The following is a 43645-nucleotide window of genomic DNA, read 5'->3' as shown; positions in this document are numbered from 1 at the left end:
GGGACGGACACCGGCGGCGCGGCCGGTGCGGACGCGGCGGCCGCCGCCCCGGTTGCCGCGCCGACCGGGACCGACCCGGCGAAGCAGAACGTGGCGCAGTCCGGCGGGGTGACTCCGGCGGAGGTGCTCGGGCTGATCCGCTGGGTACTGCTCGGCGTGCTGATCGCCGGCGGTGTCGCCGGCCTCGCCGGCCCCGTCATGATGCGGCTCTCCGCCCGCCGGGCGGTGCGCGGCTGACCCACCGGGAATTCCGGATTCCCCGGGGCCGAGCCGCTCCGGGGAATTCGCGCAAGGTCGGGTGAATTTCCTAGGAGGCGTCTAGGAAACGATCCCTTAACCTGATCACCGGTTGGAATTGGTGGCCGGTAATGCACGGCTCTGGAATTGTTTTGCACGGCCGGTCGACGGGTCGGCCGGTACGGAAATCCGGATTCTGCTTGACCGTCCTTGCTCGTAATCCGTTCGCACGATCCGTTTGCCCGATCCGCATGCACGGAGGAGACCAGAAGTGAACGTCAAGTCCCGCGCTTTCGCCGGTGCCGTCGTCGGTGCCGCCGCCCTCGGCCTGACCGTCATGGCCCCGATCGCCTCCGCCGACCCGGCCGACGGCTCCTACCGGGTCCTGGCCGGCGTCGGCTCCGACACCACGCAGGACGTCCTCAACGGCCTCGGCGAGAACATCGACGGGGGCACGCTGATCGCCTCGTACGACGCGATCACGGACCCGGTGGACACCAGCGTCAAGACCCGCCAGACCGGCTGTGACCTGACCCGTCCGAACGGCTCCTCGGCCGGTATCGCCGCGCTCAACAGCGACATCGACTCCGGCGCCGGGTGCCTGGACTTCGCCCGCTCCTCGCGCGGTGTGCAGACCGCCGGCACCGACCTGACCTGGATCCCGTTCGCGTCGGACAAGCTGAGGATGGCGGTCCGCGAGGACAGCGCGCTGAACGGCGTGAACTTCAGCCAGGCCGACCTCAAGGCCATCTACGAGTGCACGCTCACCCAGGTCAACGGCGTCTCCGTGACCCCGCTGCTGCCGCAGAGCGGCTCGGGCACCCGCAGCTTCTTCCTGACCTCCATCGGCAGCCCCACCCTGGGCTCCTGCGTCCAGACCATGCAGGAGCACGACGGTGAGGCCCTGGACAGCGCCGGCGACCTCGCCCCGTACTCGGTGGCGAAGTACGCCTCCCAGACCGGTGGCCTGATCCCGGACGTGCACGGCGACACCGTCCTGAACACCATCAACGGCGGCGAGTACAGCCGCGACGTCTACAACGTCGTCGAGACCGCCCGCCTGGGCGACGCCGACATCGCCGCCACCTTCGTCGGTGCGAACTCCAAGGTCTGCCAGGACGCGGACACGATCGAGCTGTACGGCTTCGGCACCGTCGCCAACTGCGGTGCCACCAGCCTCAAGGGCGAGAACTGACCCACCACCAGCAGTCACGCGCGCCGGCCGGGCACCCCAGTGGGTGCCCGGCCCGGTGGCGTATCCATCCACCATCCACCCCGCGGGGGAATCCCACCATGAATCAACATCCCGCAAGACTCGTCTCACCCGTGGCGCTGCTGACCGGCCTCGCCCTGCTGTGCGCGGCGCTGGCCGGCGCGCTCGCCTTCGCCCCCAAGGCCGAGGCGGCCACCGTGCTGGGCTCGTTCACGCTCAGCCCGGCCTCCGGGAAGCTCACCGACGCCCCGCCGGCCGCGTCCGTGACCACCAGCGCCGGGTGCCCGGACCCCGCGGACCCCGCCAAGCCGTACAACGCCAACCTCTGGGTGTTCCGGGCCAACGGCACCCCGAAGCAGCCCGTGGCCAAGACCGCGGAGACGGTACCGGTCGGCACCGTGCCCTTCACGGCGCAGCTGCTGGCCGGTACGGCGACCCTGGAGAAGGCCCTGGCGGGGATCAACCCCACCCTCGACGGCACCTACACGCTGGGCCTGCTGTGCGGGTCGGGCTCGGCCGTGGACCGCTTCCTCGCCAAGATCACCGTGGTGGGCGACACCTGGACCCTGGTCCAGCAGCAGCCCGTGACCCTCGGCCTGGACGCGCCGCAGGACGTCCCCGTGGGCGGTGACCTGAAGCTGACCGCCACGGTCACGCCCGCCGCGGCGGCCGGCTCGGTCGAGTTCAAGGAGGGCGAGACCTCGCTCGGCACGGCCGAGGTGACGGGCGGTACGGCCGAACGCACGGTCAAGGCGTCCGCGATCGGCGGCCCGCACACCTACACGGCCGTCTTCACCCCTTCCGACGCCGAGGCGTACACCGACGCGACGGCGAGTGCCACCAGAGGGCTGACCTACCTCGTCTCCGCCAAGGGCGCCGACGGCAGCGCCCTGCCGGACAAGCCCACGCTCGCCATCGGGCAGAGCGCGAAGATCACCGTCAAGGGCTTCACGCCGGGCGCCACCGTCGAGGTGTCCCAGAGCAACGCGACCGAGGCGGCCTTCGCCGACGCGACCGCGGACGCCGAGGGCACGGTCACCGACTACCTCTACACCGTCCCCGAGCGCACCATCAGCGGTGACACCACGCTGTACTTCAGCGAGGGCGGGTCCGCCAACCACCGGGCGGCCTTCACCTTCGACGCCACCGACGAGCCCACCGACGAGCCCACCGACCCGGCGGACCTCGAAGTGACCGACGAGGACGGCAACCCGCTCGGCGCCAACCCGGACCTCGAACCCGGCCAGACCGTGCGGATCACCGCCGCCGGCTACTCCGCCGACGCCGCGGTCAAGGTCACCCTCGCCGGCCGCGAGGAGACCTTCCAGGACGCGAAGGCGAACGCCGAGGGCACGGTCGAGGAGTACGCGTTCACCGTCCCGGAGGAGATCGAGGACGGCGACCACACGCTGACGCTCGCCGAGCAGAAGACGGACGGGCACTCGGTCGACTTCGCGTTCACCACCGGCGCGGAGACGGGCGAGAGCGCCGACCCGTCCGGTTCCGCGTCGGCCTCCGGTGACGACTCCGGCACGGCGGGCGACGGCAGTGATGGCGGTGGGTCCGGCTCGGACGGCGACACCGGCGGGTCCGGCGGGTCCGGCTCCGGCACCGGCGGAGTGATGGCCTCCACCGGCGCCCAGGTCGGCGCCGTCGCGCTGACCTCGCTCGCCCTGCTGCTGGCCGGCGCGGCCCTCGTGCTGCACATGCGCCGCAGGGGACTGCTGGCGTTCGGCACCGACACTCCGCAGCACCGCTGACCTGCGGAACAGCTGACCGGCCGGGCGGGTTCGGGGGCGCGCACGCCGACGCGCCCCCGGGTCCCGCCCCGGCCCCACGTATGTCACCGCCCCGTCCCGCCTCCAGGAGCGCACCCCGTGACCACGCTCGCCCCACCCGCGGCCGTCCCGCCCGCCGAGGCCGGTCCGCCCGCCGTCCCGCCGCCGCCCGTGCCCGCGCCGCCGCGCGAGCCGGGCGCGCGGCCCCCCGCCCGCCCCGGGCTGGCACTGGCCGGGGCGGCGCTGTGCGTCCTGGCGGCCGTCCTGTTCGGGTTCGCCGCGAACCTCACCGTCGTCGGCCACCTCCAGCACGCCCGCGACCAGCAGACCGCCTACGACGAACTGCGCCGCCAGCTCGCCCTCGGCACCGCCCCGGTCGGCCAGCGCGACTACGAGGGCAAGCTGCTGGAACCGGGCGCCCCGGTGGCCCTGCTGAAGATCCCCGCGCTCGGCCTCAGCGAGGTGGTCGCCGAGGGCACCACCTCCGAGGTCCTGATGTCCGGCCCCGGGCACCGCCGCGACACCCCGCTGCCCGGCCAGGCCGGCACCTCGGTGCTGATGGGCCGGCAGTGGGCGTACGGCAGCCCCTTCAACGACGTGCACCAGCTGCCCGCCGGCGCCCGGATCGAACTGACCACCGGTCAGGGCAAGGCGGTCTACCGGGTCACCGGCGTCCGCCGGGCCGGCGACGAGCTGCCCGAGCCGCTCGCCCAGGGCCGGGGACGGCTCACCCTCATCACCGCCGACGGCGGCCCGTACACCCCGAAGGGCGTGCTCCGCGTCGACGCCGAGCTGCTCACCGACGTCCAGCCGAACCCGCCCCGCGACCTCGCGGCCGGCTGGATCGCCGACTCCGAGCAGGCGCTCGGCACCGACGGCCGGGCCTGGCTGGCGGTCTTCCTGTGGTCGCAGGCGCTGCTGCTCGGCGCGCTGCTCACGGTCGCCTCGTACCGCTACTGGGGCTACTGGCAGACCTGGATCTGCGCGGCACCAGTGCTCGGCGCGCTCGGCCTCGCGGTCTCCGGCGCGCTGACCGCGCTGCTGCCCAACCTGCTCTGAACAACCGGAATCAGTACGGGAGTTGACGTACACCATGACCACCGACAGCACCGCCACGGTCCTCCTTCCCAAGGTCGTCGCCGGACCCGGCCCCGCCACCCTGCGCGCCGAGGACGTCTCCGCCTGGTTCGGCGACCACAAGGTCCTGGACCGGGTGTCGCTGACCATGCCGGCCCGCCGGGTCACCGCGCTGATCGGCCCGTCCGGCTGCGGCAAGTCGACCTTCCTGCGCATCCTCAACCGGATGCACGAGCTGATCGGCTCCGCGTCGCTGGCCGGCCGGGTGCTCCTCGACGAGCAGGACATCTACGACCGGGGCCGCCGCATCACCCACGCCCGTCGCGAGATCGGCATGGTCTTCCAGAAGCCCAACCCGTTCCCCGCCATGTCCCTCTACGACAACGTGCTGGCCGGCCTGAAACTCAACGCCATCAAGGCCACCCGGGACGGCAGGGACGCCCTGGTCGAGGAGTGCCTGACCAAGGCGGGCCTGTGGAAAGAGGTCAAGGACCGGCTGCGGCAGCCCGGCGGCGCGCTCTCCGGCGGCCAGCAGCAGCGCCTGTGCATCGCCCGCTCGCTGGCGGTACGGCCCCGGGTGCTGCTGATGGACGAGCCCTGCTCGGCACTGGACCCGACCTCCACCCGCCGCATCGAGGAGACCATCGCCGAACTGCGCACCGAGGTCACCATCGTCATCGTCACCCACAACATGCAGCAGGCCGCCCGGGTCTCCGACAGCTGCGCCTTCTTCCTCGCCTCGCACGGCACCCCCGGCGTGATCGTGGAGCACGGCGACACCGACGCGATGTTCAACTCCCCGCAGGACGAGCGGACGTCGGACTACGTGAACGGACGGTTCGGGTGACCAGGTGGCCGACGGCCCTGCTCATCGTCCTCGGGGTTCTGGGGGGTCTCGGGGGCGCCGGGTGCGGCGCGTCACCCGGTGCCGCGGCGGCCCGGGACGCCGGTTCCGCGCCGCAGTCCTCGGGGGCCGTGGCGTACGGCGGTACGAGCGCGATCCCGCCGCCCGCCACCACGCCGGACGCCTCCGCCACCGCCGTACCACCCCTGCCCTCGAACCCCGCCCGCGCCCGGCCCCGCACCCCGGCCGCCACCGCCGCCACGGCGACCCCCGCACGCCGTGGCCCCGACCTCTCCCGCACACCGACGCCGTCGCCGTCGCCCGCGCGTTCGGGGGATCCGACCCCCGCCGCCGGGCCCGCGCCCCGCGCCGGGCGCGCCGTGCTCCGGATCGGCGACTGGACGTCGTACGTCCGGCGCGGCGGGCAGGCCGAGGTGGACGCCTGCCGGGACGCCGTGCGGTGGACCGGCCCGGAGATCGGCCGGGAGGACGGCTACGAGATGCAGACGGTGGTCATCGTCGGCCACGACTACTGCAACGGCTTCGACCGCTTCGCCCGGCTGCCCGTCGGCACCCGCGTCACGCTGACCACCGTGCACGGCCGCTGGACCTACCAGGTGTACGCCAACTACCTCACCCCCGGGCGGGGCGTGCCCGCCGCCGGCCTGTACTGGGGCGACCTCACCCTCCAGTCGTGCGTCGGCCCGGACACCGGGTTCAGCTACCTCGTCCGGCTGTGACCCCGCCTTCCCGATTCCCGACCGCCAGGAGCATCGCCATGCCCGTGCGCGCGTTCCCCGCCGCCGTCGTCACCGTCTTCTCCGTCCTGCTCACCGCCGGCTCCCAGGCCCCGGGGGCCGGTGCGGCCGCTCCGGCCGGGCGGGACGAGGACGTGACGGTCCCCGGCGGATTCGTCCCGCCCGACGCACCACTGCCGGACGTCCCCTCCCAGGGCGACGACTCGTACCACGTCGAACTGCCGCCCCTGAAGGCCGCCGGGAAAGCCTTCGGCGAAGCGGCCGCCGACGAGGCGGTGACCGCGGAACGGGCCGCCGCCGAGGCCGGCCTGCCCGCCACCGTCCTCACCGCCTACCGCCGGGCCGAGACCTCCCTCGCCCGCACCGACCCCGGCTGCGCCCTGCCCTGGCAACTCCTCGCCGGCATCGGCAAGGTCGAGTCCGGCCACGCCCGCGGCGGCGCCGTCGACGCGCACGGCGACACCCTCACCCCGATCACCGGCCCCGCCCTGGACGGCGACGGCTTCGCGCTGATCCGCGACAGCGAGGGCGGCGTCTGGGACGGGGACGCCGTCTACGACCGCGCGGTGGGCCCCATGCAGTTCCTGCCGACCACCTGGAAGACCTGGGGCGCCGACGGCAACGGCGACGGTGCCGCCAACCCCAACAACATCTACGACGCCGCCCTCGCCGCCGGGCACTACCTGTGCGCCGGCGACCGGGACCTGCGCACCGGCGCGGACCTGGACCGCGCGATCCTCAGCTACAACCACTCGCGCGACTACCTCAACACGGTGCTCAGCTGGATGGAGTTCTACCGGCGCGGCGTGCGCACCGTCCCGGACGGCACGGCGGTGGTCCCGAAGAGCCCCGGCGCGGGCGGTGACACGCCCGCCACCCGCCCGGTGACGCGGGGCGGCACGGACCGCCGGGCCACCGGGGACGACGCCGGCGGCACCGGCACCGGGGCCGGTGGTACGCCCGGCAGCGCGAAGCCCACCCCGACCCCGAGCCGGACCACCCCCACCACCGTCGCCCCGAAGCCGACCCCGACCGCATCGGCCGATCCCACACCGACCGCCCCCACCACCCCGGAACCGGAACCGGACCCCGATCCGACGACCGATCCGACCACCGAGCCCTCGGCGAGCCCCGACCCCACCGACGCGCCCTCGCCGGAGCCCACGCCCACGCCTACGCCCACGGTCACGCCCACCGACAGCGGGTCCCCGTCCCCGGCCGCCGAGGCGACGGCCACCACCGGCTGACCGGCCTCAGAGCCCGGCCGCGGCGGCCAGGTCCCGCTTGACGGCGGCCAGCCGGTCCGCCGCCTCGGCCCGCGCCGCGCGCAGCCCGGCACGTCCGGCGACCGGCACGACGACCTCCAGGTAGCACTTCAGCTTGGGCTCGGTACCGCTGGGCCGGACGACGACCCGGGCGCCGTCGAGCGTGTAGCGCAGCCCGTCGGTGGGCGGCAGCCCGTCCGTGCCCTCGGTGAGATCCTCCGCCCTGGTGACCGGCAGCCCGCCCAGCGCGCCCGGCGGCCGCTCCCGCAGCCGGCGCATGGCGTCCGCGATGACGGCGAGGTCGTCGACCCGGACCGAGAGCTGGTCGGTGGCGTGCAGCCCGTGCGCGACGGCGAGGTCGTCGAGGAGATCAAGAAGGGTGCGCCCCTCGGCCTTGAGCACGGAGGCCAGCTCGGTGACGAGGAGGGCGGCGGTGATGCCGTCCTTGTCCCGCACGCCCTCGGGGTCGACGCAGTAGCCGAGCGCCTCCTCGTAGCCGTAGCGCAGGCCCTCGGCGCGGGCGATCCACTTGAAGCCGGTGAGGGTCTCGGTGTGCGGCAGTCCGGCCGCGCCGGCGATCCGGGCGAGCAGCGAGGAGGAGACGATCGACTCCGCGAAGGTGCCGGTCGCACCCCGGTTCACCAGGTGCGCGGCGAGCAGCGCGCCGACCTCGTCGCCGCGCAGCATCCGCCACTCGTCCCCGTCGGGCACGGCCACCGCGCAGCGGTCGGCGTCCGGATCGTTGGCGATCACCAGGTCGGGTTCGCTCCCGCGGGCGGTGGCGAAGGCGAGATCCATCGCGCCGGGCTCCTCCGGGTTGGGGAAGGCGACGGTCGGGAAGTCCGGGTCGGGATCGGCCTGTTCGGCGACGACGACCGGTGCCGGGAACCCGGCCCGCGCGAAGGCGGCCAGCAGCGTCTCCCGCCCGACGCCGTGCATCGGCGTGTAGACGGTCCGGGCGGTACGCGGCGAACCGGGAGCGAGCACGGCGTCGGTACGGGCCAGATAGGCGTCGAGGACGGCGTCGTCGAGGGTGGTCCAGCCGCCGTCCGGACGCGGTACGTCGTGCGGGCTGCCCACGGCGTCGATCTCGGCGGCGATGTCCGCGTCGGCGGGCGGCACGATCTGGGAGCCGTCGCCGAGGTACACCTTGTAGCCGTTGTCGCGGGGCGGGTTGTGGCTGGCGGTGACCTCCACACCGGCGACGGCCCCGAGATGCCGGATGGCGAAGGCGAGGACGGGGGTGGGCAGCGGGCGGGGCAGCACGGCCGCCCGCAGACCGGCTCCGACCAGCACGGCGGCGGTGTCCCGAGCGAAGTCGAACGACTTGTGCCGGGCGTCGTACCCGACGACGACGAGCCCCTCGCTCCCGTGCCCCTGCTTCTTCAGATAGGCGGCGAGCCCGGCGGCGGCCCGGATGACCACCGCCCGGTTCATCCGCATCGGCCCGGCACCGAGTTCGCCCCGCAGACCGGCGGTGCCGAACTGGAGGGTGCCGGAGAACCGGGCGGCGATCTCCGCGACGTCGGAGGCGTCGATGAGCCCGGCCAGCTCGGCCCGGGTCTCCGGGTCGGGATCCTCGGCCAGCCAGGTCTTGGCGGCGGCGATGACATCGGCGTGCACGTGGGGCAACCTCTCGTTCTGCGGCGGTGCCGGCTGAATCGCGGAGAGACGAGGACTCGGCGACCCCCAACCGTAACGCCGCCCCACCCCGTGCCGCCCCGGCGGCGTCAGTCCATCGAATCCAGGATGCGGTCGAGTGTCCGCCGTCCCATCGCGCTCATCGTCGGATTGCTCTCGGCGTAGTACCAGGCAGCACCCATCGCCTGTTCGAACGCCCACGCCTTGCCGCGCTCCCACTCCAGGTCGTCGCAGGCCAGCGCCTGCCGGAGCACGTCCCGTGGGCCCCGCCGCAACAGGTGCCAGGCACTGACCAGATCCAGCGCCGGGTCGGCCGGGCCGAAGCCGCCGGTGTCCAGCACGCCGCTGAGCCGGCCTCCCGTGACCAGGACGTTGCCGGGAATCAGGTCACCATGGCTCATCACGTCGGCACCCGTGCGCGGCAACTCCCGGAAGTGGCGCCACACCTCGCGCAGCCGGGGTACGTCGAGCAGTCCCTCGCTCTCCTCGAAACACGTCGCCATCCAGTCGTCGTGGTGGGCGAGGACGCCGCCACGATTTCCGCCGCTGAAGAGTCGCCCGCGGGTATCGGCGTCCCGCAGGGTGGCGATGAAGGCCGCGAGACCCTCGGCGAAAGCGTCCGACCCGCTCGGGTCGGCATCGGCGGCGACCGTTCCCGGCAGCCAGGTCTGGACCGACCACGGCATGGGGTAGCCCGCCCCGGGTTTACCCAGGGCGACGGGTTCCGGGACGGGGAACCGGGACACCCGGGCCAGCTCCGCGCTCGCCCGGACCTCCTGTTCCAGAACCGCCAGTGCCTCGGAGGCATCGGTCAGACGCAGGGGGAAACGCGCGGCGAGATTTTCGCCGATACGGAAGATGGCGTTGACCGTCCCGGCCGACGACAGGGGCCGGATCGCCTTGCCACTCCACTCGGGGAACTGTTCCTGCACCTGAATGTCAACCTATGATCGGCAGCTGTACATAGCCGAGGCGGGACGGTCCTGTGTGCACTGTGTTGACAGCCCCGTCGTGGTAGGCGGAATCGTAGGCGTGGTGCATGCCGTGCGCGACGCCGTCGTAGGGCTGCACGTCGACGCGGATGCGTTGGCCCTTCTTGAGTAGCCCGGTGCTGGGAATCAACTCGATCTCGACCTTCACCTCCTCGTCCGGGACGAGCGCCGCGTGGTCGCCCTTGCGATGGGTGTGTTTGACGGTGTACTTCGTGCTGCGTTCTTCGTCGATCTTCCGGTGCGAGGCCTTCAGCCAGCCCTTCATGAGCGGAATGGGGCGATCGCCGAAGCCGCTCGTGGCGAACCCGGTGAAGTCGACTTCGTGACCGGCCTCGTCGATGACCCGTACCGACACGTAGATGTCCATGTCGTAACTGGTGGACGAGACCGTCAGACCGACCTTTCCGTATCCGGCGAGAATCGCGTCGGCGGTCAGCGGCGCGCTGAGGAACGAGCTGCCGGTGGCGTGCGGATCGGACTGGGCCGATGCCGCATCGACACGCAGGGCTGCTCCGCGGGCCGGAGGAACCAGCGCGACCTCGGCAGAATACGCCGTCTGCCCCGAGACGGCCGGCTCGGTGGTCTCCAGCCGGAGGAACTGTCGCTCCCCTGCCGGCTGGGCTGTCTGTGCCCGGGAGGCGTCGAGGTACCAGCGGCGGTACTCGGTGCGCGCGACGGGCCACTCGTTCTCCTGGAGGATCTGCGCGGCACCGTTGCCGGACCGGATCTCCAGGCGCACGGGCGGGACATCCATGATCCCGTTGTCGACTCCTTTGAGCCAGTGGTCGAAGAACGCCTTGTGCGCGGCGACGGTCTCCTCGGCGTAGGCCTTCTGGAACCAGTCGTCCCAGAGGTCGAGCTTCTTGTTCTCGGTCGGCGTGGCCAGATAGGCGTTGCTGCCGCCGAGCTGGTGGAAGTGAGAGGAGTGCGTCGTTGCGGCGACCGCCCAAAGGGGCACGGTGACGTCGGTCAGGTCGGGACTCATGAAGATGTCGGCCCGTGGTCCGAAGACGGCCTCCGGGTCGGTGTCGCGGAAGGGACTGTTCTCCAGAGTCCGGACGAAGTCCGCCATATCGGGTGTTCCCACGACCGCGGGGTCGATCCCGTTCGCTTTCCAGACAGGCCAGAACTGCTCATTGAAGATGCCGCCGTTGTAGGCGACCTCCTCGTAGAGGTCCACATCGGTGCCGATGGCGATCATCGCTTTGAGGTGCTTGGGGTGGAGGCTGGCGGCCTGGTGCTGGCTCATCGCGAGGTATGACATGCCCCAGGTGCCGACGTTGCCGTTCGACCATGGCTGGACGCCGGCCCAGTCGATGCAGTCGCGGAGTGCCTCGGCTCCGGCGATCCCCCAGGGGGCGAGCCGTCCGGGGTTGTTGCCGGCGCCGGGCATGTCCGTACGTACGACCGCGTATCCGTCGGGAACCCAGCACGCGGTATTGACCGTTTCATGGTTCTCGAACGGCTGCCCACCGGGGTTGCCGCAGAAGTAGTCGTCCTCCATGAGCTCGTGCTCTTCGAGGTCGGTGGCGGTCGCGATCGAGTGGTGGTTGAACGCCTTGCCGTAGGGTCCCGAGCTGATGACGACCGGGTAGGTGCCTGGCCAGGCGGGCCGGAACACGTCCGCGAGGACGTACTCGCCGTTCCCCAGCGGGATCCTGACGTCGCGGAACCGCAGGATGCCCATGATGTTGCGGCGTACTTCGTTCCGGGCGTTCGCCGGCGTGCACAGAGTGCGCGGGCCGGTGCCCTCGAAAACTCCGGCTTCGTTCAGATCCCGCAGGATCTCGGCGATGACCGGGTCGTCGGTGAAAGCCCGCACCTTGTCCGCGGGCGCGGAGCCCGTGAAGTCGGCGTCGTGCCGGAAATCGATGGGCCGACGGCCGATGATGTCGTGGACCTCCGGGGCGATCTGTGTTCCGTGGTCCCGGATCTCCTTGCGGCCGAGGGTGAACACGAACCGGGCGATGTTCGTCAGTCCGGGGTCGCGCAGCTTGCCGGCATCACCGTCCACACGGGCGACGATTTGGGCAAGGTTCACCCGTGGGCGGGCGGAGACATTGCCGATCGGTGTCGCCCCGACGAGAAACGCGACCCGTTCCCGCTCCTCGTACTGGAATTCCCCCTCTGGTCCCGTAATTCCCTGGTAGGTGGGGGTTTCGTATTTCAGGCCGGTGATCGGGCCGGCCAGGAAACCTGTCTGCGTCATGGGTTTCTCCTCAAGACGTGCTGAACGGGTGGTGGGAGGACGCATGGGCGCCGCCGGTCTCCGGCGAGGCGCACTCGGGCCGACCGGCGGCGAACCGGGCAGGCCGTGGCCGCCGAACCACGAAGCGGCGTTGGGCGAACTCGGCGCCGCGCCCATGGCACCAACGGCTGGGACGGTGTGCGGACCCTTTGGCTGTTTTCCGTGACGTACTCCCTCGACCGCTCACCCAATAATATCAACGACTGTTGACATCACGTGCTCACCGTACACTGCAGGCATGGCTGAGCAACTCGAAACGCGGGAGTCGCCTGCGCGGCGCGGCCGAAGGCCTGGGCGGAACACGACCCGCCAGGCGGTGCTCGACGCCGCGCGTCGGCAATTCGCCGCGGCCGGATTCAAGGGCACGACGATCCGCGCGATCGCCGCGGACGCCGGCGTCGACGCCGCACTCGTCATGCAGTTCTTCCGGACCAAGGACGAGCTCTTCGGAGCGGTGATGTCGATCTCACCCGAGGCGCTCGCCTGCATCGCGGGCGCGTTCAGCGGTCCGCTGGAATCGGTCGGTGAGCGGGCCGTCCGGGCGTACCTCGCCGTCTGGGAGGGCGATCAGCCCGATGCCGACGCGCTGCGGGCGATGCTGCGTGGAGCGGTCTCCAATGAACAGGCGGGCGCACAACTGCGCGAGTTCATCGCAGCGCGGCTGTCCGAGGGCCTTCAGCACTTCGGGTCGGACCGCCACGACGCCGCGCTCCGCGCTGCTCTCGCCTCCTCCATGCTGATCGGCATCACCGTCGGCCGGCAGATCGTGCGAGTCCCCGTGCTCGCCGATGAAGATCGCGAGGAGATCGTCCGACGCGTCGCTCCCGCTCTTCAGGCGGTGCTGGCACCTCCGCAGTCGCCGACGCGCTGAGATCTACGCGTCCACCCGCTGCGGCAGCCGTGGCTACGTCTGCCTCGACACCGTCACCGTCGTAGCCATCGGCGTCCCGCTCCGCACAGGCGACGTTCTGGAATGAGCCGGGCCGGCACACCGCTGGCGTGACGAGCGTCTGCCCGTCCTGGTCGCCCGTCGACGGCTGCACCTGCCGGGGGTCTTCGATGTCTCCGCCAGACCTGGGGTGATTCAGGGGCGGCGCGCAGTTCGGTCCAGCGCCAGCCAACCATGGCCTTGAGCCAGCCGAGCGGGAAGGGCGGCTGGTGCAGCCGTCGCGAATGAGGGATTCGTGCGCGGCACGCACGTCATCCGGGACTTCCTACGCGATGGCAAATCCAAGCCTCGGATACTCGATGACCCGCTGGAGGTCGCCGACGAGCATGTCCAGGACGAGCTTGTCACCGATGGACTTCAGATAGTCGTCGAATTCCAGCGGCTCCGACGTGATTTCGACGTCGGGCCACAGCTTGCGGGCGGTCGCGAACGACCGCCTTTCCATAGGGGGCTTGGAGACCAGCAGCGCCATCTTGGGGTGGAGGCCGGCGGCGGCGAGGACCTCGCGGGAGAGGGTGCTCAGCGCTGTTCCGATCCGTAGCCTCGCGCGGTCCCGGTCGGCTGGTGCATGATCGGCATTGAGGGTGGGCAGAGGCATGGACAGGCCCGGATCCGTCGAACCGACGGTGATCTGAGACGGCGTGAGGCGCTGGCCGACGCGGCGGCCGGTATCTCACCGGGTGAGGCCGACGTACTGGCCGAGGCCGCGCCGATCGAGCGGTTCCGCTGCGTGATCTACCTGTGCGGTGCTCCCCGAACGAACATCGCGGGACCTCGCCAGGAGTGCACGCAGTACGCGGCGGCGGTCGGGTGGGAGATCACGGACGTGATCGAGGAACGCGCCGGGCTGCTGCCACCGCAAGGGCGTGACAGGCGGCGGCAGGCCGTCGAGTGCGTCAAGCGCGGCGAGGCCGGAGCGGTGCTCACGGCGTGCCGCTCGATGATCTCGTCCGTTCCGCAGGAGTACGACAAAGTGGCGCGGGAGATCGAGAAGGCGGGGGGGGTTCCTGCACGTCAGGAACTCTGCGCGCAACGAGCGGGGGGCGGCGCGGTGACTCGGCCGGTGATGCAGCTTCCGGCGGAACTTGCCGCACTCGCGCGGGTAACCGGGGGCACGGCGTGACGTTCGCCCCGGCCATCATCCGCCCGTGGCGCGACGTATGGCCCCTCATCGCGCAGACGGACGACGGGAACCAGTGGGTGACCGGTATCCGTTGGCTGTACTGCCGACGAGAGGGCGTGCGCGTGCTGTGGGTCGGCTCCGTTATCACGCCCGGCGCAACGGGTGACGTGTACGGGTGCGGTCTGTGCATCGCGGAACTTGACCACATGGTGCGCGTTCAGTCGCACGCCCGGGACCGAATCGCCGACCGCGCCGTACAGTCCGCCGCGCTCACCGTGCCAGCGCGCACCCCCCCCCGTCGCGTGCTCTGCCCGCGGGCGGATCCCGCACGACATCACCGTAGGAAGCGACCAAGGAGGAAATGCCCGGGGTCGTGGACTGGAGAGCCGAATACCAGAACCTCACTTATGAACCGGTCGCCTGTCCGGACGGAATGCGCGAGGCGCTGGTGCGGTTCCTCGCCGCCTTCGGGCTGCACTTCGGCGCCTTCGACTTCGCCGTGCCCGCGGACGGCGCATGGTGGTTCCTGGAGTGCAACCCCAACGGCCAATGGGCGTGGCTCGAAGACGTGGCCGGACTGCCGATCACCACCGCAATCGCAGACCTGTTGGAGAACGGAGCGAGTCAGCATGAGTGAGCCCCTGCCGTCCGAACACCTACGGGCCGACCTCGCGCGGCGCCTGTCCAAGACCGGTGCTCTGCGCAGCCCGCAAGGGGAGGCGGCCGTGCTGTGCGTGCCCCGCGAGGCGTTCTTGGCGCGCGGCTGGTTCGAGTACGAGGACGGCGGCTGGTACCGGCCCGCGACCGGAGACTCCGCGGACGGACTCACGCGGATCTACGAGGACGACACCCTCGTGACGCAGGTGGCCGGGGGCGTCTTCCCCGACCAGGTCGAGGGCCGCATCGCCGCGGCCCCCACGTCGTCGTCCACCCTGCCGAGCCTGGTCGTGCGGATGCTCGAAGACCTGCGGGCGACCGACGGGACACGCATGCTGGAGATCGGCACGGGCACGGGCTTCTCCACGGCGCTGCTGTGCCATGTCGTCGGCGAGGACAACGTGACCACGGTCGAGGTCGACGCCGAGGTGTCCGCCCGTGCCGGGATCGCGCTCGCGGGCGCCGGGTACTGGCCTGCCCGGGTGGTCGGTGACGGACTGGCGGGCTACCCGGCGGGCGACCTGTACGACCGCGTGATCGCCACCTGCGGCGTGCACACCGTGCCGGCCGACTGGCTCGCGCAGACTCGGCCCGGCGGTGAGGTCCTGGTCACGGTCGGCGGATGGATGCACGCCTCCGAACTCATACGGCTCACGGTTGCCGACGACGGCACGGCCAAAGGCCCGGTTCTCGGCGGACAGGTCTCGTTCATGCCGGCCCGCCCGCACCTGCCGCCCCCGCTGGGCCTTCTGCCGAACGTCAGAGAGGGCGACGCGGCACCCGCGGAGCTGGGCGCGGATGTGCTCGACGACTGGACCGCCCGGTTCGTCGCGCAGTTCGCCGCGCCGCGTGCCCAGCGGCTCACGCTGGAACGCGACGGCCGGACGGAACACGTCGTCATCGACGTGGCGGCCGAGGCGGGGCGGCCGTCTTCCAGAATGGCGGCCGGTGGATGGTCCGGCAGGGCGGCACGGCGCGGCTGTGGGACCAGATCACCGAGCGGGTCGCACGGTGGCAGGCGGACGGGAGCCCGTCCGCCGACCGGATGCGGCTGAGTGTCGGCCCAGACGGGCAACGCCTCACGTGGACGTGACCGCCGGGCTGGCGGCCACGATGTGCCCCCCACGAACATCTGGGTCGCGCGGTGGCCACTGTCGTCACATTCCCGGACCAGGACTCGGCCAGCTGATCCCGGCCGCAGTGACGCGACTGGGCAAGGCCCGGTCGGGCCAGTGTCCCGCAGGATCGCGACGTACCCGTCGCTGACGGCACCTACAGCCGACCCAGCACCTGCGTCAGCAGCGACCCCATCCGGGCCGCCGAGTCCCGACCGGCCTGGAGTACTTCCTCGTGGTTGAGGGGCTCGCCCGTCATGCCCGCGGCGAGGTTCGTGACCAGGGAGATGCCCAGCACCTCCGCGCCCGCCTCCCGTGCCGCGATCGCCTCCAGCACCGTGGACATCCCCACCAGGTCCGCGCCGATCACCCGGGCCATCCGGATCTCCGCCGGCGTCTCGTAGTGCGGGCCGGGGAACTGGGCGTACACGCCCTCCTCCAGCGTCCCGTCGACCTCCTTGCACAGGGCCCGCAGCCGCGGCGAGTACAGGTCGGTCAGGTCCACGAAGTTCGCGCCCACGATGGGCGACGTCGCCGTCAGGTTGATGTGGTCGCTGATCAGGACCGGCTGGCCGGGACGCATGCCCTCGCGCAGACCGCCGCAGCCGTTGGTCAGGACGACCGTCTTGGCGCCGGCCGACACGGCGGTCCGCACCCCGTGCGCCACGGAGGCGACGCCGTGTCCCTCGTAGTAATGGGTGCGGCCGAGGAAGACCAGGGCGCGGCGGTTGCCGATGCGGTACGAGCGGATCTTGCCGCCGTGGCCCTCGGCGGCCGGCGGCGGGAAGCCGGGCAGCTCGGTGACCTGGAGCTCGGCGTCGGGGACGCCCAGGGCGTCCGCCGCCGGGGCCCAGCCGGAGCCCATCACGAGGGCGACGTCGTGGGTCTCGGCGCCGGTGAGCTCGCGCAGGCGGGCCGCGGCGGCGTCGGCGGCGACCCGTGGATCCTTCGGGGTGGCGCCCTGGATGTCGTCCGGAAGAAGAGATGCGTTCACGCGGATGAGAGTAGCCGGTTTGGGCCTACGCGCGTAGATGGGGGAGGTGACGGTCCTGCGATTGTTGTTTCGTTGTTTCGGTCGGCCGCCTCGAAAGGCTCACTCGTCCGTGATCAGGACGTCCTTGTCGTTGAATACCTCGACGATGAAAATCAGCAGGCGGCCACGGCTCACCGTGTACTCCACCAGGACGTTCTGGGTGAGCCGGATCGTGCGGTCGTCACCGGTGGAGCTTAGGGGCCGCGACACGGAGAGGAAGGGATCGCGGGCCAGCAACGAGATGCCCTTGTCGAAGGCGCCGCGCTGCCGGTCGTCGAGCCGGTCGCGGGCTTCGGCGGCCTGCACGGTGAAATACACGTCATACGTGGTGGGGGGCATGCGATCTCCCGGTGGTGCGTCTGTTCCCCGAGTCTAGGTTCCGGCCCGGCCTCAGCAGGGCCGTTTGCGCAGTTCCATGACGTAGTCGTGGGGCGCGCCCGCCGATTCCGCCGCGTCGGCCAGTTCGCCGAGGTAACGGGCCGAGGGCAGGCCGCCCTCGTAGGCGTTCAGGACGTACGTCCAGGCCTGCTCCTCGCCGTCCAGGGTGTGCGCCCGGACCCGGGTGCGCCGGTAGATGTCCAGGCCCGCGCCCTCCCAGCGGTCCAGCGAGTCCTCGTCCATCGGGGCGATGTCGTAGAGGGCGACGAAGACCTGGCACAGCGGGTCCTCCACGAGGGTGGCCAGCGCGCCCTCCCAGCCCAGCCGCTCGCCCCCGAAGGTCAGCCGCCACCCGTTCAGCCAGCCGGTGGCGCGCAGCGGCGAGTGCGGGGCGCGGCGGGACATCAGCCGCGCGTCGAGGTTGCCGGCGTACGCGGCGTAGAGCGACATGGGGAGAGGGTACGGGGTGTTCCGGATAACGGGGGCGCATCGGGCGGGGGCCCCGGGCGGTGCGCCGTTGAAGCGTGCGGGACAATGGAGTACGTGACTCGGATCGTGATCATCGGTGGCGGACCCGGCGGATACGAAGCGGCGCTGGTCGCCGCACAGCTCGGCGCGGAGGTGACCGTCGTCGACTGCGACGGACTGGGCGGGGCGTCGGTGCTGACCGACTGCGTGCCGTCCAAGACCCTGATCGCCACGGCCGAGGTGATGACCACCTTCGACTCCTCCTACGAGGAGCTGGGCATCATCGTCGCCGACGACACCCCGCCGCTGGAGCAGACCGCCCGGGTGGTGGGCGTCGACCTCGGCAAGGTCAACCGGCGCGTGAAGCGGCTCGCCCTCGCGCAGTCGCACGACATCACCGCCTCCGTGACCCGCGCCGGCGCGCGTGTGATGCGCGGGCGCGGGCGCCTGGAGGGGATGCAGGCGCTCGACGGGTCGCGCAAGGTCGTGGTGCGCGCCGCCGACGGCAGCGAGGAGACGCTCACCGCGGACGCCGTGCTGATCGCCACCGGCGGGCACCCGCGCGAGCTGCCCGACGCCCGCCCCGACGGCGAGCGCATCCTCAACTGGACGCAGGTGTACGACCTCGACGAGCTGCCCGAGGAGCTGATCGTGGTCGGGTCCGGTGTCACCGGTGCCGAGTTCGCCGGGGCCTACCAGGCGCTCGGGTCGCGGGTCACGCTCGTCTCCTCCCGGGACCGGGTGCTGCCGGGTGAGGACCCGGACGCCGCCGCCGTCCTCGAGGACGTCTTCCGGCGGCGCGGGATGAACGTCATGGCGCGTTCGCGGGCGCAGTCCGCGAAGCGGGTCGGGGACCGGGTGGAGGTCACCCTCGCCGACGGACGCGTCATCACCGGGTCGCACTGCCTGATGGCGGTCGGCGCCATCCCCAACACCGAGGGCATGGGTCTGGAGGAGGCCGGGGTCACGCTCAAGGAGTCCGGGCACGTCAAGACCGACAAGGTGTCCCGGACCTCCGCGCCGGGCGTCTACGCCGCCGGTGACGTGACCGGCATCTTCGCGCTCGCGTCGGTCGCCGCCATGCAGGGCCGGATCGCCATGTACCACTTCCTGGGCGACGCGGTCACCCCGCTGAACCTGAAGACCGTCTCCTCCAACGTCTTCACCGACCCCGAGATCGCCACGGTCGGCTACTCGCAGGCCGACGTGGACGCCGGCAAGATCGACGCCCGGGTGGTCAAGCTGCCGCTGCTGCGCAACCCGCGCGCCAAGATGCAGGGCATCCGGGACGGCTTCGTCAAGATCTTCTCCCGGCCGGGGACCGGGATCGTGGTCGGCGGCGTGGTGGTCGCGCCGCGCGCCTCGGAACTCATCCACCCCATCTCGATCGCCGTCGACAACAACCTGACGGTCGAGCAGATCGCGAACGCGTTCACCGTGTACCCGTCGCTCTCGGGCTCGATCGCCGAGGTGGCACGGCAGTTGCACACCCGGAAGTCCGGCGCGGAGGGCTGACCGGAGGGCTGACCGGCGGGGTGACAGCCCGTAGCGGGGCGGCTTATACCACTCCCCGTGGCGCAGTGCGAACAACTTCTGTTATTCGGCGCAAACTGCTGAAAGCAGACGGTCGCTGGGGTTACTGTCAGTTTCGTGTTCGCTGCAGAACGTCGCCAATTGATCCTCGAAATGGTGCGAGCGAACGGGGCCGTGTCGCTCCGTGAACTCGCCCGCGTCGTCCAGACCTCCGAAGTGACCGTACGGCGGGACGTGCGCGCACTGGAGGCAGAAGGACTCCTCGACCGCCGGCACGGCGGTGCGGTACTGCCGGGCGGGTTCACGCGGGAGTCCGGCTTTCCGCAGAAGTCCCATCTCGCGACCGCCGAGAAAACGGCCATCGCCGATCTCGCCGCGAGCCTCGTGGCGGAGGGCGAGGCCATCGTGGTGGGGGCGGGAACCACCACCCAGGAGCTGGCCCGCCGGCTCGCCCGGGTGCCCGGCCTGACCGTCGTCACCAACTCCCTGCTGGTGGCCCAGGCGCTCGCGCACGCCAACCGGGTGGAGGTCGTGATGACCGGCGGCACGCTGAGAGGGACCAACTACGCCCTCGTCGGCAGCGGGGCCGAGCAGTCCCTCCAGGGGCTCAGAGTGTCGAAGGCGTTCCTCTCCGGGAGCGGGCTGACCGCCGAGCGGGGGCTGTCCACCTCCAACATGCTCTCGGCGTCCGTCGACCGCGCGCTGGTGCAGGCCGCCGCCGAGGTGGTGGTCCTGGCCGACCACACCAAGCTCGGCACCGACACCATGTTCCAGACCGTGCCCACGGAAGTGATCACCCGGCTGGTGACGGACGAGCCGCCGGGTCACGACGACCGCGCCGGCACCGAACTCCAGGCCCTCGCCGACCAGGGCGTACAGATCGCCGTGGCCGGTGCCTCGGGGGGAGCGACGGGCCGGCCAGGCCCGGGGGATGAGGCCGGCCCGGGGCGCCAGCAGCGCCGGGACGTGCCACTGCCCGGCCCGCGCCGCCAGGTCCCCGGAGCGGGCCCCGGGCTGCGTTCGGCCGCGGCCCTCGGTGAACAGGGCGGTCCGGGCGGTCCGGGCGGCCCCGGCGCGGAACAGCAGGCCCGGACCCGGGTCGCGGATCTGCGGCGGCGCTGAGGCGCTTGCCGCGCGGGGGCGTGGCGTACTGGCCGTACTGCGGTACGTGCCGCACCGGCCGCTCGTACTGCGGTGGCGCGTACTGCGGTGGCGTGCCGCACCGGCCGCTCGTACTGCGGTGCGGTCCGCTGAAGTCCGTCGCGTCGCACAAGCAAGGCGCCCGGCGGACCGACCACTGCGGTCCACCGGGCGCCCGTGCGCGGCTGCGCCGCGGGGTCAGTCCTTGATCTCGCAGATCGCCGCGCCGGACGTGACCGACGCGCCGACCTCGGCGCCCAGGCCCTTGATGGTGCCGGACTTGTGGGCGTTCAGCGGCTGTTCCATCTTCATCGCTTCGAGGACGACGATCAGATCGCCCTCCTTGACCTCCTGGCCCTCCTCCACCGCGATCTTGACGATGGTGCCCTGCATCGGGGAGGCGAGGGTGTCGCCGGAGGCGGCCGGACCGGACTTCTTCGCCGCCCGGCGCTTGGGCTTGGCGCCCGCCGCGAGCCCCGTACGGGCCAGCGACATGCCCAGCGAGGTCGGCAGGGAGACCTCCAGGCGCTTGCCGCCGACCTCCACGACGACCGTCTCGCGGCCGGTCTCCTCGTCGGTGTCCGCGTCGGCGGTGGCCGTGAACGGCTTGATCTCGTTGACGAACTCCGTCTCGATCCAGCGGGTGTGGACCGTGAACGGATCGGCGGAGCCGGTCAGTTCGGGGCCGAACGCCGGGTCCCGGACCACCGCGCGGTGGAACGGGATGGCGGTGGCCATGCCCTCGACCGTGAACTCGTCCAGCGCGCGGGCGGCCCGCTGAAGGGCCTCCTTGCGGGTACGGCCGGTCACGATCAGCTTGGCCAGCAGCGAGTCCCACGCCGGGCCGATGACCGAGCCGGACTCCACGCCCGCGTCCAGCCGGACACCGGGGCCGGCCGGCGGGGCGAACGTGGTGACCGTGCCGGGCGCCGGCAGGAAGCCGCGGCCCGGGTCCTCACCGTTGATCCGGAACTCGAACGAGTGACCCCGCAGCACCGGGTCGCCGTAGCCCAGCTCCTCGCCGTCGGCGATCCGGAACATCTCGCGCACCAGGTCGATACCGGCCACCTCCTCGGTCACCGGGTGCTCCACCTGGAGGCGGGTGTTGACCTCCAGGAAGGAGATCGTGCCGTCCATGCCGACCAGGAACTCGACCGTGCCGGCGCCGACGTAGCCGGCCTCCTTCAGGATCGCCTTCGAGGACGCGTACAGCTCGTCGAGCTGGGCCTGGGACAGGAACGGCGCCGGGGCCTCCTCGACCAGCTTCTGGTGGCGGCGCTGGAGCGAGCAGTCCCGGGTGGAGACGACCACCACGTTGCCGTGGGTGTCGGCCAGGCACTGGGTCTCCACGTGCCGGGGCTTGTCCAGGTAGCGCTCCACGAAGCACTCCCCACGCCCGAAGGCCGCCACCGCCTCCCGCACCGCGGAGTCGTACAGCTCGGGCACTTCCTCCAGCGTCCGGGCCACCTTCAGACCGCGTCCGCCGCCGCCGAACGCCGCCTTGATGGCGATCGGCAGGCCGTGCTCCTCGGCGAACGCCACCACCTCGTCGGCCCCCGACACCGGGTCCGGGGTGCCCGCCACCAGCGGGGCGCCGGCCCGCTGGGCGATGTGCCGGGCGGCGACCTTGTCGCCGAGGTCGCGGATGGCGTGCGGCGGCGGGCCGATCCAGATCAGGTCCGCGTCCAGGACGGCCTGGGCGAACTCGGCGTTCTCCGACAGGAACCCGTAGCCGGGGTGGACCGCGTCCGCGCCCGACTCGCGCGCCGCCTTCAGTACCTTCTCGATGTCCAGGTAACTGCTCGCCGGGGTGTCACCGCCCAGGGCGAACGCCTCATCCGCGGCGCGGACATGCAGAGCGTCCCGGTCCGGGTCGGCGTAGACGGCCACGCTCGCGATCCCGGCGTCCCGGCACGCCCGGGCCACGCGGACAGCGATTTCGCCACGGTTGGCGATGAGCACCTTGCGCACGATTGAGGCTCCCTCCTTGAAACAAGCCGAGTTTAGGGACTGCCGACACGGGCCTTCGACCCGTCCCCAATGGTGAGCTTGCCCACACGGAGTGTGATTCGAGGCTCGCTCGACCCGCGAAAGCCCTTGTGGCATCAGGGTGCGGCGGACTCCTCCGACAAACCCTAGCCGCCCGGTGTGGTCAAGGTCTCTGTGAGAGCGTGCTGCGCGCCACTCCGTTTCTTTGTGGAGTCCCTACGAATGGACCAATGATTCTTTGCCACCGGCGCGACTCTTGTCCCTGCCTTTACCCGCTAGTAGCGTCCGCGGAGTATCGAACGTACCCGGGGTAACGAGGTGGGGATCAGCGTGCGCAGGCCGGTGGCATGGGTGGTGGCGGTCTTGCTTTTCGCCGAGGCGCTCGGCGTCGCGGCGCTCAACTGGTTCCTGGGCGTCGTCGTCGACCGCCAGGAGATGTCCCTGGCCGGGCTGGACGCGGGCGCGATGTCGGTGTCCGCGAAGATCGGCGGCCTGGTCTTCGGGCTCTACTTCGCCCTGTGCGGCCTGGTCGCGCTGCTGGTGGCGGTGCGCGACCGGCCGCCGGCCGGGCTCGGCCGGGTGCTGCTGATCAGCGCGGCGGTGGTGCACGGGCTGCTCGGCGCGCTCTGTTGGGGGCTGGTGGGGCCGGCGGCGTTCGTCTTCATGGTCCTGGTCCTCGGGCTCATCGTGCTGCTGCTGATGACCTACGACGCGCCCGAGGAACCCCTTGAGCCCCGGGACCGGGTCAGCCCCGCGCCGCCGACGGCGCCCACAACTCCGTGATCCCGACGCCCAGTTCGGCGAGCAGCCGGCGCAGCAGCGGCAGGCTGAGGCCGATCACGTTGCCGTGGTCGCCCTCGATGCCGTCGATGAACGGGGCCGAGCGGCCGTCCAGGGTGAACGCCCCGGCGACGCCCAGCGGCTCGCCCGAGGCGACGTAGGCGGCGATCTCCGCGTCGCTCGGCTCGCCGAAGCGGACCACGGTGGAGGCGGTGGCCGCGGTGTGCCGGCCGGTCGCGGTGTCCCACACGCAGTGCCCGGTCTGGAGGGTGCCGGCCCGGCCGCGCATCGCCTTCCAGCGGGCGGTGGCCTCCTCGGCGTCGGCGGGCTTGCCGAGGGCCTGGCCGTCCAGGTCGAGGACCGAGTCGCAGCCGATCACCAGCGCGCCGTGCACCTCCGGGCGGGCGGCCACGACGGACGCCTTCGCCTCGGCGAGGGCGAGGGCCAGCTCGGCCGGGGTGGGGGCGGTGACGGCGTCCTCGTCGACGCCGCTGACGATCACCTCGGGGGTGAGTCCGGCCTGCCGGAGCAGGCCCAGCCGGGCGGGGGACTGGGAGGCCAGGACGAGTCGGCGGCGCTGATCAGTCATGCGGTCAGGTTATCCACGGCGGGGGCTTCGGCTCACCCGGTGGATCGGCTCACCTCGTGTAGATCACGATCATCGCCACGATCATGGCCAGGGCCATCAGCAGGCCGAGCCGCCGGAGCATGGCCTGCGCGTCGCGCAGTTCCTCGGGGGGTTTGTCTTCGGGGTCGGACCAGAGCATGCCACCAGCGTGGGGCTTGGCGGGGGAGGGCGCCTGAGTAGGGGTACTCAAATTGGCGCCCTGTGCTGTCCTGCTGTGCGCCCACGCGGCGGAGCCGCATATTGATACAGCCCCGCGCCCCTGAAAGTCACCCCGGCCAGTACGTGCGGGTCCATGCGGTCGGGCCCGGCTGCGGCAAACGGGTCCGTGCGATCCGCGCCGGGTCGGACCAGGCGTCCCGCGCCGGCTCCGGGGGCGGTTCGGGGGCCGGGGTCGCGGCGCGGGCCTTGACCACCGCGAGGGCGGCGGCCAGTTCCTCCGGGGACGGGTTGCCCCGTACGACCTTGATGGTCACAGCGGCTCCTTACAGCGGGATGTTGCCGTGCTTCTTCGGGGGGAGGGACGCGCGCTTGGTGCGGAGCTGGCGCAGGCCGCGGACGAGGTGGGCGCGGGTGTCGGACGGGAGGATCACCGCGTCGACGTAACCGCGCTCGGCGGCCGTGTAGGGGTTGAGGAGGGTGTCCTCGTACTCCTGGATCAGGCGGGCCCGGGTCGCCTCGGGATCGGCGGCGTCGGCGATGGTGCGGCGGTGCAGGATGTTGACCGCGCCCTGCGCGCCCATCACGGCGATCTGGGCGGTCGGCCAGGCCAGGTTCAGGTCGGCGCCCAGGTGCTTGGAGCCCATCACGTCGTAGGCGCCGCCGAAGGCCTTGCGGGTGATGACCGTGATCAGGGGGACGGTCGCCTCGGCGTAGGCGTAGATCAGCTTGGCGCCGCGCCGGATGATGCCGTCGTGCTCCTGGCCGACGCCCGGCAGGAAGCCGGGGACGTCCACGAAGGTGAGGACGGGGAGGTTGAAGGCGTCGCAGGTGCGCACGAAGCGGGCCGCCTTCTCGGAGGCGGTGATGTCCAGGCAGCCGGCGAACTGCATCGGCTGGTTGGCGACCACGCCGACCGGGCGGCCCTCGACGCGGCCGAAGCCGGTGAGGATGTTCGGTGCGAACAGCGCCTGGGTCTCGAAGAACTCGGCGTCGTCCAGGACGTGTTCGATCACCGTGTGCATGTCGTACGGCTGGTTGGCCGAGTCCGGGACCAGGGTGTCCAGCTCGCGGTCCTCGTCGGTGACCTCGCAGTCGGCCTCCTCGGGGAAGGCGGGCGGCTCGGAGAGGTTGTTGGACGGCAGGTACGACAGCAGTTGCTTGACGTACTCGATGGCGTCCTTCTCGTCGCCGGCCATGTGATGCGCCACGCCGGAGGCGGTGTTGTGGGTGCGGGCGCCGCCCAGTTCCTCCATGCCGACGTCCTCGCCGGTGACCGTCTTGATGACGTCCGGGCCGGTGATGAACATGTGGGACGTCTGGTCGACCATGACGGTGAAGTCGGTGATCGCGGGGGAGTAGACCGCGCCGCCCGCGCACGGGCCGACGACCAGCGAGATCTGCGGAACGACACCGCTGGCGTGGGTGTTGCGGCGGAAGATCTCGCCGTACGCGCCGAGCGAGGCGACCCCCTCCTGGATGCGGGCGCCGCCCGAGTCGTTGATGCCGATGACCGGGCAGCCGGTCTTCAGCGCGAAGTCCATCACCTTGCAGATCTTCTGCCCGTACGTCTCCCCCAGCGCGCCGCCGAACACGGTGAAGTCCTGGGAGAAGACGGCGACCGGACGGCCGTCGACCGTGCCGTAGCCGGTGACCACGCCGTCGCCGTAGGGGCGGTTGTCGGCGAGGCCGAAGTTGCTGGAGCGGTGCCGGGCGAACTCGTCCAGCTCGACGAAGGAGCCCTCGTCGAGCAGCAGGCCGATCCGCTCACGGGCCGTCAGTTTGCCCTTGGCGTGCTGTTTCTCGACGGCGCGGGCCGAACCGGCGTGCGTGGCCTCGTCGATACGGCGGCGCAGGTCCGCGAGCTTGCCCGCGGTGGTGTGGACATCGGGCTGCTGCTCTTCCGGCTCGGACATCGGGATGCGGCTCCCTGCCTGCTCAAACGGTGGGGACGGTTGTTCTACCGCAGCGTAGTGGGGTGCCTACCGATCGGCAGTGCGGCGTTTCCCACACCTAGGGTGGCTTGCATGACTCCGCGAGATGACGCAGACCGCAACGGCAGCCGCTGGTCCGACCTGGACCGGCCGCCCCTGAACGCCACCGCCCTGCGGCGCGGACTGGTCCGCGCGGGCGGGCTGTGGCGCGAGGTGGAGGTGGTGCAGCGCACCGGGTCCACCAACTCCGACCTGGTGGCGCGGGCCGCCGACGGCCGGGCGGCGGAGGGGGCGGTCCTGATCGCGGAGGAGCAGAGCGCGGCGCGCGGGCGGCTCGACCGACGGTGGACCGCGCCGGCCCGCTCCGGTCTGTTCTTCTCCGTGCTGCTCACCCCGGCCGAGGTGCCGGTGGCCCGCTGGGGCTGGCTGCCGCTGCTCACCGGGGTCGCGGTGGCCACCGGACTGTCCCGGGCGGCCGGCGTGGACACCGCCCTGAAGTGGCCCAACGACCTCCTCGTCACCGTCGGCGGCGCGGAACGCAAGGCCGGCGGCATCCTCGCGGAACGGGCCGGCCCGCACGGCGTCGTCATCGGCGTCGGCATCAACGTCACCCTGCGCGCCGCCGAGCTGCCGGTCCCGGGGGCCGGCTCACTGCTGCTGGCCGACGCGATCAGCACCGACCGCGACACCCTGCTGCGCGCCGTACTGCGGTCGCTGGAGGAGTGGTACGGGCGCTGGCGGGCGGCCGGCGGCGACCCGGGGCCGTCGCGGCTCCAGGAGGCGTACGCCGCCGGGTGCGCGACGCTCGGCCGCACCGTTCGGGCCCAGCTGCCGGGCGACCGGGCGCTGACCGGGGAGGCGGTCGCGGTGGACGGCGACGGGCGGCTGGTGCTCGCCACCGAGGACGGTGTCCGGGAGCCGGTGGGTGCGGGGGACATCGTCCACCTGCGGCCGGCCTGAGTATGAGCGGCCTGTGAGCCGGCGGCTTGCGGGAGTGAGCTGGCCCACAGCTGTCGTAAAGTTGGGCCCGGTCGCTATCTGACCGTGGCAGATCGGAAGGCAGCAGGCGTGACCGTCGACGACACGGGCTCGGGCACGGACGGGGACGGCGAGGTGGACCCCGCCGAATCCGGCGACGACCCGCTCGCGCTCCGTCTGGAACAGCTCATCCTGGGCGCCGGGCGCCGCTACACCCCCTTCCAGGCCGCCCGCAGCGCCGGTGTCTCCATGGAACTGGCCTCCCGGTTCTGGCGGGCCATGGGCTTCGCCGACATCGGGCAGGCCAAGGCGCTCACCGAGGCCGACGTACTGGCGCTGCGGCGGCTGGCCGGTCTGGTGGAGGCCGGGCTGCTCAGCGAGGCGATGGCGGTGCAGGTGGCCCGGTCCACCGGGCAGACCACCGCTCGGTTGGCCGAATGGCAGATGGACTCCTTCCTGGAGGGCCTGACCGAGCCGCCGGAGCCCGGCATGACCCGCACCGAGGTCACCTATCCGATCGTCGAGCTGCTGCTGCCCGAGCTGGAGGAGTTCCTGGTCTACGTCTGGCGGCGGCAGCTGGCCGCGTCCGCCGGGCGGGTCGTGCAGGTCACCGACGACGAGGAGATGGTCGACCGGCGCCTCGCGGTCGGCTTCGCCGACCTGGTCGGCTTCACCCGGCTGACCCGCCGGATGGAGGAGGAGGAACTCGGCGAGCTGGTCGAGGCCTTCGAGACCACCGCCGCCGACCTGATCGCCGCGCGCGGCGGCCGGCTGGTGAAGACTCTCGGCGACGAGGTGCTGTACGCCGCCGACGACGCGGGCACCGCCGCCGAGATCGCGCTGCGGCTGATCGAGACCATGTCCGGCGACGAGACGATGCCGGAACTGCGGGTCGGCATGGCCTTCGGCACGGTCACCACCCGGATGGGCGATGTCTTCGGCACGACCGTCAACCTGGCCTCCCGGCTCACCTCGATAGCGCCCCGCGACGCCGTCCTCGTCGACACCGCCTTCGCCGAGGAGCTGATCCGCACCCGGGACGCGCCGTCCTCCGAGGCGGAGGCGGCCGAGGAGGCCGCGGCGGCGGAGAAGGCGGGCGAGGACCCGCCGGTGTACCGCTTCGGGCTCCAGCCGATGTGGCAGCGTCCGGTGCGCGGCCTCGGCGTCGTCGAGCCGTGGCTGCTGACCCGGCGGGGCGAGCCGTCGTCGTAAGTGCTGGCTGTCTCTGTGGAGGGGTGTCATGAGCGAGGAGCGGTACGGGGAGTTCGTGCTGGTACGGCGGCACGCGGACGGTCATGTCGCGGAACTCGCGCTGGACCGGCCGAAGGCCATGAACGCGGTGTCGTCCGGCATGGCCCGGGCGATCGGCGCGGCCTGCGCGGCGCTGGGCGCCGATCAGGCGGTCCGGGCGGTGGTGCTGACCTCGACCCATGAGCGGGCGTTCTGCGTCGGCGCCGACCTGAAGGAGCGCAACTCCTTCACCGACGCCGACATGCTGCGCCAGCGGCCGGTCAGCCGGGGCGCGTACACCGGCGTACTGGAGCTGCCGGTGCCCACCGTGGCGGCCGTGCACGGCTTCGCGCTGGGCGGCGGCTTCGAGCTGGCGCTGTCCTGCGACGTGATCGTCGCCGACCCTACGGCGGTGGTGGGGCTGCCCGAGGTGTCGGTCGGGGTGATTCCCGGCGGCGGCGGTACGCAGCTGCTGCCGCGCCGGGTGGGGGCGGCGCGCGCCGCCGAGCTGATCTTCAGCGCCCGCCGGGTGGCGGCGGCCGAGGCGCGTGAGCTGGGCCTGGTCGACCAGTTGGTGGACGCGGGGCAGGACCGGGACGAGGCGCTGGCGCTGGCGGCGCGGATCGCGGCCCATTCGCCGGTCGGCCTGCGCGCCGCCAAGCGGGCGCTGCGGCTCGGGCAGGGGCTGGACCTGCGGTCCGGGCTGGAGATCGAGGACGCGGCGTGGCGCACGGTGGCGTTCTCCGGGGACCGGGCGGAGGGCGTGGCGGCGTTCAACGAGAAGCGGCAGCCGCAGTGGCCCGGGGAGTAGTCACCGGCACTTGATCTCCAGCGGCGGCCTGCCCGGTATGTACCTAACCTGATGAAATGGGTGAGGACAGACGCCTCGCGGCCGTCGTCGCGCTGGCGCAGGGGATGGCCGCCGCGCACGGCCCCCGGGAGGCGTGGCGGGCGGCGGCGGTCGGCGGCTGCCGGGCGCTGGGCGGCAGCTTCGCCGCCCTGTCGGTGTGGGAACGCGAGCTGGGCCGGCTGCGGGTGCTGGTGAACGTGGGCGCGCGGGCCGCGGGCGAGGAGGAGTTCCCGGCGGACGAGTCCTACCCGGTGCACCAGTTCGCGGAGATCACCGAGTTCCTGCACGAGCGGTGGGCCGGCGGGGGCGAGCCGGACGCCTGGGTGGAGACCGCCGAGGGCCCGGCGGCGGGCCGGGCGGGCTACGTCCATCAGCGCGTCGCCGCGCTGCGCCGCCGGGGGCGCGGCTGCTGCGTGGTCGCCCCGATCGTGCTGCACGGGCGGGCGTGGGGCGAGCTGTACGTGGCCCGGCCGGTGGGGGAGCCGGTCTTCGGCCGGGCCGACGCCGACTTCGCCACCGTGCTGGCGTCCGTCGTCGCCGCCGGGATCGCGCAGACCGAGCGTCTTGAGGAGGTGCGGCGGCTGGCGTACACCGACGCGCTGACCGGGCTGGCCAACCGCCGCGCGGTCGACGCCCATCTGGACGAGGCGGTGGAACGCCATCGCCGGGACGGCGTGACCGTCAGCCTGGTGGTCTGCGACCTCAACGGGCTCAAGCGGGTCAACGACACCCACGGGCACGAGGTCGGCGACCGGCTGCTGGAACGGTTCGGCTCGGTGCTGTCGCTGTGCGGCGCGATGCTGCCGGGGGCGCTGGCGGCGCGGCTCGGCGGGGACGAGTTCTGCCTGCTCGCGGTCGGGCCGCCCGCCGACGCGGTGGTCGGGGCGGCGGAGGAACTGTGCCGCCGGGCCGCCGTGCTGGAGCTGGGCGACGGGGTGGCCTGCGGGGTGGCCTCCACCGGCGACCCGATCGGCCCGGTGCGCTCCGCCCGCCGGCTCTTCCGGCTCGCGGACGCCGCGCAGTACCGCGCCAAGGCGGACCGGGCCGGCCACCCGGTCGTCGCCGGCCGCGAGGGCCCCGACGACCCGGTCGTCCGCCTCGCCGACCAGCCGTCGGGGGAACGCGGCGACGGGGAACGGCGCCGGTTCCGGGGACGGCACGCGCCTTAGCGGCGGCGCCCGCGCAGCAGCAAGCGGCGGAAGAAGCCGGGGGCCGGCGGGTCCGGCGGGTCCGATGGGCCCGGTGGGTCCGGTGGGCCGGACGCGGCGCGTACCCGCAGGAGGTCGAGGGCGGCCCGGTGACCGAGGACGGAGGCTTCCGCGACGGGGAGCGCGGCCAGCTCGCAGCCCGGCCGGTGCCGGCGGGTGTGATGGCAGGCGGGACAGGTGTCCGCCGGTGGCGGCGGGGCGGTGGCCGGGGGCGCGCGCAGCGCGTGCGCCCGGTTGAGCGCGGCGTCGTACCCGAGCAGCGCGGCCTGCTCCACCGGCAGCGGTTCCAGGGCGCAGCCCCGCTGGTGCCGGTACTGGTGGTGGCAGCCGGGGCAGGTTGCGGCCGGCGGCGGCGGTCCCCCCGGCTGGGGCAGACCGCCGCCCTGCGCCCGCACCCGCGCGAGTGCCGCCTCGTAGCCGAGGGCGGCGGCGTCGGTCACCGGGAGCGGGGTGAGGGGGCAGCCGGGCTGGTGGGCGTGGGTGTGGTGGCAGGCGGGGCAGGCTGGCGCCGGGGGCGGCGGGGCGCCGAAGGTGTTGTCGTGGAGCAGGGCGAGCGCCGCGTCGTGACCGAGTGCGGCGGCGTCCGCCACGGTGAGCGCGGCCAGCTCGCAGCCCGTCGCGTGGGCGTGTCTGTGGTGGCAGCCCGGGCAGGAGGCCGCCGCCGGGGCGGGCCGGGCCGGCACCGCTCCAGAGCCGGGGCCGTACCCGTCGCCGCGGTCCCGCGGTCCGTCACCTGTCATACGTTTCCCCCACCTGTCATGCGTTCCCCCTGAGCAGCCGGCGCCGCCGCACCCGGCGTGTGATCCACGGATACGTGCTCCACACCGCCTCGCCCAAACCCGCGCAGGCCGCCACGGCCGCCGCCGCCCAGCGGAACGGTGTGTCCAGGGTGGTACCCGGTGCGGGTGGCACCAGAACCAGCGACACCCCCGCCCACAGCATGATCATGCCGCCGGTGTAGGCCGCGTAGGTCCGGCGGCGCCAGCCGTCCCACAGTTCGAAGTCGTGGTGCTGTTCCTCGCGCAGCAGGTCGCGGCGGTCCCTGACCTCCTCCTCCGTCCACCAGGCGGTGATGTCGGCGTACGAGTAGAGGTGCCGGCGGGCGTGGAAGCCGAACTGCACGCAGGTGACGAACAGCAGCGCGGCCAGGGTGAGGAACAGCAGCACCGGACCGGGCCAGCGGAACTTGTCGCTGTCCGCGGCGACGACCCCGATCGCGGCCACGGCGAAACCGGCGAGCAGCGGCGCGGCGACGTTGCTCACCGAGTCCACCGCGACGCCGAACCCCAGCGGGGACGGCTTGCGCCACTGCGGTGACGACGGCCGGTACGGGCTCAACGGGTCCTCCAGTCACGGGCGTTCGGCACAGAAGCTACCGGTCCGGCGGGGCACCCCGCGCGATGTAAGGGGTGAACCGGCCCCCCACGGGTGACACCGTCGAATTCACTGCGTACGCTCCTGAATATGGATATGCACACTGTGGTGGCGGGGACCGCCGGGATCACCGCGTCCGACGTGCTCGCCGTGGCGCGCGGCGGCGCCCGGGTCGAGCTGTCCGGCGAGGCGGTGGCGGCGCTGGCCGCGGCCCGCGAGATCGTGGCCGCGCTGGCCGCCAAGCCGGACCCGGTCTACGGCGTCAGTACCGGCTTCGGCGCCCTGGCGACCCGGCACATCAGCCCCGAACTGCGGGCCCGGCTCCAGCGCAACATCGTCCGCTCGCACGCCGCCGGGATGGGCCCGCGCGTCGAGCGGGAGGTGGTGCGGGCGCTGATGTTCCTGCGGCTGAAGACCGTCTGCTCGGGACACACCGGCGTCCGCCCCGAGGTCGCGCGGACCATGGCCGACGTGCTCAACGCCGGGATCACCCCGGTCGTGCACGAGTACGGCTCGCTCGGCTGCTCCGGCGACCTCGCCCCGCTGTCGCACTGCGCGCTGACCCTGATGGGGGAGGGCGACGCGGAGGGGCCGGACGGGACCGTGCGACCGGCCGCCGAGCTGCTCGCGGAACACGGCATCACCCCGGTCGAGCTGCGCGAGAAGGAGGGCCTGGCCCTGCTCAACGGCACCGACGGCATGCTCGGCATGCTGGTGCTGGCCCTCGCCGACCTCGACACCCTCTACAAGTCGGCCGACATCACCGCCGCCCTCACCCTGGAGGCCCTGCTCGGCACCGACAAGGTGCTCGCCCCCGAGCTGCACGCCATCCGCCCGCACCCCGGGCAGGCCGCGGCCGCCGCCAACATGGCCGCCGTGCTGGCCGGCTCCGGGCTCACCGGCCACCACCAGGACGACGCCCCCCGGGTCCAGGACGCCTACTCGGTGCGCTGCGCCCCGCAGGTGGCCGGGGCCGGCCGCGACACCCTCGCGCACGCCCGCCTGGTCGCGGAGCGGGAGCTGGCGGCGGCCGTCGACAACCCGGTCGTCCTGCCTGATGGGCGGGTCGAGTCGAACGGCAACTTCCACGGCGCCCCGGTCGGCTACGTCCTCGACTTCCTCGCCATCGCCGTCGCCGACCTCGCCTCCATCGCCGAGCGGCGCACCGACCGGCTGCTGGACAAGAACCGCAGTCACGGGCTGCCGCCGTTCCTCGCCGACGACCCGGGCGTCGACTCCGGGCTGATGATCGCCCAGTACACGCAGGCCGCCCTGGTCGGCGAGCTGAAGCGGCTCGCCGTACCGGCGTCGGCGGACTCCATCCCGTCCTCCGCCATGCAGGAGGACCATGTGTCGATGGGCTGGTCGGCGGCGCGCAAGCTGCGCACCGCCGTGGACAGTCTCAGCCGGGTGATCGCGGTCGAGCTGTACGCCGCCACCCGGGCGATCCAGCTGCGCGAGGGCGAGGGCCTCACCCCCGCCCCGGCCTCGCGGGCCGTCGTCGACGCCGTCCGCGAGGCCGGGGCCCAGGGGCCGGGACCGGACCGGTTCCTGGCGCCCGACCTGGCCGCGGCGGACGCCTTCGTCCGGGCCGGACGGCTGGTCGCGGCGGCGGAGACGGTCACTGGGCCACTGCGGTAAGCGCTGCCCCAGGCGAAAGCGCTGGCGGTCAGAAACCGAGGCGTTCGCGGCGCGCCGAATAGACCACGAACCCGGCGCCGAGGCCCAGGCAGGCGGTGCCGCCGATGACGTACGGAGTGCTGTCGAAGCTGCCGGTGTCGGCCAGCCGGGTGCCGTCGGCGGCGGCCTCCGGGGTCGTCGCGGCGGCCCGCGCCTGCTGGGTGACCTGGGCGGACGGGCTGTCCGACGGGGTGCTGCCGGCCGTGCTCGGCGAGGTCGCGTTGGCGGTCGGAACGAACCACAGGGCGCACAGCAGGCCGCCTGCGGCGGCGGCGGTCAGCAACGGACGGCGAGCGGATGACACTGAATATCGATCCCCTTGTGGCGCTGGTGAATTGGCCGTGTGGGGCGATGTTAGTGAAAGGCGCGGGTCACGGGAAAGTCACGGGAGCCGCCGGCCGTACGCTCCGGGCATGAGTACTGACGAGACATCACGGTATGTACGGATTCGTGTCGAAGTCGTTCTGGAGGTCGAGGACGACGCGGCGGTCGCCGGGGCCGCGCTGCGGCGGATCGCCGGGGACGCCGGGCTGTCCGCGGCGGAGCGGACCCGCGCCGAGGGCGCTGTGACCGAGGACACCGCCGAGGCCCTGGCCCATCTGGTGGACCCGTCGGACCTGGTCAGCGAGGTGCCGGGGGTGGGGCTGCGGCAGGCGTCCTGGAGCAGCGAGCGGATCGACTACGACCCCGATGCGACGGACTGGGACCTCGACGAGGATGATGACCCTCTGGACGAGGAAGACGGCGCGGAAATGACGGTCGGCTGACGCTCCTTGGGGAAACCGTGACCCCGGGCGGCAACCGCCACCCGGGGTTCCTTCGTCTCAACCGGCGCACGGACCGACACCGGCACCAGGCCGTTCGCCCCGGCGGACGTGGTGTGGCCCACACCTGGGGGCCATGTGGAACGGGACGAACCGGTCGTAGCGTTGAACAGGTTGACGGGGAATCCCGGGGTTTCCGCAATCGGTAGCGATGGAGAAGCGTGTGATGACGAACAGTAAGCGGCGCAAGGGCCTCGCGGCCGCGTCCGCGCTGCTCGGGGGTGTACTGATGCTCTCGGCGTGTTCCGGCGGCGACGACGACGCGACCGGGGGTGGCGGGGAGTCCTCGCAGACCCAGGTCGACAAGGCGGCGGCCGAGAAGACCTCCGAGGCGCAGATCAAGATCACGCCGAAGGACGGGTCGGACAACGCGTCCATCAACAACTCCGCGACCGTCTCGGTGACCAAGGGCACCCTCACGGACGTCAAGATGACCACCTCGGACGGCACCGAGGTCGGCGGCGAGATATCCGCCGACAAGACCAGCTGGAAGCCGAGCGCGCAGCTGGAGCGGGCCACCACCTACAAGCTGACGGCGACGGCCGAGGACTCGGACGGCCGCGCCGCGCACGAGAACGCGTCGTTCACCACGGTCTCCCCGGACAACAGCTTCATCGGCACCTTCACGCCGGACGACGGCGCCACGGTCGGCGTGGGCATGCCCGTCTCGATCAACTTCGACAAGGAGATCACCGACAAGGCCGCCGTCCAGAAGGGCATCACGGTCAACACCGACAGCGGCCAGGAGGTTGCCTGTCACTGGTTCAGCACCCAGCGCATGGACTGCCGCCCGGACGAGTACTGGAAGGAAGGCTCGACCGTCACCCTGAAGCTCGCCCTCGACGGCGTCGAGGGTGCCGACGGGGTCTTCGGCGTCCAGCAGAAGACGGTCACCTTCAAGATCGGCCGCAACCAGGTCTCCTACGTCGACGCGAAGACCAAGCAGATGAAGGTCACGCAGGACGGCAAGACCATCAAGACCATCCCGATCTCGGCCGGCTCCCCGGAGAACAAGACCTACGAGGGCCAGATGGTGATCTCCGAGAAGTACAAGGAGACCCGGATGGACGGCTCGACGGTCGGCTTCACCGACGACGACGGCAAGGGCGAGTACGACATCAAGGACGTACCGCACGCCATGCGGCTGAGCACCTCCGGCACCTTCATCCACGGCAACTACTGGGGCGCCAAGTCCATCTTCGGCAGCCAGAACACCAGCCACGGCTGCGTGGGCCTGAGCGACACCAAGGGCGCCAACGACTCCAGCACCCCGGCCGCCTGGATGTACGAGCACTCCCTCATCGGTGACGTGGTGGTCGTGCAGAACACCGGCGACGAGACCATCGCCCCGGACAACGGCCTGAACGGCTGGAACATGGACTGGGCCGAGTGGAAGGCGGGTTCGGCGGTCTGACGCCCCCGTAATTACCTTGTCCGCAAGCGCCGTTCGCCCCGCACCGGGGGCGGACGGCGCTTCGCTTTGGTCACACATCGGCATCTCTCAGCCTTCTCATCCTCCTCTTATCCAAGGCTTATTCCGCCATCACGCGCCGTCCCTACTTTGCGGCCATGTTCTTCACCTACCTGAGGCGCGAGCTGCGCCGCCGTAGAAAAGCGGCCCTCGTCGTCGCCTCCGGACTCGCGCTGGGCATCGCGCTGGTCATCGTCGTCAACTCCGTGTCCTCCGGCATGGGCAAGGCCCAGGACAAGGTCCTGGAGTCGCTGTACGGGCTCGGCACCGACATGACCGTCACCAAGGCCGCCGCCGCGGCGGGCGGGGACGACAGCGAGGGCGGGCAGAGCGGACGCCCCAACTTCCAGTTCGACGCGCAGGACAGCGACTCCGACGAGGAGCAGTCCACCGACCGGGTGATGGTGCAGGGCTTCCAGTCGCTGGCCGGCTCGACCGTCGACAAGGTCGCCGAGCAGAGCGGGGTCGCCGACGCGGTGGGCGGCCTCAGCCTCCAGGTCATGAAGGTCAGCGGCCAGTTCACGCGCGGTCAGTTCCAGCAGGGCAGCGGCGGTGAGACGCAGGGTCAGGGACAGGGCCAGGGCGGCGCCCCCAGCGGCGGCACCGACAGCCAGCAGGGCGGCGAGGTCCAGGGCGGCGGCGCCAACTTCGACGTCAACAGCTACTCCGTCTACGGCACCGACGTCACCAAGACCGCGCTCGGCCCGCTGACCTCCTCGAAGATCACCAGCGGCCGGACCTTCAAGACGTCCGAGACCAACGCCAAGGTCGCCGTCGTCGACTCCGCGTACGCCAAGGAGAAGGAGCTGAAGAAGGGCTCCACCCTCACCATCAGCGACACCAAGTTCAAGGTCATCGGAATCGCCACCGCCGACAGCGGGGACGCCGCGGCCAACGTCTACATCCCGCTGAAGCAGGCCCAGACGCTGGGTGACGTCAAGAACAAGGTCACCACCATCTACGTCCAGGCGTCCGACTCGCAGAAGATCGACGCGGTCAAGTCGGCCATCCAGAAGAACATCTCGGGGACCACGGTCACCACCTCCGCCGACCTCGCCGACACCGTCTCGGGCTCGCTGTCCACCGCCTCTTCCCTCGCCACCAGCGTCGGCAAGTGGCTGTCCATCCTGGTGCTGATCGCCGCGTTCCTGGTCGCCGGTCTGCTCACCTCCTCGGCCGTCTCCCGCCGGGTGCGCGAGTTCGGCACCCTGAAGGCGCTCGGCTGGAAGTCCGGCCGGGTCACCCGGCAGGTGGTCGGCGAGGCCGTCGTCAACGGCCTGGTCGGCGGCGTCCTCGGCATCGCGCTCGGCCTGGCGGGCGCCTACGCCGTCACGGCGGTCAGCCCCAGCCTGGAGGCCGAGATCGGCTCCACCGGCGGTGGCGGTGGCGGCGGCATGGGCGGCGGGCCCGGCGGTGGCGGTGGCGGCATGGGCGGCGGCGGCCAGTCGGCGGCCAAGACCCTGGAGGTCGCGCTCACCGCGCCGGTCAGCCTCACCACCATCGCGCTGGCCGTGGTCCTCGCCGTGGCGGGCGGACTGATCGCCGGCGGCTTCGGCGGCTGGCGCGCCTCCCGGCTGCGCCCGGCGGACGCCCTGCGCCGCGTCGAGTAGGACGCCCTGCGCCGCGTCGAGCAGGACGCCCCGCGTCGAGCAGGACGCCCCGCGTCGAGCAGGACGCCCCGCGTCGAGCAAGACGCGCGCCCGCCCCCCGTTCCTCCCCCACCGTTCTCCAGGAGTCGGACCACCATGTACGAACTCAGAGGCGTCACCAAGCGCTATACGCGCGGCAAGGACACCGTCAACGCCCTCGACGGCATCGACCTGACCATCGCCGACGGCGACCGGCTGGTCATCCAGGGCCCCACCGGCGGCGGCAAGTCCACGCTGCTCCAGATGCTGGGCGCGCTGGACCGGCCCACCTCCGGCGAGATCGTCCTCGACGGCACCGATCTGGCCAAGCTGTCCGAGGCCCGGCTGACCCGGGTGCGCAGCGAGACCATCGGCATCGTCTTCCAGTCGTTCAACCTGATCCCCACGCTGACCGCGCAGGAGAACGTCGAGACCGCGCTGGTGCCGCTCGGCGTCAAGACCAAGGAGCGCCGCGAGCGGGCCGCCGAGGCGCTGGCCTCGGTCGGGCTCGGCGAACGGCTCGGCCACCTGCCCAGCGAGATGTCCGGCGGCCAGCAGCAGCGCGTCGCGATCGCGCGGGCGCTGGTGAAGCAGCCCAAGGTGCTGCTCGCCGACGAGCCCACCGGCAACCTCGACGAGTCGATGCGCGACGAGATCATGGACGTACTCGAACGCATGTGGAAGGAGCTGGGGCTGACCTTCATCATGGTCACCCACGACTCCTCCATCGCGAAGAAGGCGCCGCGGCTCGCGACCATCCGCAAGGGCCGGATCACCGTCAAGGAGAACGCGTCCACCTGACGGGCGGTAACCCATCGGTCAGGTAACGGACTCCGGGCGGCCGGGTAACAGTCGCCCGGCGGTTCTCTCACCTTCCTCTCATCCATTGAGGCGAGTGATCGCCCCCCGGCATACTGCGTGCTCCGGGGGGCGTACGCGCGTGCGAGACCACCCCCGGCCGGGTGAACCGAGTGGTCGCCCGGACATCCGCTAGGGGGAACCTTGCGCAGACAAATGAACAGAGGGCGCGCCGCCACGGTCGCCGTGGCGGCGGCTGTCGCGCTCGCCGCCGGACTGACCGCTCCGGTCGGCGCGGCGGAGGGGAAGAGCACGCCCCGGGCGACCGGCGCCGCGCTGACCGCCACCCACCGCATCACCCTGATCACCGGCGACCGGGTCGTCGTGGACACCAAGGGCCGGGTCACCGGTCTGGAGCGGGCCAAGGGCCGTGAGCACATACCCGTGCAGGTCCGCCGGGCCGACGGGCACACCCTGGTCATCCCGGCCGACGCGGCCCGCCTGGTCGCCGACGGCAAGCTGGACCAGCGCCTGTTCGACGTCACCGAGCTGAACCGAGCCGCCACCCGCAAGGCCCAGAAGAAGGGCCTGAAGGTCATCGTCGGCTACCAGGGCAGCCCGGCCGCCACCAAGGCCGACGTCCGCGACGCCGGCACCCTGCGCCGCACCCTCAAGTCCCTGAACGCCGACGCCGTGCAGACCGCGCGGCAGGACGCTCCCGACCTGTGGAAGGCGGTGACGAACGGCGAACAGGCCGCCGCCGGCATCGCCCACGTCTGGCTGGACGGCGTCCGCGAGGCCAGCCTCGACACCTCCGTCCCGCAGATCGGCGCCCCGCAGGCATGGGCGGCCGGCTACGACGGCAAGGGCGTGAAGATCGCCGTCCTGGACACCGGCGTCGACGCCACCCACCCCGACCTGAAGAACCAGGTCGTCGCGGCGAAGAACTTCTCCACCTCCGCCGACGCCACCGACAAGTACGGCCACGGCACGCACGTCGCCTCCATCGCGGCCGGCACCGGCGCCAAGGGCGGCGGCACGTTCAAGGGTGTCGCGCCCGGCGCCCAGCTGCTCAACGGCAAGGTGCTCAGCGACGACGGCTACGGCGACGACTCCTCGATCCTGGCCGGCATGGAGTGGGCGGCCGAGCAGGGCGCCGACATCGTCAACCTGAGCCTCGGCGGCGGCGACACCCCCGAGATCGACCCCCTGGAGGCGGAGGTCAACAAGCTGTCCGCCGAGAAGGGCATCCTGTTCGCCATCGCGGCCGGCAACGAGGGCGAGTACGGCGACCAGACCATCGGCTCCCCGGGCAGCGCCGCGGCCGCCCTCACCGTCGGCGCGGTCGACGGCAAGGACGCGCTCGCCGAGTTCTCCAGCACCGGTCCCGGCCTGGACGGCCAGATCAAGCCGGACGTCACCGCCCCCGGCGTCGACATCACCGCGGCCTCCGCGCCCGGCAGCGTCATCGCCCAGGAGGTCGGCGAGAGCCCGGCCGGCTACGTCACCATCTCCGGTACGTCGATGGCGACCCCGCATGTGGCGGGCGCCGCGGCGATCCTCAAGCAGCAGCACCCGGACTGGACGTACGCCGAGCTGAAGGCCGCGCTCACCGGCTCCGCCAAGGGCGGCAAGTACAGCCCGTTCCAGCAGGGTTCGGGCCGGATCCAGGTCGACAAGGCGATCACCCAGACCGTGCTCGCCGAGCCGTCCTCGGTCAGCTTCGGGGTGCAGCAGTGGCCGCACACCGACGACCAGCCGGCCACCGAGAAGCTGACGTACCGCAACCTCGGCACCGCGGACGTCACCCTGAAACTGACGTCGACCGCCACCGATCCCAAGGGCGCGGCGGCCCCGGCCGGCTTCTTTACCCTGGACGCCGACACGGTCACCGTCCCCGCCGGCGGCACCGCCTCCGTCAACCTCACCGCCGACACCCGGCTCGGCGGCACCCTCGACGGCGCGTACTCGGCGTACGTGACGGCGACCGGCGGCGGCCAGACCGTCCGCACCGCCGCCGCGGTGCAGCGCGAGGTGGAGTCCTACGACCTCACGCTGAAGGTCATCGGCCGGGACGGCAAGCCGTCCGCGAACTACAGCGCCGACCTGTCCGGCGTCTCCGGTCTGGCCGCGAACGAGTGGTACATGCCCTACGAGGCCGACGGCACCGTCACCGTGCGCGTCCCCAAGGGCGGCTACATCCTCAACTCGGCGGTCTACGTCGGCACCGACCCGGAGAAGTACCAGGGCGCCGACTGGCTGGCCCAGCCCAGGCTGAGCGTCACCAAGGACACCACGGTCACGCTGGACGCCCGTACCGCCAAGCCGGTCGACATCACCGTCCCCGACAAGTCCGCCAAGCCGGCCCTCGCCTCGGTCGACTTCTACGTGGACACCGCGAACAGCAGCTACGGCTACGGCTGGTTCCTGGACTCGTACGAGGGCTTCCGCACCCGCCACCTCGGTCCGGCCCTCACCGACGGCTCGCTGAGCCAGCAGTTCGACGGCCACTGGACCAAGGGCGGCAAGGAGCAGTACGACACCGTCGCCGGCGGCTCGGTCACGCAGCTCGCGACCGGCTACACCCGGCACTACAAGGCCAGTGAGCTGGCCACGGTGAAGGTCGGCATGGGCGCCTCCGCGAGCGGCAAGCAGGGCGACATCACCGCGATGGGCTGGCTGCCGGCCACCGGCGGCGGCTCCGCGGCCGGGGTGGCGCAGACCCTGCCCGGCACCCGCACCCTGCACCTGTCCACCACCTCGGGCGTCCGCTGGGACACCTCGTTCACCCAGTACGGCGGCACCGACGCCGAGGGCTTCCCGGTCGCCGACGCCTACTACGCGATGGACGCCGGCCGGGTCTACAAGGCGGGCAAGAGCTACTCGACGACCGTGAACACGGCCGTCTTCGCGCCGCGCGTCACCTCCGACTACGGCCTCTACCGCGACGGCAACAGCATCGGCGGCCTGATCCCGCTGTTCGCCGACGGCAAGGGCCACGCGGGCTCGTCGGACTTCACGTCGGCCACCACCACGCTCTACCGCAACGGCACCAAGGTCGGCTCCAACCAGGACCCGCTCTTCGGCGAGGAGGAGTTCACGGTCCCGTCCGGGGACGCGGCGTACAAGCTGACCACGTCGGTGAAGCGCTCGTCGAAGGTCGCGGCGGCCGCCAGCCGCATCGACGCCACCTGGACCTTCCGCTCGAAGAAGACCAGCGCCTTCACCCAGCTGCCCGCCTCCTCGGCCCGCTTCACCGCGACCGTGACGCTGGACAGCAAGAAGACGGCCGGCCAGAAGGCCAGCATCCCGGTCACGGTGGAGGGCGCCGCCAAGGGCTCCAACCTCAAGTCCCTGGTGGTGTACACCTCCTACGACACCGGCAAGACCTGGAAGAAGACCACCGTCACCAAGGGCAAGATCACCGTCAAGAACCCGGCGAAGGGCAAGGGCATCTCCTTCCGCGCCAAGATCACCGACAAGAAGGGCAACACGTCGATGATCTCGCTGTACAACGCGTACTACGGCAAGTAGGCCGCTGGATCGCCCTCGTCACCATCCCGCGGTGGTTCGCCAGAACTCCCGCAGGGTGGTGACGAGCGTTTCCGGCGCCTCCTCGGCCATGTGGTGCCCGGAATCGATCGGGCCGCCGTCCAGCGGGCCGTCCGCCCAGTCCCGCCAGACGCCGAGCACGTCGCCGTAGAGGTCGGCCATGTCGTCCCGGGTGGCCCACAGCACTTGTACGGGACAGCCGACGCGCCGGCCGGCCCGGCGGTCGGCGTCGTCGTGCTCCCGGTCGACGCCGAGGCCGGCCCGGTAGTCCTCGCACATCGCGTGCACGGTGGCCGGGTCGTGGATGGCGCGCCGGTAGTCCTCGTACGCCTCCGCGCCCATCTGTTCCGGGGTGGCCCGGTACCAGGCGTCCGGGTCGGCGTTGATGACGCGTTCGGCGGGCTTGTCGGTCTGGCCGAGGAAGAACCAGTGCCACCAGCTCGCGGCGAACCTCGCGTCGCAGCGGCGCAGCGCCTCCCCGAGGGGTACGGCGTCCAGCACGCTGAGGGCGGAGACGGCCCCCGGATGGTCCAGGGCGAGCCGGGTGGCGACGTACGCGCCCCGGTCGTGGCCGATCACGGCGAACCGCTCGTGCCCGAGCCGCCGCATCACCGCCAGACAGTCGCCGGCCATCGCGCGCTTGGCGTACGGACTGTGCCGGGCGTCGGTCGCGGGCTTGTCGGACTCGCCGTATCCCCGCAGGTCGGGGCAGACCACCGTGTGCCCGGCGACGGCCAGCAGCGGGGCGACGCGGTGCCAGGTCGCGTGCGTACGGGGATGCCCGTGCAGCAGCAGCACCGGCGGCCCGCTGCCGCCGTGCCGCACCCGTAGGTGCGCGCCGGCTCCCTCGCACCGCCTCAGCTCGAAGCCGTCGAACACGTAGCCTCCCGGGCTGGTGGGGTCACGGCTCGGTTGCCCCCGAGCGCGGCGGCCATACGTCCGGCGGGTCGGCTGGGGCGGGGAGGGGGGTTGGGGAAATGGATGACAGTTTGGGGTCAAGTGTTAACGGTTTGGGGGAGGTGGGTTGGTGGGGTGGGGGGTTGGGGGCCGTCGCAGGCCGGCAGCTCGCACCACACCGTCTTGTACGCCGCCCCCTGCTCCACGCCCCACCGCTCGGCCACCGCGGCCACCAGCGCGAGCCCGCGCCCGGACTCACTCGTCCCGGACGCGGACAGCAGGACGGGCAGCGCCCGGGGATCCGGATCCGTGACTTCCACCCGCACCCGCCCGCTCCCGGTCCCGTACACCCGGACGGTCACCGGGGTGCCCTCGCCGAGATGATCGATGACGTTCGTCAGCAGTTCGCTCGCGCAGAGCAGGACGTCGATGTCGTGCCCGCGCAGCCACTGCCGTACCTCGGGCACGGCTTTCGGTACGGCGATCAGGCCGAGTTCCCCGCTCACGCCGACGCCGCCTTCCGCAGCGCCGAGGTCAGCGCGCGGACGGTGGCGGTGTTGCAACTCCCCAGCGCCACCAGCCCGGCGGACGGCGCGTACGCCCCGGCGAAGGTCAACGGGTCCACGCGGAGGGACGGCAGCGTGATGCCGTGGACGGCGAGCGCGGCGCGGAGTTCGTCCACGCAGCGGGTCAGGTCGTCTTCCAGAGGGTGGGACCGGGACATGAGACGGCACCTTTCCGTGTGCGCTGTGTGACGAATCCCTCACACAGTGACGTGTGGCGCCTTACCGTGAAAGGGGTCCCGCGTAGGCGGCACGGAGTGCGGAAGAGGGCAGCGGCTATGGCACGACGCAAGGACATCGACGGCTCGATGAGCGTCCCGACCTTCTACGGCAAGGAGTTGCGCTGGAAGCGGGAGGCAGCGGGGCTGTCCCTGGAGGGCCTGTTGGAGGGCAGCTTCTACGGCAAGTCGTACCTGAGCGACATCGAGCACGGGGAACGCCGGATGCCGATGGATTTGGCCCGGCATGTGGATCGGGTCCTGGGGACGGACAAGTACTTCGAGCGCAATTGCGAGGATGTGCGGAGGGCTCGGCGCAGTGGTCACGCCGAGTACTTCGAGCAAGTCCTGGATGCGGAGAAGGGTCGCGTCCCGCGAAGTGGTGTAAGCGATCACGCGCCTTGCTGCCCGCTGTCCGGCTCGCGACGATCTTTCCGC

At 72.0% G+C, this 43645-nt stretch carries 42 protein-coding genes and 1 pseudogene; 25 read left to right on the top strand and 18 right to left on the bottom strand.

Features of this window, described 5'->3' with window-relative positions:
- From ACTT8P_RS24950 to ACTT8P_RS24920, 7 genes are all read left to right on the top strand, one after another.
- A partial coding sequence (locus ACTT8P_RS24950) for a hypothetical protein (protein ID WP_442833971.1) occupies positions 1-237 on the top strand: 237 nt, incomplete at its 5' end.
- Between the two features lie 271 nt (positions 238-508).
- Positions 509-1432, top strand: a complete 924-nt coding sequence (locus tag ACTT8P_RS24945) for a hypothetical protein (protein WP_442833970.1) — start codon at positions 509-511, stop codon at positions 1430-1432.
- Between the two features lie 98 nt (positions 1433-1530).
- Complete coding sequence (locus tag ACTT8P_RS24940) at positions 1531-3210, top strand: Ig-like domain repeat protein (protein ID WP_442833969.1); 1680 nt, start codon at positions 1531-1533, stop codon at positions 3208-3210.
- A 117-nt stretch (positions 3211-3327) separates the two neighbouring features.
- The gene (locus tag ACTT8P_RS24935) at positions 3328-4287 is read left to right on the top strand and encodes a sortase (RefSeq protein ID WP_442833968.1); all 960 of its coding nucleotides are present in this window, start codon (positions 3328-3330) and stop codon (positions 4285-4287) included.
- Between the two features lie 34 nt (positions 4288-4321).
- Positions 4322-5152, top strand: coding sequence for a phosphate ABC transporter ATP-binding protein (locus ACTT8P_RS24930; protein WP_442833967.1), 831 nt, complete (start codon positions 4322-4324; stop codon positions 5150-5152).
- Complete coding sequence (locus ACTT8P_RS24925) at positions 5149-5889, top strand: hypothetical protein (protein WP_442833966.1); 741 nt, start codon at positions 5149-5151, stop codon at positions 5887-5889. Before ACTT8P_RS24930 ends, ACTT8P_RS24925 begins: the two co-directional genes overlap by 4 nt.
- 38 nt (positions 5890-5927) lie before the next feature.
- Positions 5928-7154 carry a lytic transglycosylase domain-containing protein gene (locus tag ACTT8P_RS24920; RefSeq protein WP_442833965.1) on the top strand — a complete coding sequence of 409 codons (1227 nt, stop codon included), beginning with the start codon at positions 5928-5930 and terminating at the stop codon, positions 7152-7154.
- A 6-nt stretch (positions 7155-7160) separates the two neighbouring features.
- Here the strand turns inward: ACTT8P_RS24920 and ACTT8P_RS24915 are convergent, their stop codons facing one another.
- The 3 genes from ACTT8P_RS24915 to ACTT8P_RS24905 form a co-directional block, all read right to left on the bottom strand.
- Positions 7161-8795, bottom strand: a complete 1635-nt coding sequence (locus ACTT8P_RS24915; protein WP_442833964.1) for a phospho-sugar mutase — start codon at positions 8793-8795, stop codon at positions 7161-7163.
- Between the two features lie 107 nt (positions 8796-8902).
- Positions 8903-9745, bottom strand: coding sequence for an aminoglycoside phosphotransferase family protein (locus tag ACTT8P_RS24910; protein WP_442833963.1), 843 nt, complete (start codon positions 9743-9745; stop codon positions 8903-8905).
- A gap of 7 nt (positions 9746-9752) precedes the next feature.
- Complete coding sequence (locus ACTT8P_RS24905; protein WP_442833962.1) at positions 9753-12014, bottom strand: CocE/NonD family hydrolase; 2262 nt, start codon at positions 12012-12014, stop codon at positions 9753-9755.
- Between the two features lie 277 nt (positions 12015-12291).
- On the opposite strand from ACTT8P_RS24905, the gene ACTT8P_RS24900 reads away from it, so the two are divergent.
- Positions 12292-12924: a TetR/AcrR family transcriptional regulator gene (locus ACTT8P_RS24900; protein ID WP_442833961.1), complete on the top strand. Its 633-nt coding sequence runs from the start codon at positions 12292-12294 to the stop codon at positions 12922-12924.
- 280 nt (positions 12925-13204) lie between these two features.
- Here ACTT8P_RS24900 and ACTT8P_RS24895 read toward each other — a convergent pair.
- Positions 13205-13519, bottom strand: a pseudogene (locus ACTT8P_RS24895) (YdcF family protein); the annotation flags it as partial.
- 51 nt (positions 13520-13570) lie between these two features.
- On the opposite strand from ACTT8P_RS24895, the gene ACTT8P_RS24890 reads away from it, so the two are divergent.
- The 3 genes from ACTT8P_RS24890 (at position 13571) to ACTT8P_RS24880 (ending at position 15837) form a co-directional block, all read left to right on the top strand.
- Complete coding sequence (locus ACTT8P_RS24890) at positions 13571-14125, top strand: hypothetical protein (RefSeq protein ID WP_442833960.1); 555 nt, start codon at positions 13571-13573, stop codon at positions 14123-14125.
- 373 nt (positions 14126-14498) lie between these two features.
- Positions 14499-14762, top strand: coding sequence for a hypothetical protein (locus tag ACTT8P_RS24885; RefSeq protein WP_442833959.1), 264 nt, complete (start codon positions 14499-14501; stop codon positions 14760-14762).
- Positions 14755-15837: an ATP-grasp peptide maturase system methyltransferase gene (locus tag ACTT8P_RS24880; protein WP_442833958.1), complete on the top strand. Its 1083-nt coding sequence runs from the start codon at positions 14755-14757 to the stop codon at positions 15835-15837. Before ACTT8P_RS24885 ends, ACTT8P_RS24880 begins: the two co-directional genes overlap by 8 nt.
- 217 nt (positions 15838-16054) lie before the next feature.
- Here the strand turns inward: ACTT8P_RS24880 and ACTT8P_RS24875 are convergent, their stop codons facing one another.
- From ACTT8P_RS24875 to ACTT8P_RS24865, 3 genes are all read right to left on the bottom strand, one after another.
- Positions 16055-16891, bottom strand: coding sequence for a purine-nucleoside phosphorylase (locus tag ACTT8P_RS24875; protein WP_442833957.1), 837 nt, complete (start codon positions 16889-16891; stop codon positions 16055-16057).
- 99 nt (positions 16892-16990) lie between these two features.
- Positions 16991-17269, bottom strand: coding sequence for a type II toxin-antitoxin system RelE family toxin (locus ACTT8P_RS24870; protein WP_442833956.1), 279 nt, complete (start codon positions 17267-17269; stop codon positions 16991-16993).
- A gap of 51 nt (positions 17270-17320) precedes the next feature.
- Positions 17321-17758, bottom strand: coding sequence for a gamma-glutamylcyclotransferase (locus ACTT8P_RS24865; RefSeq protein WP_361162616.1), 438 nt, complete (start codon positions 17756-17758; stop codon positions 17321-17323).
- Positions 17759-17842: 84 nt separating this feature from the next.
- On the opposite strand from ACTT8P_RS24865, the gene ACTT8P_RS24860 reads away from it, so the two are divergent.
- Positions 17843-19291 carry an NAD(P)H-quinone dehydrogenase gene (locus ACTT8P_RS24860; RefSeq protein WP_442833955.1) on the top strand — a complete coding sequence of 483 codons (1449 nt, stop codon included), beginning with the start codon at positions 17843-17845 and terminating at the stop codon, positions 19289-19291.
- Between the two features lie 135 nt (positions 19292-19426).
- Entirely contained in the window at positions 19427-20431 is a 1005-nt protein-coding gene (locus ACTT8P_RS24855; protein ID WP_442833954.1) for a DeoR/GlpR family DNA-binding transcription regulator, read from the top strand.
- Between the two features lie 216 nt (positions 20432-20647).
- On the opposite strand, the gene ACTT8P_RS24850 is transcribed toward ACTT8P_RS24855, so the two are convergent.
- Complete coding sequence (locus tag ACTT8P_RS24850; RefSeq protein WP_442833953.1) at positions 20648-22420, bottom strand: acetyl/propionyl/methylcrotonyl-CoA carboxylase subunit alpha; 1773 nt, start codon at positions 22418-22420, stop codon at positions 20648-20650.
- Between the two features lie 336 nt (positions 22421-22756).
- Here ACTT8P_RS24850 and ACTT8P_RS24845 point away from each other — a divergent pair, with 336 nt between their 5' ends.
- Positions 22757-23221, top strand: coding sequence for a hypothetical protein (locus ACTT8P_RS24845; protein ID WP_442833952.1), 465 nt, complete (start codon positions 22757-22759; stop codon positions 23219-23221).
- Here ACTT8P_RS24845 and ACTT8P_RS24840 read toward each other — a convergent pair.
- The 4 genes from ACTT8P_RS24840 to ACTT8P_RS24825 form a co-directional block, all read right to left on the bottom strand.
- Complete coding sequence (locus ACTT8P_RS24840; RefSeq protein WP_442833951.1) at positions 23184-23807, bottom strand: Maf family protein; 624 nt, start codon at positions 23805-23807, stop codon at positions 23184-23186. The two genes, ACTT8P_RS24845 and ACTT8P_RS24840, sit on opposite strands and share 38 nt — an antisense overlap.
- Positions 23808-23856: 49 nt before the next feature.
- Entirely contained in the window at positions 23857-23985 is a 129-nt protein-coding gene (gene mmpB, locus ACTT8P_RS24835; protein WP_442833950.1) for a morphogenic membrane protein MmpB, read from the bottom strand.
- A 127-nt stretch (positions 23986-24112) separates the two neighbouring features.
- The gene (locus ACTT8P_RS24830; protein WP_442833949.1) at positions 24113-24319 is read right to left on the bottom strand and encodes an acyl-CoA carboxylase subunit epsilon; all 207 of its coding nucleotides are present in this window, start codon (positions 24317-24319) and stop codon (positions 24113-24115) included.
- Positions 24320-24328: 9 nt separating this feature from the next.
- A complete protein-coding gene (locus ACTT8P_RS24825) occupies positions 24329-25918 on the bottom strand; it encodes an acyl-CoA carboxylase subunit beta (protein ID WP_442833948.1) in 1590 nt (529 codons plus the stop codon).
- A gap of 111 nt (positions 25919-26029) precedes the next feature.
- Here ACTT8P_RS24825 and ACTT8P_RS24820 point away from each other — a divergent pair, with 111 nt between their 5' ends.
- From ACTT8P_RS24820 to ACTT8P_RS24805, 4 genes are all read left to right on the top strand, one after another.
- Positions 26030-26896, top strand: a complete 867-nt coding sequence (locus ACTT8P_RS24820; RefSeq protein WP_442833947.1) for a biotin--[acetyl-CoA-carboxylase] ligase — start codon at positions 26030-26032, stop codon at positions 26894-26896.
- 108 nt (positions 26897-27004) lie between these two features.
- Positions 27005-28126, top strand: a complete 1122-nt coding sequence (locus ACTT8P_RS24815; RefSeq protein WP_442833946.1) for an adenylate/guanylate cyclase domain-containing protein — start codon at positions 27005-27007, stop codon at positions 28124-28126.
- A gap of 28 nt (positions 28127-28154) precedes the next feature.
- Positions 28155-28955, top strand: a complete 801-nt coding sequence (locus ACTT8P_RS24810; protein WP_442833945.1) for an enoyl-CoA hydratase/isomerase family protein — start codon at positions 28155-28157, stop codon at positions 28953-28955.
- A 56-nt stretch (positions 28956-29011) separates the two neighbouring features.
- Complete coding sequence (locus tag ACTT8P_RS24805) at positions 29012-30163, top strand: diguanylate cyclase domain-containing protein (RefSeq protein ID WP_442833944.1); 1152 nt, start codon at positions 29012-29014, stop codon at positions 30161-30163.
- On the opposite strand, the gene ACTT8P_RS24800 is transcribed toward ACTT8P_RS24805, so the two are convergent.
- A complete protein-coding gene (locus tag ACTT8P_RS24800; RefSeq protein ID WP_442833943.1) occupies positions 30160-30942 on the bottom strand; it encodes a hypothetical protein in 783 nt (260 codons plus the stop codon). The two genes, ACTT8P_RS24805 and ACTT8P_RS24800, sit on opposite strands and share 4 nt — an antisense overlap.
- A 16-nt stretch (positions 30943-30958) precedes the next feature.
- Entirely contained in the window at positions 30959-31540 is a 582-nt protein-coding gene (locus ACTT8P_RS24795) for a hypothetical protein (protein WP_442833942.1), read from the bottom strand.
- 132 nt (positions 31541-31672) lie between these two features.
- Between ACTT8P_RS24795 and hutH the strand changes: the two genes are divergently transcribed.
- Complete coding sequence (hutH, locus tag ACTT8P_RS24790) at positions 31673-33217, top strand: histidine ammonia-lyase (RefSeq protein WP_442833972.1); 1545 nt, start codon at positions 31673-31675, stop codon at positions 33215-33217.
- 28 nt (positions 33218-33245) lie between these two features.
- Here the strand turns inward: hutH and ACTT8P_RS24785 are convergent, their stop codons facing one another.
- Complete coding sequence (locus tag ACTT8P_RS24785; RefSeq protein ID WP_442833941.1) at positions 33246-33560, bottom strand: LPXTG cell wall anchor domain-containing protein; 315 nt, start codon at positions 33558-33560, stop codon at positions 33246-33248.
- 109 nt (positions 33561-33669) lie between these two features.
- Here ACTT8P_RS24785 and ACTT8P_RS24780 point away from each other — a divergent pair, with 109 nt between their 5' ends.
- The 5 genes from ACTT8P_RS24780 (at position 33670) to ACTT8P_RS24760 (ending at position 41511) form a co-directional block, all read left to right on the top strand.
- Positions 33670-34023, top strand: coding sequence for a hypothetical protein (locus tag ACTT8P_RS24780; RefSeq protein ID WP_442833940.1), 354 nt, complete (start codon positions 33670-33672; stop codon positions 34021-34023).
- A gap of 223 nt (positions 34024-34246) precedes the next feature.
- Positions 34247-35494 carry a L,D-transpeptidase gene (locus ACTT8P_RS24775; protein WP_442833939.1) on the top strand — a complete coding sequence of 416 codons (1248 nt, stop codon included), beginning with the start codon at positions 34247-34249 and terminating at the stop codon, positions 35492-35494.
- Between the two features lie 155 nt (positions 35495-35649).
- Positions 35650-37161 (top strand): ABC transporter permease, encoded by a 1512-nt coding sequence (locus ACTT8P_RS24770; RefSeq protein ID WP_442833938.1) that lies wholly within the window; start codon positions 35650-35652, stop codon positions 37159-37161.
- 135 nt (positions 37162-37296) lie between these two features.
- Positions 37297-37980: an ABC transporter ATP-binding protein gene (locus tag ACTT8P_RS24765; protein ID WP_442833937.1), complete on the top strand. Its 684-nt coding sequence runs from the start codon at positions 37297-37299 to the stop codon at positions 37978-37980.
- A gap of 213 nt (positions 37981-38193) precedes the next feature.
- A complete protein-coding gene (locus tag ACTT8P_RS24760; protein WP_442833936.1) occupies positions 38194-41511 on the top strand; it encodes a S8 family peptidase in 3318 nt (1105 codons plus the stop codon).
- Positions 41512-41529: 18 nt separating this feature from the next.
- On the opposite strand, the gene ACTT8P_RS24755 is transcribed toward ACTT8P_RS24760, so the two are convergent.
- The 3 genes from ACTT8P_RS24755 to ACTT8P_RS24745 form a co-directional block, all read right to left on the bottom strand.
- Positions 41530-42408, bottom strand: a complete 879-nt coding sequence (locus tag ACTT8P_RS24755) for an alpha/beta fold hydrolase (protein WP_442833935.1) — start codon at positions 42406-42408, stop codon at positions 41530-41532.
- A 116-nt stretch (positions 42409-42524) separates the two neighbouring features.
- Positions 42525-42932, bottom strand: a complete 408-nt coding sequence (locus ACTT8P_RS24750; RefSeq protein WP_442833934.1) for an ATP-binding protein — start codon at positions 42930-42932, stop codon at positions 42525-42527.
- On the bottom strand, positions 42929-43150 hold the full coding sequence (locus tag ACTT8P_RS24745; RefSeq protein WP_442833933.1) for a hypothetical protein: 222 nt from the start codon (positions 43148-43150) through the stop codon (positions 42929-42931). The genes ACTT8P_RS24750 and ACTT8P_RS24745 overlap by 4 nt, the downstream gene beginning before the upstream one ends.
- Before the next feature lie 117 nt (positions 43151-43267).
- Between ACTT8P_RS24745 and ACTT8P_RS24740 the strand changes: the two genes are divergently transcribed.
- The coding region (locus ACTT8P_RS24740) for a helix-turn-helix domain-containing protein (RefSeq protein ID WP_442833932.1) at positions 43268-43645 on the top strand (378 nt) is incomplete at its 3' end.

The organism is Streptomyces sp. JW3, assembly GCF_052216785.1.
Taxonomy (GTDB): Bacteria; Actinomycetota; Actinomycetes; order Streptomycetales; family Streptomycetaceae; genus Streptomyces.
This window is presented reverse-complemented; position numbering and strand designations above follow the sequence as displayed.

Excerpts from the sequence above, each read along its gene's own strand:
- ACTT8P_RS24860 (WP_442833955.1), top strand. The coding sequence starts at position 17,843 with ATGGAGTACGTGACTCGGATCGTGATCATCGGTGGCGGACCCGGCGGA.
- ACTT8P_RS24840 (WP_442833951.1), bottom strand. The coding sequence starts at position 23,807 with ATGACTGATCAGCGCCGCCGACTCGTCCTGGCCTCCCAGTCCCCCGCC.
- ACTT8P_RS24940 (WP_442833969.1), top strand. The coding sequence starts at position 1,531 with ATGAATCAACATCCCGCAAGACTCGTCTCACCCGTGGCGCTGCTGACC.
- ACTT8P_RS24825 (WP_442833948.1), bottom strand. The coding sequence starts at position 25,918 with ATGTCCGAGCCGGAAGAGCAGCAGCCCGATGTCCACACCACCGCGGGC.
- ACTT8P_RS24930 (WP_442833967.1), top strand. The coding sequence starts at position 4,322 with ATGACCACCGACAGCACCGCCACGGTCCTCCTTCCCAAGGTCGTCGCC.
- ACTT8P_RS24890 (WP_442833960.1), top strand. The coding sequence starts at position 13,571 with ATGATCGGCATTGAGGGTGGGCAGAGGCATGGACAGGCCCGGATCCGT.
- ACTT8P_RS24905 (WP_442833962.1), bottom strand. The coding sequence starts at position 12,014 with ATGACGCAGACAGGTTTCCTGGCCGGCCCGATCACCGGCCTGAAATAC.
- ACTT8P_RS24880 (WP_442833958.1), top strand. The coding sequence starts at position 14,755 with ATGAGTGAGCCCCTGCCGTCCGAACACCTACGGGCCGACCTCGCGCGG.
- ACTT8P_RS24775 (WP_442833939.1), top strand. The coding sequence starts at position 34,247 with ATGACGAACAGTAAGCGGCGCAAGGGCCTCGCGGCCGCGTCCGCGCTG.
- ACTT8P_RS24780 (WP_442833940.1), top strand. The coding sequence starts at position 33,670 with ATGAGTACTGACGAGACATCACGGTATGTACGGATTCGTGTCGAAGTC.
- ACTT8P_RS24870 (WP_442833956.1), bottom strand. The coding sequence starts at position 17,269 with ATGCCCCCCACCACGTATGACGTGTATTTCACCGTGCAGGCCGCCGAA.
- ACTT8P_RS24805 (WP_442833944.1), top strand. The coding sequence starts at position 29,012 with ATGGGTGAGGACAGACGCCTCGCGGCCGTCGTCGCGCTGGCGCAGGGG.
- hutH (WP_442833972.1), top strand. The coding sequence starts at position 31,673 with ATGCACACTGTGGTGGCGGGGACCGCCGGGATCACCGCGTCCGACGTG.
- ACTT8P_RS24765 (WP_442833937.1), top strand. The coding sequence starts at position 37,297 with ATGTACGAACTCAGAGGCGTCACCAAGCGCTATACGCGCGGCAAGGAC.
- ACTT8P_RS24820 (WP_442833947.1), top strand. The coding sequence starts at position 26,030 with ATGACTCCGCGAGATGACGCAGACCGCAACGGCAGCCGCTGGTCCGAC.
- ACTT8P_RS24920 (WP_442833965.1), top strand. The coding sequence starts at position 5,928 with ATGCCCGTGCGCGCGTTCCCCGCCGCCGTCGTCACCGTCTTCTCCGTC.
- mmpB (WP_442833950.1), bottom strand. The coding sequence starts at position 23,985 with ATGCTCTGGTCCGACCCCGAAGACAAACCCCCCGAGGAACTGCGCGAC.
- ACTT8P_RS24900 (WP_442833961.1), top strand. The coding sequence starts at position 12,292 with ATGGCTGAGCAACTCGAAACGCGGGAGTCGCCTGCGCGGCGCGGCCGA.
- ACTT8P_RS24810 (WP_442833945.1), top strand. The coding sequence starts at position 28,155 with ATGAGCGAGGAGCGGTACGGGGAGTTCGTGCTGGTACGGCGGCACGCG.
- ACTT8P_RS24770 (WP_442833938.1), top strand. The coding sequence starts at position 35,650 with ATGTTCTTCACCTACCTGAGGCGCGAGCTGCGCCGCCGTAGAAAAGCG.
- ACTT8P_RS24760 (WP_442833936.1), top strand. The coding sequence starts at position 38,194 with ATGAACAGAGGGCGCGCCGCCACGGTCGCCGTGGCGGCGGCTGTCGCG.
- ACTT8P_RS24745 (WP_442833933.1), bottom strand. The coding sequence starts at position 43,150 with ATGTCCCGGTCCCACCCTCTGGAAGACGACCTGACCCGCTGCGTGGAC.
- ACTT8P_RS24800 (WP_442833943.1), bottom strand. The coding sequence starts at position 30,942 with ATGACAGGTGACGGACCGCGGGACCGCGGCGACGGGTACGGCCCCGGC.
- ACTT8P_RS24865 (WP_361162616.1), bottom strand. The coding sequence starts at position 17,758 with ATGTCGCTCTACGCCGCGTACGCCGGCAACCTCGACGCGCGGCTGATG.